At 70.3% G+C, this 54287-nt stretch carries 59 protein-coding genes; 37 read left to right on the top strand and 22 right to left on the bottom strand.

Features of this window, described 5'->3' with window-relative positions:
* Window positions 1-73 precede the first annotated feature (73 nt).
* The 4 genes from ACIRRY_RS22320 (at window position 74) to ACIRRY_RS22305 (ending at window position 4729) form a co-directional block, all read left to right on the top strand.
* Window positions 74-943: a winged helix-turn-helix domain-containing protein gene (locus tag ACIRRY_RS22320; RefSeq protein WP_403975347.1), complete on the top strand. Its 870-nt coding sequence runs from the start codon at window positions 74-76 to the stop codon at window positions 941-943.
* Between the two features lie 254 nt (window positions 944-1197).
* Complete coding sequence (locus ACIRRY_RS22315; RefSeq protein WP_403975345.1) at window positions 1198-3432, top strand: phosphotransferase; 2235 nt, start codon at window positions 1198-1200, stop codon at window positions 3430-3432.
* Between the two features lie 63 nt (window positions 3433-3495).
* A complete protein-coding gene (locus tag ACIRRY_RS22310) occupies window positions 3496-4125 on the top strand; it encodes an RraA family protein (RefSeq protein ID WP_403975342.1) in 630 nt (209 codons plus the stop codon).
* 100 nt (window positions 4126-4225) lie between these two features.
* Window positions 4226-4729 carry an HAD domain-containing protein gene (locus ACIRRY_RS22305; protein WP_403975581.1) on the top strand — a complete coding sequence of 168 codons (504 nt, stop codon included), beginning with the start codon at window positions 4226-4228 and terminating at the stop codon, window positions 4727-4729.
* On the opposite strand, the gene ACIRRY_RS22300 is transcribed toward ACIRRY_RS22305, so the two are convergent.
* Window positions 4716-5765, bottom strand: coding sequence for an aminoglycoside phosphotransferase family protein (locus tag ACIRRY_RS22300; protein ID WP_403975340.1), 1050 nt, complete (start codon window positions 5763-5765; stop codon window positions 4716-4718). The genes ACIRRY_RS22305 and ACIRRY_RS22300 overlap by 14 nt on opposite strands.
* Window positions 5766-5843: 78 nt before the next feature.
* Between ACIRRY_RS22300 and ACIRRY_RS22295 the strand changes: the two genes are divergently transcribed.
* From ACIRRY_RS22295 to sigJ, 4 genes are all read left to right on the top strand, one after another.
* Window positions 5844-6317, top strand: a complete 474-nt coding sequence (locus ACIRRY_RS22295; RefSeq protein WP_403975337.1) for a GNAT family N-acetyltransferase — start codon at window positions 5844-5846, stop codon at window positions 6315-6317.
* Window positions 6318-6381: 64 nt separating this feature from the next.
* Complete coding sequence (locus ACIRRY_RS22290; RefSeq protein WP_403975334.1) at window positions 6382-6819, top strand: hypothetical protein; 438 nt, start codon at window positions 6382-6384, stop codon at window positions 6817-6819.
* Between the two features lie 14 nt (window positions 6820-6833).
* A complete protein-coding gene (locus ACIRRY_RS22285) occupies window positions 6834-7613 on the top strand; it encodes an SDR family oxidoreductase (protein WP_403975332.1) in 780 nt (259 codons plus the stop codon).
* Between the two features lie 93 nt (window positions 7614-7706).
* The gene (gene sigJ, locus ACIRRY_RS22280) at window positions 7707-8579 is read left to right on the top strand and encodes an RNA polymerase sigma factor SigJ (protein WP_403975330.1); all 873 of its coding nucleotides are present in this window, start codon (window positions 7707-7709) and stop codon (window positions 8577-8579) included.
* Between the two features lie 277 nt (window positions 8580-8856).
* Here sigJ and ACIRRY_RS22275 read toward each other — a convergent pair whose 3' ends face one another.
* From ACIRRY_RS22275 to ACIRRY_RS22265, 3 genes are all read right to left on the bottom strand, one after another.
* A complete protein-coding gene (locus tag ACIRRY_RS22275; RefSeq protein ID WP_403975327.1) occupies window positions 8857-9411 on the bottom strand; it encodes a transglutaminase-like domain-containing protein in 555 nt (184 codons plus the stop codon).
* A gap of 357 nt (window positions 9412-9768) precedes the next feature.
* Window positions 9769-10242 carry a hypothetical protein gene (locus ACIRRY_RS22270; protein ID WP_403975325.1) on the bottom strand — a complete coding sequence of 158 codons (474 nt, stop codon included), beginning with the start codon at window positions 10240-10242 and terminating at the stop codon, window positions 9769-9771.
* Complete coding sequence (locus ACIRRY_RS22265) at window positions 10239-10406, bottom strand: hypothetical protein (protein ID WP_403975323.1); 168 nt, start codon at window positions 10404-10406, stop codon at window positions 10239-10241. Before ACIRRY_RS22265 ends, ACIRRY_RS22270 begins: the two co-directional genes overlap by 4 nt.
* A gap of 324 nt (window positions 10407-10730) precedes the next feature.
* Here ACIRRY_RS22265 and ACIRRY_RS22260 point away from each other — a divergent pair, with 324 nt between their 5' ends.
* Window positions 10731-11579 carry a putative RNA methyltransferase gene (locus ACIRRY_RS22260; RefSeq protein ID WP_403975321.1) on the top strand — a complete coding sequence of 283 codons (849 nt, stop codon included), beginning with the start codon at window positions 10731-10733 and terminating at the stop codon, window positions 11577-11579.
* 176 nt (window positions 11580-11755) lie between these two features.
* Here ACIRRY_RS22260 and ACIRRY_RS22255 read toward each other — a convergent pair whose 3' ends face one another.
* On the bottom strand, window positions 11756-12586 hold the full coding sequence (locus tag ACIRRY_RS22255) for a class I SAM-dependent methyltransferase (protein ID WP_403975319.1): 831 nt from the start codon (window positions 12584-12586) through the stop codon (window positions 11756-11758).
* Window positions 12587-12647: 61 nt separating this feature from the next.
* On the opposite strand from ACIRRY_RS22255, the gene ACIRRY_RS22250 reads away from it, so the two are divergent.
* The gene (locus ACIRRY_RS22250) at window positions 12648-13247 is read left to right on the top strand and encodes a TetR/AcrR family transcriptional regulator (RefSeq protein ID WP_403975317.1); all 600 of its coding nucleotides are present in this window, start codon (window positions 12648-12650) and stop codon (window positions 13245-13247) included.
* Window positions 13248-13384: 137 nt separating this feature from the next.
* On the opposite strand, the gene ACIRRY_RS22245 is transcribed toward ACIRRY_RS22250, so the two are convergent.
* Window positions 13385-13654, bottom strand: a complete 270-nt coding sequence (locus ACIRRY_RS22245) for a 2'-5' RNA ligase family protein (RefSeq protein WP_403975315.1) — start codon at window positions 13652-13654, stop codon at window positions 13385-13387.
* Between the two features lie 40 nt (window positions 13655-13694).
* On the opposite strand from ACIRRY_RS22245, the gene ACIRRY_RS22240 reads away from it, so the two are divergent.
* The 6 genes from ACIRRY_RS22240 to ACIRRY_RS22215 all read left to right on the top strand — a co-directional run bounded on the left by ACIRRY_RS22240 (window position 13695) and on the right by ACIRRY_RS22215 (window position 16795).
* Window positions 13695-14033 carry a hypothetical protein gene (locus tag ACIRRY_RS22240; protein ID WP_403975313.1) on the top strand — a complete coding sequence of 113 codons (339 nt, stop codon included), beginning with the start codon at window positions 13695-13697 and terminating at the stop codon, window positions 14031-14033.
* A complete protein-coding gene (locus ACIRRY_RS22235) occupies window positions 14030-14623 on the top strand; it encodes a hypothetical protein (protein ID WP_403975311.1) in 594 nt (197 codons plus the stop codon). Before ACIRRY_RS22240 ends, ACIRRY_RS22235 begins: the two co-directional genes overlap by 4 nt.
* Before the next feature lie 34 nt (window positions 14624-14657).
* Window positions 14658-15002, top strand: a complete 345-nt coding sequence (locus tag ACIRRY_RS22230; protein ID WP_403975308.1) for a hypothetical protein — start codon at window positions 14658-14660, stop codon at window positions 15000-15002.
* A 123-nt stretch (window positions 15003-15125) separates the two neighbouring features.
* The gene (locus ACIRRY_RS22225; RefSeq protein ID WP_403975306.1) at window positions 15126-15602 is read left to right on the top strand and encodes a helix-turn-helix domain-containing protein; all 477 of its coding nucleotides are present in this window, start codon (window positions 15126-15128) and stop codon (window positions 15600-15602) included.
* 54 nt (window positions 15603-15656) lie between these two features.
* Window positions 15657-16340 (top strand): hypothetical protein, encoded by a 684-nt coding sequence (locus tag ACIRRY_RS22220; RefSeq protein WP_403975304.1) that lies wholly within the window; start codon window positions 15657-15659, stop codon window positions 16338-16340.
* Window positions 16341-16480: 140 nt separating this feature from the next.
* Window positions 16481-16795 carry a DUF2516 family protein gene (locus ACIRRY_RS22215; RefSeq protein ID WP_234478590.1) on the top strand — a complete coding sequence of 105 codons (315 nt, stop codon included), beginning with the start codon at window positions 16481-16483 and terminating at the stop codon, window positions 16793-16795.
* 46 nt (window positions 16796-16841) lie between these two features.
* Here ACIRRY_RS22215 and ACIRRY_RS22210 read toward each other — a convergent pair whose 3' ends face one another.
* The 4 genes from ACIRRY_RS22210 to ACIRRY_RS22195 all read right to left on the bottom strand — a co-directional run bounded on the left by ACIRRY_RS22210 (window position 16842) and on the right by ACIRRY_RS22195 (window position 22207).
* Window positions 16842-18293 carry a SpoIIE family protein phosphatase gene (locus ACIRRY_RS22210; RefSeq protein ID WP_403975301.1) on the bottom strand — a complete coding sequence of 484 codons (1452 nt, stop codon included), beginning with the start codon at window positions 18291-18293 and terminating at the stop codon, window positions 16842-16844.
* A 283-nt stretch (window positions 18294-18576) separates the two neighbouring features.
* Window positions 18577-19662: an NlpC/P60 family protein gene (locus ACIRRY_RS22205; protein WP_403975299.1), complete on the bottom strand. Its 1086-nt coding sequence runs from the start codon at window positions 19660-19662 to the stop codon at window positions 18577-18579.
* Between the two features lie 225 nt (window positions 19663-19887).
* Window positions 19888-20700 (bottom strand): class I SAM-dependent methyltransferase, encoded by an 813-nt coding sequence (locus tag ACIRRY_RS22200; protein ID WP_403975297.1) that lies wholly within the window; start codon window positions 20698-20700, stop codon window positions 19888-19890.
* A 799-nt stretch (window positions 20701-21499) separates the two neighbouring features.
* Complete coding sequence (locus tag ACIRRY_RS22195) at window positions 21500-22207, bottom strand: LAETG motif-containing sortase-dependent surface protein (RefSeq protein ID WP_403975295.1); 708 nt, start codon at window positions 22205-22207, stop codon at window positions 21500-21502.
* A 460-nt stretch (window positions 22208-22667) separates the two neighbouring features.
* Between ACIRRY_RS22195 and mshA the strand changes: the two genes are divergently transcribed.
* The 3 genes from mshA to ACIRRY_RS22180 all read left to right on the top strand — a co-directional run bounded on the left by mshA (window position 22668) and on the right by ACIRRY_RS22180 (window position 26283).
* Complete coding sequence (gene mshA / locus ACIRRY_RS22190; protein WP_403975292.1) at window positions 22668-24005, top strand: D-inositol-3-phosphate glycosyltransferase; 1338 nt, start codon at window positions 22668-22670, stop codon at window positions 24003-24005.
* Window positions 23998-24507, top strand: a complete 510-nt coding sequence (locus ACIRRY_RS22185; RefSeq protein WP_403975290.1) for a YbjN domain-containing protein — start codon at window positions 23998-24000, stop codon at window positions 24505-24507. Before mshA ends, ACIRRY_RS22185 begins: the two co-directional genes overlap by 8 nt.
* Before the next feature lie 117 nt (window positions 24508-24624).
* Window positions 24625-26283 (top strand): glycosyl hydrolase family 28-related protein, encoded by a 1659-nt coding sequence (locus ACIRRY_RS22180; RefSeq protein ID WP_403975287.1) that lies wholly within the window; start codon window positions 24625-24627, stop codon window positions 26281-26283.
* Window position 26284: 1 nt separating this feature from the next.
* On the opposite strand, the gene ACIRRY_RS22175 is transcribed toward ACIRRY_RS22180, so the two are convergent.
* Both ACIRRY_RS22175 and ACIRRY_RS22170 read right to left on the bottom strand, forming a co-directional pair.
* Window positions 26285-26932, bottom strand: coding sequence for a class I SAM-dependent methyltransferase (locus ACIRRY_RS22175; RefSeq protein ID WP_403975284.1), 648 nt, complete (start codon window positions 26930-26932; stop codon window positions 26285-26287).
* 9 nt (window positions 26933-26941) lie between these two features.
* The gene (locus ACIRRY_RS22170) at window positions 26942-27781 is read right to left on the bottom strand and encodes an AraC family transcriptional regulator (protein ID WP_403975281.1); all 840 of its coding nucleotides are present in this window, start codon (window positions 27779-27781) and stop codon (window positions 26942-26944) included.
* 49 nt (window positions 27782-27830) lie between these two features.
* Between ACIRRY_RS22170 and ACIRRY_RS22165 the strand changes: the two genes are divergently transcribed.
* Both ACIRRY_RS22165 and ACIRRY_RS22160 read left to right on the top strand, forming a co-directional pair.
* On the top strand, window positions 27831-28256 hold the full coding sequence (locus ACIRRY_RS22165) for a DUF2000 family protein (protein WP_403975278.1): 426 nt from the start codon (window positions 27831-27833) through the stop codon (window positions 28254-28256).
* A 300-nt stretch (window positions 28257-28556) separates the two neighbouring features.
* Complete coding sequence (locus tag ACIRRY_RS22160) at window positions 28557-28964, top strand: hypothetical protein (protein ID WP_403975275.1); 408 nt, start codon at window positions 28557-28559, stop codon at window positions 28962-28964.
* Window positions 28965-28997: 33 nt separating this feature from the next.
* On the opposite strand, the gene ACIRRY_RS22155 is transcribed toward ACIRRY_RS22160, so the two are convergent.
* Window positions 28998-30275 (bottom strand): MDR family MFS transporter, encoded by a 1278-nt coding sequence (locus ACIRRY_RS22155; RefSeq protein ID WP_403975273.1) that lies wholly within the window; start codon window positions 30273-30275, stop codon window positions 28998-29000.
* Between the two features lie 177 nt (window positions 30276-30452).
* On the opposite strand from ACIRRY_RS22155, the gene ACIRRY_RS22150 reads away from it, so the two are divergent.
* Window positions 30453-31214: a phosphoglyceromutase gene (locus tag ACIRRY_RS22150; RefSeq protein ID WP_403975271.1), complete on the top strand. Its 762-nt coding sequence runs from the start codon at window positions 30453-30455 to the stop codon at window positions 31212-31214.
* A 300-nt stretch (window positions 31215-31514) separates the two neighbouring features.
* Here the strand turns inward: ACIRRY_RS22150 and ACIRRY_RS22145 are convergent, their stop codons facing one another.
* A complete protein-coding gene (locus ACIRRY_RS22145; protein WP_403975268.1) occupies window positions 31515-32042 on the bottom strand; it encodes a hypothetical protein in 528 nt (175 codons plus the stop codon).
* A 682-nt stretch (window positions 32043-32724) separates the two neighbouring features.
* On the opposite strand from ACIRRY_RS22145, the gene ACIRRY_RS22140 reads away from it, so the two are divergent.
* The 4 genes from ACIRRY_RS22140 (at window position 32725) to ACIRRY_RS22125 (ending at window position 36505) form a co-directional block, all read left to right on the top strand.
* Window positions 32725-33216 carry a GIY-YIG nuclease family protein gene (locus tag ACIRRY_RS22140; RefSeq protein ID WP_403975266.1) on the top strand — a complete coding sequence of 164 codons (492 nt, stop codon included), beginning with the start codon at window positions 32725-32727 and terminating at the stop codon, window positions 33214-33216.
* Between the two features lie 208 nt (window positions 33217-33424).
* Window positions 33425-34141 carry a hypothetical protein gene (locus tag ACIRRY_RS22135; RefSeq protein ID WP_403975264.1) on the top strand — a complete coding sequence of 239 codons (717 nt, stop codon included), beginning with the start codon at window positions 33425-33427 and terminating at the stop codon, window positions 34139-34141.
* 31 nt (window positions 34142-34172) lie between these two features.
* Window positions 34173-35813, top strand: a complete 1641-nt coding sequence (locus tag ACIRRY_RS22130; protein ID WP_403975262.1) for a hypothetical protein — start codon at window positions 34173-34175, stop codon at window positions 35811-35813.
* Entirely contained in the window at window positions 35810-36505 is a 696-nt protein-coding gene (locus ACIRRY_RS22125) for a TIR domain-containing protein (RefSeq protein ID WP_403975260.1), read from the top strand. Before ACIRRY_RS22130 ends, ACIRRY_RS22125 begins: the two co-directional genes overlap by 4 nt.
* Window positions 36506-36583: 78 nt before the next feature.
* Here ACIRRY_RS22125 and ACIRRY_RS22120 read toward each other — a convergent pair whose 3' ends face one another.
* Complete coding sequence (locus ACIRRY_RS22120) at window positions 36584-37375, bottom strand: macro domain-containing protein (RefSeq protein WP_403975257.1); 792 nt, start codon at window positions 37373-37375, stop codon at window positions 36584-36586.
* Between the two features lie 208 nt (window positions 37376-37583).
* Between ACIRRY_RS22120 and ACIRRY_RS22115 the strand changes: the two genes are divergently transcribed.
* Entirely contained in the window at window positions 37584-38975 is a 1392-nt protein-coding gene (locus ACIRRY_RS22115; protein ID WP_403975254.1) for a macro domain-containing protein, read from the top strand.
* Window positions 38976-39722: 747 nt separating this feature from the next.
* On the opposite strand, the gene ACIRRY_RS22110 is transcribed toward ACIRRY_RS22115, so the two are convergent.
* Window positions 39723-40025, bottom strand: a complete 303-nt coding sequence (locus tag ACIRRY_RS22110) for a ribosomal protein L7/L12 (RefSeq protein ID WP_403975252.1) — start codon at window positions 40023-40025, stop codon at window positions 39723-39725.
* Window positions 40026-40090: 65 nt separating this feature from the next.
* Between ACIRRY_RS22110 and ACIRRY_RS22105 the strand changes: the two genes are divergently transcribed.
* Both ACIRRY_RS22105 and ACIRRY_RS22100 read left to right on the top strand, forming a co-directional pair.
* Window positions 40091-40327: a hypothetical protein gene (locus ACIRRY_RS22105; RefSeq protein WP_403975249.1), complete on the top strand. Its 237-nt coding sequence runs from the start codon at window positions 40091-40093 to the stop codon at window positions 40325-40327.
* A 113-nt stretch (window positions 40328-40440) separates the two neighbouring features.
* Entirely contained in the window at window positions 40441-40959 is a 519-nt protein-coding gene (locus ACIRRY_RS22100) for a hypothetical protein (protein WP_403975247.1), read from the top strand.
* Window positions 40960-41058: 99 nt separating this feature from the next.
* On the opposite strand, the gene ACIRRY_RS22095 is transcribed toward ACIRRY_RS22100, so the two are convergent.
* The 5 genes from ACIRRY_RS22095 to phoU form a co-directional block, all read right to left on the bottom strand.
* Complete coding sequence (locus ACIRRY_RS22095) at window positions 41059-42438, bottom strand: S8 family serine peptidase (RefSeq protein ID WP_403975244.1); 1380 nt, start codon at window positions 42436-42438, stop codon at window positions 41059-41061.
* 157 nt (window positions 42439-42595) lie between these two features.
* Window positions 42596-42787 carry a hypothetical protein gene (locus tag ACIRRY_RS22090; protein WP_403975242.1) on the bottom strand — a complete coding sequence of 64 codons (192 nt, stop codon included), beginning with the start codon at window positions 42785-42787 and terminating at the stop codon, window positions 42596-42598.
* 116 nt (window positions 42788-42903) lie between these two features.
* Window positions 42904-43152 (bottom strand): SCO4226 family nickel-binding protein, encoded by a 249-nt coding sequence (locus tag ACIRRY_RS22085; RefSeq protein ID WP_200677255.1) that lies wholly within the window; start codon window positions 43150-43152, stop codon window positions 42904-42906.
* A gap of 142 nt (window positions 43153-43294) precedes the next feature.
* Window positions 43295-43450, bottom strand: coding sequence for a hypothetical protein (locus tag ACIRRY_RS22080; RefSeq protein ID WP_019062518.1), 156 nt, complete (start codon window positions 43448-43450; stop codon window positions 43295-43297).
* 121 nt (window positions 43451-43571) lie between these two features.
* A complete protein-coding gene (gene phoU, locus ACIRRY_RS22075; RefSeq protein WP_019062517.1) occupies window positions 43572-44261 on the bottom strand; it encodes a phosphate signaling complex protein PhoU in 690 nt (229 codons plus the stop codon).
* Window positions 44262-44493: 232 nt separating this feature from the next.
* On the opposite strand from phoU, the gene ACIRRY_RS22070 reads away from it, so the two are divergent.
* Both ACIRRY_RS22070 and ACIRRY_RS22065 read left to right on the top strand, forming a co-directional pair.
* The gene (locus tag ACIRRY_RS22070; protein WP_033281263.1) at window positions 44494-45747 is read left to right on the top strand and encodes a cell wall metabolism sensor histidine kinase WalK; all 1254 of its coding nucleotides are present in this window, start codon (window positions 44494-44496) and stop codon (window positions 45745-45747) included.
* Window positions 45744-46424 carry a response regulator transcription factor gene (locus tag ACIRRY_RS22065; protein ID WP_009340348.1) on the top strand — a complete coding sequence of 227 codons (681 nt, stop codon included), beginning with the start codon at window positions 45744-45746 and terminating at the stop codon, window positions 46422-46424. Before ACIRRY_RS22070 ends, ACIRRY_RS22065 begins: the two co-directional genes overlap by 4 nt.
* 92 nt (window positions 46425-46516) lie before the next feature.
* Here ACIRRY_RS22065 and ACIRRY_RS22060 read toward each other — a convergent pair whose 3' ends face one another.
* Complete coding sequence (locus tag ACIRRY_RS22060; RefSeq protein WP_403975238.1) at window positions 46517-47173, bottom strand: DUF461 domain-containing protein; 657 nt, start codon at window positions 47171-47173, stop codon at window positions 46517-46519.
* 611 nt (window positions 47174-47784) lie between these two features.
* On the opposite strand from ACIRRY_RS22060, the gene ACIRRY_RS22055 reads away from it, so the two are divergent.
* The 6 genes from ACIRRY_RS22055 (at window position 47785) to ACIRRY_RS22030 (ending at window position 54100) form a co-directional block, all read left to right on the top strand.
* Window positions 47785-48267, top strand: a complete 483-nt coding sequence (locus ACIRRY_RS22055; protein ID WP_003953493.1) for a CarD family transcriptional regulator — start codon at window positions 47785-47787, stop codon at window positions 48265-48267.
* Window positions 48268-48528: 261 nt separating this feature from the next.
* Window positions 48529-49281 (top strand): 2-C-methyl-D-erythritol 4-phosphate cytidylyltransferase, encoded by a 753-nt coding sequence (ispD, locus tag ACIRRY_RS22050; protein ID WP_403975236.1) that lies wholly within the window; start codon window positions 48529-48531, stop codon window positions 49279-49281.
* Window positions 49271-49768 (top strand): 2-C-methyl-D-erythritol 2,4-cyclodiphosphate synthase, encoded by a 498-nt coding sequence (gene ispF, locus ACIRRY_RS22045; RefSeq protein ID WP_403975234.1) that lies wholly within the window; start codon window positions 49271-49273, stop codon window positions 49766-49768. The genes ispD and ispF overlap by 11 nt, the downstream gene beginning before the upstream one ends.
* 123 nt (window positions 49769-49891) lie before the next feature.
* Entirely contained in the window at window positions 49892-51301 is a 1410-nt protein-coding gene (gene cysS / locus ACIRRY_RS22040; RefSeq protein ID WP_403975232.1) for a cysteine--tRNA ligase, read from the top strand.
* 125 nt (window positions 51302-51426) lie between these two features.
* The gene (gene rlmB, locus ACIRRY_RS22035) at window positions 51427-52368 is read left to right on the top strand and encodes a 23S rRNA (guanosine(2251)-2'-O)-methyltransferase RlmB (protein WP_403975229.1); all 942 of its coding nucleotides are present in this window, start codon (window positions 51427-51429) and stop codon (window positions 52366-52368) included.
* Window positions 52369-52486: 118 nt separating this feature from the next.
* Entirely contained in the window at window positions 52487-54100 is a 1614-nt protein-coding gene (locus tag ACIRRY_RS22030; protein ID WP_403975226.1) for a DoxX family membrane protein, read from the top strand.
* Window positions 54101-54287 lie beyond the last annotated feature (187 nt).

Below are 54287 nucleotides of genomic sequence, written 5' to 3'. Positions count from 1 at the left end.
GACCGCCTTCGAGTTGACTTCTTGCCTGACTGATCGCGGTTTGTCGATCAGTCAGGGGCGGTACATACCGTGTATGACCGGGACGGGGAAGGACGAGGCAGGCGGCAAGGAGTTCCGCCGGGTCGCGGAGGAACTCCGGGTCCGGATGGCGGACGGGGCGTATCCGCTGGACTCCTATCTGCCGGCTCAGTCCGTGCTCGCGGCGGAGTTCGGAGTCTCCCGCAACACCGTGCAGCGGGTCCTGGAGGAGCTGCGCAGCGAAGGCTGGATCGAGTCCCGGCAGGGCAAGGGCTCCCGCGTCATCAAGAACCAGCGCGTACAGTCCTCGTCCCCCCGAGCCAGCAGGTCACGCCAGGCGCTGACGCTGGGGCCTCTCATAGGAGAGGCGTTCGAAAAACCTGAAGTCACCCTGGATGTCTACACGTTGACGTCCGAGTCCCTGGACGCGCACATCCGTTTGCAGGCGGAGCGGATCCGCGCCAAGAACATCGCTCCGCAGCGCATCGCCCTGCGCGTGCTGCTGCCCAGCGAGTCGATGACCCTGCCGTATCCGCGGGCCAAGGACGACCAGGACGATCCGAGGCTGCAGGACAGGCTGCACCACATCACCAAGCGTCACACGGAGTCCCTGCATGAGGTGTTGACGGCTCTGGAGGCCGAAAACCTCGTCTCGTCCGTCGAGTTGGAGATCCGCCACACGCCCCTGACGCCGACCTTCAAGCTGTACGTGATCAATGGTGAGGTGCTGCACGGCGTCTACACGGTCATCGAGCGCGCGGTGGTCCTGGACGACGGTGACAACATCACGGCGCTCGACGTGCTGGGTTACGGCGCCACCCTCACCCACCATGTGAAGGACGCCGACCCGACCTCGCCGGGGTCCGTCTTCGTGGACGGCATGACGACATGGTTCGAGTCCGTCTGGACGCGGCTCACGGAATAAGGCTTGCGCGCGTGCGCTAGCATGCCCCAATCGTGTGAGCAACCGCTCCCGTTCGTGCGTAAGGGATGGCATACAGGCCAACCTTGGGCGACCTGGTACGGATGTCTGGCAAACCCACACGTTTCAGCCAGTCGACCGTGAATCTAGTCCTGACGTGTACCACCTGGGACTAGTGATCCGCGTTTCCCAAACCCGTTTTCTCCCACCTGTTTTGACACCCTTGCATTTTCCGCGCGAGTACTCCGGAGCGGCCAGTGGGCGCACCGCCTGTCTCCAGTCCTGTGACTGGGAGACGCGCCACCAGTGTTCGGTCCGATGCCGTCTATGAGGCATTCAGACGGCATGCCACAGAGGTAGGACAGGCGAGCAACGGTTTCCACAACCAGAACTACGTCCTGCCGCTGACCGAACCCATGGCCGGTCTGGTGGGCCGGGAGCCCGGAACCTCTGTGACCGTGCGGGTCAGACGTCGCGAGGCGCTGCCCGTGGTGATCAGGACCTGGGAGAACGAGGCGGAGATCCTCCGGGCCATCAAGGGCGTGCTGCCCCATGTGCCCGAGTGCCTGATCGAGAGGGAAGGTTTCGCCGTCCATAGTTATGTGGAGGGTGTACCGCTCTCGAGTGTCTGCGGGAACGGAAAGCCGGTCGACACTCTGCTCATGAAGGCGCTGGTGGGTCTCCTGGCCCAGATGACCCAGGTCCGCAGTGGGGCGTTGCCGCCCAGACCGTCGCTCTGGCCCAGCAAACACACGGACAGCCAAGGCTTTCTGCGGACGCTGTGCCTGATGGCGGACATCCAGATCCGCAAGCCCAACTGGCCTCATTTCGGCGGCCTGTTCGCCGCTCTCGGCATCGCCGAGGACGCCCTGATCCGCTTGGCCGAGCGGGTACCGGTCATGGCGCGGCGACCGTACAGCCTGCTCCACGCCGACCTGCACCGCGACAACCTGATCATGTCGTACGCCGGTGACCCGCCGCTCATCTGCGTCGACTGGGAACTGGCGACCTTCGGCGATCCGTTGCACGACCTCGCGACCCACCTCGTCCGGATGCACTACCCGTCGTACCAGTGGGACGAGGTCGTCGAGGCCTGGGGGCACGCCATGCAGGCCGTCCGGCCCGCGGCCGTCAACGGTCTGGCGAAGGACCTGCGGCACTACGTCGCGTTCGAGCGGGCGCAGTCGGTCTACCCGGACGTCATGCGGGCCGCGAAGTCCCTGGAGGAACGGTTCGACCAGAAGAGTCTGGACGAGGCGACGGCCGCCGTCCGCCGGGCCCTGGAGGCGGGTGCGGAGCCGCTGCGGCTCAGTCATGTGCCCGGTGAGCGCGAGATCGAGCGGATCCTGTTCCGTTGGCGGGCCTCCGCCGGGGCCGGCGGTTCCGCGCGGCGCGGTACGGCCGGCCGGTCGGCGATCGCCTGGAAGAAGGACCTGCGCGTCCCGGAGCACCCCGCCTTCCCTTACGCCGCCGTCAAGGACGCCCTGTTCCTGGAAGGCGCGGCACCGGCCAGCCGGGTGTTCAAGGGCACCGCGCATCTCAACACCGTGGTCCGGGTACCGGGCACGGCCTTCCCCGTCGTGGTGCGGCGCAAGGTGGCGAACGTCTACCGGCGGGAGCGCAGTTTTCTCAGTGAGCACGCCGTGTTGCAGGCCATCGAGCGGTCGAACGCGGCGGTGGCGGCACCGAGGGTCCTGGCACTGGGCGAGAGTCACTCCAAATGGGCCGTCGACATCCCGACGTACTCCAAGGACCTGTTCGCCATCCACACCTACGAAGGTCCGGGCGACACCCGTAAGCAGCCCAACCACCCGGTGCACGGGCTGCTGCCGCACGAGGCGGACGGGCTCATCGCCCAACTCGGCGCGTTGACCGAGGTGGACTACATCCAGGTCGACCCGCTCGCGGCGGGCGTCGGTGGCTTCTACCGGTGGCTGAGCGAACAACTCGTCGCTCTGGTACAGGGTTTGCCGAAGGAGTCGCAGCAACTGGCCAGGTTCGTGGGACTCCCCGACTCGTTCCGGCTCCGGGAGATCCTCTCGCGGTACGAGGTGAGCCACCGGGCCTCCACCCTGCTGCACGGGGACCTCAACCCGTGGAACCTGGTCCGCCGCGACGACAGCCTGGCGCTGACGATCATCGACTGGGAGATGGCGGTGGTCGGCGACCCCCTCTACGACCTGGTCCGCCACATGCACCTCACCCCGACCCGGCCGGAGATCCGCGACCGCATGTTCCGCCGCTGGGAGCGTGATCTGCCCGCCGCGTACACCAGGGACTGGGAGAAGGACTGGCGCGTCTACCGCTGGATCGAGATCGTGCGGTCCGCGTACGTGGACCTCGACCGCCTGGTCACCGGAGCGAGCCTGGACGCTCCCAACGTCCGCCGCGCCGTGGACTCGTACGCGATGACCCTGGCGGCGGCCACCGGTTCCCTGGGCCTGACCGTCCGCCGAAGCGCCAATCCCTACCTTGCCCGCGCCTTGGCATAAGGGAGTTGGCCGCACGAGGAGGGCCGCCTCGGCAGCCAAGGGCGGGGCGATAGCGTCCGTCGTATGACTGCGACTGGCATCACCGATTTCGAGGACATCCCCACGACCACCCTCGCCGACCTGCTCGGCCCGGCGCAGGTGATGGATCTCGGCATCCGTGCGCTGTGGAGCCCGGTGCGGCGGCTTGTCGGGCCGGCCTTCACCGTGCGGTGTCCTCCGGGGGACAACCTCATGCTGCACGCGGCGATCTACCGTGCCGAGCCCGACGCGGTGATCGTCGTGGAGTCCGGGGACGTGGAGTACGCGCTCGCCGGCGGGAACGTGTGTGCCGTCGCGCAGCGGCGCGGTGTGGCCGGGTTCGTCGTCGACGGGGTGATCCGGGATCTGGGAGAGGTGCGGGCGGACGGCTTCCCCGTGTTCGGGCGGGGGGTCGTGCCGATCCCCGGGGTCAAGAAGGCCGTACTGCCGCTGAACGAGCGGGTACGGTGCGGGGGAGTCGCCGTCGACCCCGGGGATGTCGTGGTGGCCGACGACGACGGGGTCGTGGTCGTGCCGGGTGCGCGGCGGGCCGAGGTGCTCGCGGGGGCGTTGGCGCGGCTCGATCAGGAGGCCGGCGAGAGCCTCGACGAGTGGGAGGCGGCGCACCGGGCCCGGGTCGAGGAGTTGCTGCGCGCGGGCGGGTTCGAAGGGTGACCTGCGGGGCGTAAGAGGTGTGACCTGCTTGGCGCAGAGGAGTGGAAGAGGGGAGTGACGTGTCTGGCGGGGGAGCGGGATGTGGTCGATCCTGGTCGCGATGCTTCTCTTCCTCGATGTCGACGGGACGTTGCTTCCGTTCGGTGCGTCGCGGCCCTACCCGGTGTTCGCGCCGGGCTTCGCGCCGCCCACGGCCGACGACCCTCCCCTGCTGACCCGGATCGATCCCTCGCTAGGGTCGCGGCTCACCGCGCTGCGGTGCGAACTGGTGTGGGCGACGACCTGGATGGACGACGCGAACGTGTGCGTCGCGCCCTGGCTCGGATTGCCCCAACTCCCCTTGGTGGACTGGCCCGATCCGGCCGAGGAAGGGGAAGCGGAGGAGGAGGGCGGCGGGTTGCATTGGAAGACCCGGTCGCTCGTCGCCTGGGCCGCCGGGCGGCCCTTCGTCTGGGTGGACGACGAGATCCGGGACGCCGACCGCGACTGGGTGACCGCCCATCATCCCGAACGGGCCTTGCTGCGACGCGTCGACCATCGGTACGGGATCACGGGGGCGGATTTCGCCGCCATGGAGGCGTGGTTGGCCGTCAACCGGTCGTGAGGGGTTCGTCCGGCGACAGTTTCAGCAGCCACCGCGCGCTCGCCCTCGCGCCCGCCGCGCGCGTCTCGTCGGACGCGCCCGGGAAGTGCCGGCCCCAGGAGACCGCGCGGCCGATGGCACCGAGCCGTTCCGCCAGGGACAGGGCGCGGTGAAGTTCCTTGCTGGTACGGCCGTTTCCCGTCCAGGGCTCCAGGTAGGCGTCGCGCAGACGGGGGAGCGACTCGGGGCCGTAGCGTTCCGCGATGTCGCCGGCCGGGACCAGGAAACTGCAGAACGGGTGCGAGACGGCCGCGTCGCCCCAGTCGAAGAAGGTGAAGCGGCCGGGCTCCGGGTGGAACAACTGGCCGTCGTGCAGGTCGGAGTGGTCAAGGGAGTCGGGGACGCCCAACTCGGCCAGTTCCGCAGACCAGTTGACCAGACGGGGGCGCAGGGCGTGCAGCCTCGCGGGATCCACGTCCGTGCTCGCCGGGAGGGCGGACCGGATGAACTCCACTGTCCGGTCGAAGACTTGGGGCAGTGCCGTCGTGCGGGCGCTGGGGACGCCGAGCTGTTCCATGGCCGTGGCGTGCGGGACGAGCGCGCGTTGCATCGTCGCGTACTGGCGCAGGGGTTCCTCCCAGTCGCGGGGGTCGGCCGGGCCGCGGTCGAGGACCTGCCGGAAGAGGTCGCCGCCGTCGGGGAGCAGCGACCAGCCGCGGTCGGCGTCGACGGCGAGGGGGTGCAGGACGTACTCCGGGACCCAGCGGGCGAGTGCGGCGGTGAGGGGGGCCTCGAAGGCGCCGGCCGGGGGGCTCGCCTTCAGCCATACGGTGGCCGGGCGGCCGACGGCATCCACGCCTTCGACCGGGATGCGGACCAGTACGGACCAAGGGCGCAGCCGCACACCCCGTCGGCCCGCCGTACGCAGTCCTCTCGCCGCGAGTTCGCGGTCGGCCCAGCCGAGCAGCTCGCCGCGCCAACTCCCCTCGTCCCAGGGGGTCTTGGAGTTCTCGTGCTGCCCGCGGTCAATGACCACCGATGTGTCGTCGTCCTGCATCGGGTCATTCCAGCAGCGGGGGTCGCGGGATGCCATTGATTTCTGTGGGGCACAAGGCCGCGCGGTAGCGTGCCGATCATGGCGGACTGGGAGATACGGCCCGCGTCGGCGGCCGACGTCGAGGTGGTGGCCGAGCTGCGCGCGGAGGTGCTGCGCGCCGATCTGGAACGGCTCGGGCGCTACGACGCCCGGCGCGTGCGGCAACGGCTGCGGGACGGGTTCGAGCCGGAGTGCACCTGGGTGATCGAGGTGGGCGGCGCGTTCGCCGGATGCGTGGCGCTACGGCCGGACGCGGATGCCGGCTGTCACTGGCTGGAGCATTTCTATCTCGACGCGCGGCTTCAGGGCGGCGGGATCGGTTCCGGTGTGCTGCGGGAACTGCTGGAGCGGTGCGACCGGGACGGCGTTCCCGTCGTACGGCTGAACGTGTTGCGAGGGAGTCCGGCCCGGCGGTTGTACGAGCGGTACGGGTTCGTCGTCGAGGCGGAGGACGCCGTGGACGTGTTCATGGTGCGGGAGGCGACCGGGTCGGCGGTCCGGCGCTCGGCCTGACATGTGAGTTCGCCTGACATGTGAGTTCGCCTGACATTCGCGGGGGCTGTGTCGTCGTACCGGTATGAACACAAGAATCCGGTACCTCAGCCTCGGTCTGCTGGCCGTGGTCAGTCTGTACACAGGCCTCTGGGCCTATTTCTCGCCGACGGGGTGGTACGCGAACTTCCCCGGGCTCGGGCTGAAGTGGCTGCCCCAGCTCGGTCCCTACAACGAGCATCTCGCCAAGGACGCGGGGGCGATGTTCCTCGCGCTGGCCTGTCTGACGCTGATCGCGCTGCGCCAGGTGCGGAACACCAGGCTGGTCCAGACGACAGGTGCGGTCTGGCTGGTCTTCAACGTGCTGCACTTCAGCTATCACGTGCAGCACCTCGACATGTACGGGACGCGGGACCAGGTGCTGAACGTGGTGTTCCTGGCCGCGTTGGTGCTGCTGGCGGCGGTGCTGTTGGTGCCGGTGGCGGGGTCGGCCCGTGCTGGTCAGCGGGGTGGGTCCCGGTGAAGGAGAGGGTCGGCATGCGGGTGGCGGTGGCGGGCGGTACCGGGCTGGTGGGCCGGTACGTGGTCGAGGAACTGGTCGCGGCCGGGCAGGAGGCGGTGGTGCTGAGCCGGTCGCGGGGTGTGGACCTCCTAGCCGGGGGCGCGGAGCTCGATGCCGCGCTCGACGGGGTGGACACGGTCGTCGACGTGAGCAACGTGACGACCACGAGCGCGCGGAAGTCGGTCGCGTTCTTCGACACCGTCGGGCGCCGGCTGCTGGACGCGGGCGAGCGGGCCGGCGTACGGCATCACGTGGTGCTGTCGATCGTCGGCATCGACCGGGTCGGCCTCGGCTACTACCGGGGCAAACTCCGCCAGGAGGACGTGGTCAAGGAGGGCCCGCTGCCGTGGACGGTGCTGCGCGCGACGCAGTTCCACGAGTTCGCGGAGCAGACCCTCGACCGGGTGCCGGGGCCGCTCGCGGTGGTGCCGCGGATGCGGACCCAGCCGGTCGCGGCACGCGAGGTCGCCCGGCACCTGGTGCGGCTCGCGCTGGCCCCGGCGCAGGGCATGGCCCCGGATCTCGCCGGACCGCGCGTCGAGCAACTCGTCGACATGGTGCGCCGGTTGCTGCGGGCCCGGCAGGAGCGGCGACTGGTGCTGCCGGTGCGGATGCCGGGTGCGGTGGGGGCGGCGATGACGGGGGACGGGCAGTTGCCGGTCGCCGGGGCCCCCGGGGAGCGGGGCGGTCAGACCTTCGATGCGTGGCTCGCGGAGCATGTTGCGCGGCGCCGCAGTCCTGCTCAGGGAGGATGACCCGCCGTGTCCGATGCGCTGCCGCCACCCTCGTCACCGTCGCCACCCTCGCCGCCGTCAGGTCCGGGTCAGGACCCGACCATCGGGTCGCTCATGGCCGAGCGGCGTCGGCTGCTCAACCTCGGGTACCGGATGCTCGGTTCGGTGCAGGACGCCGAGGACGTCGTACAGGAGACGTACGCCCGTTGGTACGCCCTGTCCGAGGAGGGGCAGCGGGCGATCGACGTGCCGATGGCGTGGCTGACCCGGGTCGCCTCGCGGATCTGCCTCGACCAGTTGGGCTCGGCGCGGGCGCGGCGGGAGCGGTACACCGGCGAGTGGCTGCCGGAGCCGGTGCGGCACGGGGCCGGGTGGACCAGCACGGGCGGTGCGGGCGCGGACGATCCGGCCGACCGGATCACCCTCGACGAGTCGGTCAGCATGGGGATGCTGGTGCTGCTCGACTCGATAACTCCTGCCGAGCGGGTCGCCTTCGTCCTGCACGACGTGTTCGGGATGCCGTTCACCGAGATCGCCGAGACGGTGGGCCGTACGCCCGCGGCCTGCCGCCAACTCGCCTCCTCCGCACGCCGGCGCCTGGCCCACCGGCCGCACGGCAGCAGTACGGCGGAGGAACACGGGCGCGTCGTCTCCGCGTTCCGCGAGGCCTGCGAGACCGGTGACCTCGACGCGCTGGTCGCCCTCCTCGACCCCGCGGTCGAGTCGCGCAGCGACGGCGGCGGCAAGGTGCGGGCGGCCCTGCGTCCGGTCGTCGGCCGCGACAAGGTGGCCCGCCTCTTCCTCGGCCTCATGCGCCGGGAACCCGAGGTGGAACTCGTCGAGGAGGACGTCAACGGGACGCCCGGGGTGGCGGTCCGGATCGGGGGAACCACGTTCGCCGTGCTCGCGGTGGGGGTGGGGGGTGGACTGATCACCGACCTGTGGCTGGTGGTCAATCCGGACAAGTTGCGGGCGTGGAACGGGTAGCGGGAGAGCCACCTGGTCGCGCTGTTCACGGGCAGGTCGTACAACGGGGGCGCCGTGACGTCGTACCCGGCGCAACGTCCGGCCACCGCGCTCAGAGCACTGTTCGTCGGCCTCACTCAGGGGGCACCCTCGGCCTCGCCCCGGACGCCTACGAGCAGTACTTCGCCGATGTCGCCCGGGCTCCGGCGTCCGGGGTCTCGGCCGAGCGATCATTCGCGGGGGCGGCTGGACGGGGTGGCTGTGGTGGCTGTGATGGACGTGCTTGGCGTACTGGACGTCAGTCGATCATCTGCCGCGGAACCAGCAGCTCGGCCCTGCTGAACAGGCGGGCCAGAGCCGTCGGTTCGGCTTCGGCGCAGGTCTCGGCGACGGTGTCGATGAGGCGGTCGTAGTCGGGGCCGGTCCTGTTCTCGTAGGCGTCGGTCATCCGGCCCCACTCGTCCCAGGGCAGCATCTCCCGCTTGCAGAGGGCGGCGAGGTCGCGGACGGCGTTGCCGCTGATCTCGGCGGGGCCCCAGGCGTGATCGGTGCCGGGCACCCCGAACAGGTGCGGGTCGATCAGACCCTCGCGGTACTGGATCCACGCCTCGCCGCCGGTCAGGAACTCGCCCGGCGCGAGGTCGTCCGGGCGCTCGACGTAGTCGTGGCCGAGATGCTCCGTGTCGACGCGCACCCAGCGCCGTTCGTCGGCGTTCCAGTACTCGGTGATCCAGTGGTCGAGGCCGCGTCCCGGCAGGAAGCAGGTGCCGAAGCCGCACCTGGCCCGGGACGGGATGCCCCGCGCCCGCAGGAACGCGCAGGCGATGGTGGCGAAGTGGCGGCACGTACCCACCACCCTTCTCTCGGCCGGCCGGCCGGCCGTAGTGCAGGGGACTGGGGTCCAGCGCGGTCAGAGTGGCGACCAGCTCCTTCACCGGCCGTATGTCCTTCTCCGCGAACCGCCGCTCGGGAAGGCCGAGTTCGGTGGCGTCGGCCGGCTGGATGACCAGGTCCCGCACGGCGGTACAGACGCCGACCGGGTCGTCCGGCAGCTCCTTGACGAGCCACAGCTGCTCGGGAGCGAGGAGGGTGAGGGGGCCGGGCCGGGAGTGGTCGAGGGTGAGCGGGTCGAGCGGATCGAGCGTCTCATCGGTCATGACCGGGGAGCGTAGAGGGTGAGTCCCGACCTGAGCGGTGTGCGCTGTCCGGACTAGGTGTCCTCGGGATGCCGGTGAGTGCGCCAGAGGTGTCTGAGGGCTTCGAGTTCGGTTCGGGGGAAGTGCTCGCCCCACTTGCCCCGATAGCCGCTCTCGCCGTAGGTCCGCGCGACCTCGTCGAAGCAGCGGATCGCCGCGCGGGCGAGCTGGTCGAGACCGAGCTGACCGGACCAGATCTCGGTTCCCTTGGTGTCGTGATCGCCGCCGTGGCGCAGTTCCAGCACGCGGATCCAGATGTCCTCGCCTTCGCGGTAGAAGATCCACCGGTAGGCGGTCGGCTCGGCCTCGAACTGGGCACGGGTCTCCGTCTCGCCCGCGACGAGCCGGGCCACCGCGGTCAGGAACTCCTCGGGTGCGTGGGTGATGTGGGACGCGGTGAGTTCGGCCTTCGCGCGATGGTCGTCGAGGGTGCAGTCGGCCCATCCGTGTGAACCCAGCGTCCAGGTGATGCGGAGGCCGGAGGTCATTGCTGCTCCTCGGTGAGGGAGTGCCGGACGCCCCGGATCCGGGTGGCGGTCTCGTTGACGTGAGCGGTCGGGCCGACGGAGGTGTTGCCCGGGGGGCGAGCACGGTCCTTCGCCTGCTCCTTCTCGACGAAGGGAACGTCCAACCAGATCCGCTCAACTGCCATGGATACCAGTCTGGTTGGCTCCGGGATCCGGGTGGCGGGATCGACGGACGCGGCCCCACCTGGAGTGCGCGGCTGCTGGTGCCGGCTCGTAAGGTGGGGACATGTGGACCCAGCACATCCAGGCTCTGTGATCACGAGGCGTTGAGGGCGATGCCGTAGGGCGTCGCCCTCCTTGGTGTGCCTGTTACGTGATCCGTCTTCCTGCTTCCCCGTGCCGCCCGCATCGAGGCGGCGGGACGCCGGGCCCCGTTCTTCTCGCGACGGCGGCTCTCGCGCACGCGTACAGGCACGGTCCCTTTCCTCCACCATTGCCAGGAGTGCCTTGTGCCCGCGTTGCTTCCCCCTGCCCTCGAACCGTTTCTCGACCTGCTGCGCTGCCCGGTGTGCCACGCCCGTCTCCGACCCGGCCGCGGCTCACTGCGCTGCCCGGCGGGCCACACCTTCGACATCGCCCGTCAGGGCTACGTCAGCCTGCTCACGGGCGTCCGCGCCACCAGCGGTGACGACGCGGCCATGGTCCAGGCCCGAAACCGGTTCCTGTCCACCGGCAGGTACGCCCCCATCCACCGGACCCTGACCCGTATGGCGGCCGACGTCCTGCCTGCGCGGGGCACGGTCGTGGACGTCGGATGCGGCACCGGCCACTACTTGGCCGGCGTACTCGATCACCTGCCCGGCACCCGCGGCCTGGGGCTCGACACGTCGGCACGCGCCCTGCGCTCGGCGGCCCGAGCCCATCCGCGAGCGGCTGCGGCGAGTTGGGACGTGTTCCGTCCTTTTCCCTTGGTGGACCAGGGGGTCGACGTCGTGCTGGACGTGTTCGCCCCGCGCAACCCCTCCGAGTTCCACCGAGTGCTCCGTCCGACCGGGCGGCTGATCGTGCTGCGCCCCGACGAGCGGCACCTGGCCGAGCTACGGGGCCAGGTGCCGGACGTGGTCACGATCGACCCCGACAAGGAACAGCGCCTGCGGCAGGCGCTGGACCCGTACTTCCAGGCCGCCGGGACCCGGCACGTCGCCTACACCACACCCCTGACCAGGCAAGAGGTCATCGACCTGATCGGGATGACACCGAGCGCCCGCCACCTGACCCACACGGACCTGAGGGGTCACGGTCCCCTGCCCGACCGGGTCACCGTCTCCGTACTGGCCACGGCCTACCGGCCTCGGTGACCATGAGCCCCGTTGTCCTGTCCCGGATGACTCTGGGCGGGAGGAGGTTCTGACCTGCGGTGTCTACGGCTGAGGGGACAGGTCGGCGGTCGATGCCCCACTCAACCGTGGGCAGCCGCCGCCAGGGTGCTCGTCGCGGTCTGGTCGCGCCCGGCGGTGCCCGACGTCCGCGGCGGTCAGGCCGTGCGGGAGCGGGTCGAGGTGATCACGACGGATGTGTAGGGCATGGTGGCGTGGCCGCCGAGCCTGTCGATCGCGGTCCCGGCGCTGTCCAGGACCTCCGCCATCGCGTCCGCGGGGAGTTGGGTGAGGCCGCCGAAGGTGGGGAGCTGGTCGAGCCATTCCTCTCGGGAGTAGGCGCGCTCCCAGGCGAAGCGCCACTGTTCCGGCTCGCTGAAGCTGCCGGTCCGCCGGATCCCGTCGGCGATTCTCGCGAACAGCGGCTGGTATGCGTCCACGGCCGATCCCCTCAGCAGGCCGGGGCCGAACGGGGAGTCGGGGGCGACCCGGTGGAGTGCTTCGGCGAGGGCGTCGATCACCTCGGCCGGGAGCTGGGGGACGTGGTGGAAGGGCGCGAGCCGGCCGCCGGGCCGGAGCACCTGGGCCGCCTTGGCCGCGCCGACGACGGGGTCCACCCAGTGCCAGGCGGTGCCGGCGACGACCGCGTCGAACTGCCGCCCGGCCGGCTGCCAGTTCTCGAACCTGGCGACCTCGACCTCGACTCGGCTGCGTCGCGCGAAGGCGGCCATCCGCTCGTCGGGCTCGACACCGAGCACCGTGCAGCCGGCCGCCTGGAACTGCCGGGCCGCGATGCCGGTCCCGGCTCCGACATCGAGGACGCGCCGACCGGGGCTTGCCGCGACGATCCTGTCCACCAGGGCTTGGGGATACGGCGGCCGGGCGCGGTCGTAGCGTTCGGCGTCCACCCCGAACGACTCGGCCGTCTGACGGTGGCGGTGGGGCTCCGGTCCGGACCTGTCCGGCGGGCCCTGCGATAAAGTGGGCATGCGCCCACACTAATGGGCGGTTGCCCACTTGTTAAGGCTGGGCCGGCGCGGAGAGGGAGAGATGCCGTCAGGGGTGCACATCCACAATGTGCGCGGCCAGTTGTTCGAAGCCGCCGAGCGCGTCCTGCTTCGGGACGGGCCCGACGCGCTGACCAGCCGGGCGGTCACGGAGGAGGCGAACTGCGCCAAGGGAGTGCTGCACCGGCACTTCACCGACTTCGACGCTTTCCTGGCGGAACTGGTTCTCGACCGCGTCCGCGGCATCGAGGACCGAACCACGACTCTGCGCGCGGCCGCCGGCACCGGGAGCGTGGTGGACAACCTCGCCGACGCGCTGCAGGACCTGTTCGGTCCGGTCACGGTGGCCGTCGTCGCGCTCATCATCTTCCGTGACGGCCTCCGCGCCCGACTGCGCGAGGCCGGTCTGACCGGCATCCCCCTGGCCGTACAGGGCACCGCCATGATCGCCGCCTACCTCACCGCCGAGCGGGAGTTGGGGCGCCTGGCCGGCGATGCCGACATCGACACCCTCGCCCCCACCCTCGTCGGCGCCGGGCACCTGCTGTTCGCCGACCGGGCAAGCGCCCCGCCGCAGACCGCCGCCGTCCGCAAGATGGTGACCACCGTCATCGCCGGCGCCTCGCGGCCACCTCGGTCGTGACTGGCTGCGAACGACTTCTCCGGCCTCAGCGGTACGAAGTCTCGCCCGCACCGAAGCCCAGCCGAGCGGCGACTGACGGATCACCGACCGAGGGAATCGCACTCCCATCTCGCATGGTTTTTCAGCAACGCGCTCCTTCATCGGAGCGCGAACGACGCCCGCTGCTGCCACCCTTTCCCGTCGTGGACCATCAGATCGACCGACGACACACGGCCGGTGACGGGAAGCCGGCCGCGAAGATCCGCCTCGGCCTCCTTCAGTACGGCGTCGTCCTGCCCCTGGGCGATGGTCAGATGCGGGACGACCTCGTCGAACCGCCCGCCGAACGGCGGGGCTTGCGGCCACCGGTCTACGATCGCCTGGGTGAGCCGGCGGAACGGGAGGTCCGGTTCCGGGACGAGATACACGATCCCCGGGAATCGCCCGCAGCTTCGGGAGTACAGGGTCGTGACGTTGTGGATCCGCGCCTACGACGGCGAGAGCGACATCTGGTCGTACTTCGAGCTCGACGACGAGGAATGGGCGCTACGGCACGTCGACCTGCAAGGACTTCAGCGCCGGCCCGTGACCGCAGCCTTGCTGGCGGAGGTCATCGAGATCCGCGACCACGGCGACCTCGCAGCCATGGCCTCCTACGAGCGGCAGTACGGCGTCCTCGCGGAAGGCACCCTGCACGGCTGGCGAGAAGCGGACGGCGCTGCCGAGATCACCCGCCGGGAATTCGAGTCGACTTGGGTCGCTGCGCGAGAGACCCTCGACGCGAATCGCACCGAGGAGACGAGTTGATCACGGAGTACCAGCAGAAGCTGCGCGAGCGCTACCTCGCCGCCCCCGTCCTGCCGACCCCGGAGCCGTGGCAGCCGGTGCTGGACCGCAGAACGCCCATCGGGGGCCTTCTCGGTATCGGATTCGCCGTTCATCCCGACAGCGGCCACGACCTCGTCATGGTCGTGTCCAGCGACGGCCACGGACTCTTCGACGCGGTCACCGGCGAGAAGATCGCCCGCGACAGGGACCCTTACCTCGAAACGAGCACTCCCGACGCCCACCCGGACCTCGCCTGCCCCGGGCTCGGCCCGATCGCGGGCGCCCCGGTGCGCATCGCCGGTCTCTTCGGCGGCGGCCTTCACAGCACTACACCAGACGGCTGGACCCTGGACATCGTCAGCCCCGAGTGGCCCCACGACCGCGTCGTCCTCTCTGCCGACGGCGGGTCCCACAAAGGCCCGGCGGGAGGGACGTGGTGGCACATCTTCCACTCCGAGTACTCGGAACTCCGCGCAGCCGGGTTCTCTCCCTCCGGCCTGACCCTGGCGGTCGCCACCAGCAGTGACCTCACCCTCTGGACCCGACCTGAGTTCCGCTTCGACGACTGAGCGGACATCGGCACCGCACGAGAGAGGACGACAGATGGACCGGGCGGAACTCGCCGAGATGCTGGGCGACCAGACCACGGCCTGCGAACCCGCCAGAGCGGCGCTTCTCGACGGAGGCGACTTCGTCGTATGGGACGGCCGCGTTCCCGGTCAGGAGCTTGCCGGCATCTACGGGGCACGCCTCCGACGGGCGAGGAAGCGAGGCACTGAGACTCTCGCCTTGCCGTCCACCGTCGACATCCTCACAGGGCTCGAAGCCGCTCAGGTCAGGATCGGCTGCATCTTCTCACCGGACCGGACGTGGGCCTTCATGCTCTTCCTCGCCGACGACGCCGACGCAGTCCTCGCCTGCACGGGAGTCCGCCGAGCTGAGCGGTGACAGTTGTCCTGCTCAAGTGACAACCCTCGTGCTCAGACACACTCGCCGTCACCACAAGTGGCATGGCACACTTTTGCAAGCAGGTGCTTGCAATAGTTAGCGCGGGTGGTGCAAGGTGGAGGCATGGCAACGCTCAACGTCGGCAATCTAGGCGAATATCTCCGTGAGCAGCGGCGCAACGCGCAGCTGTCTCTGCGGCAGCTCGCCGATGCCGCCGGGGTGTCGAATCCGTATCTGAGTCAGATCGAGCGCGGGCTGCGCAAGCCGAGCGCGGAGGTGTTGCAGCAGGTCGCCAAGGCGCTGCGGATCTCCGCCGAGACGCTGTATGTGCGAGCCGGCATCCTTGACGCGGAGCGGGACCGGGACGAGGTCGAGACGCGTGCCGTCATACTCGCCGATCCCACGCTCACCGAACGGCAGAAGCAGGTGCTGCTTCAGATCTACGAGTCCTTCCGCAAGGAGAACGGGTTCGAGATCGCCGACGGGGACGAGGAGAGCACCCCAGGCACGACGGACGGCAGCGACGCCGGACCGCGGGAGCGGACGGCCGGTCAGGGCGACGGCGACGAGAGCGCCGGGCAGCACAAGACGGCCGGATGACCGCGGACGTGCACGACAAACCCTCAACTGATAGCGACCGGGAGGACCATCACCATGGCCATCACCGATGACCTGCGCAAGACCCTGAGCGACCCCACCCCCCTCTACTTCGCCGCCGGCACCGCCGACCTCGCGCTCCAGCAGGCCAAGAAGGTCCCCGGCCTGGTCGAGCAGTTGCGTGCCGAGGCGCCGGCCCGGATCGACGCCGTGCGCGGCACCGACCCGAAGGCCGTGCAGGAGAAGGCCGCCGCCCGTGCCAAGGAGGCCGGTGCCAAGGCGAAGGAGGCAGGCGCCAGGGCGAAGGAGGCGCAGGAGACCTTCCAGACCAAGGTCAACGACTTCATCGCGTCCCTCGACGGCGACCTCAAGAAGCTCGGCAGCACGTTCGACGCCGACCTGAAGAAGTTCGGCGAGTCCGCCCAGGACTTCGCGCTGCGCGGTGTCGGCGTCGCCGCCGAGTACGCCGTCAAGGCCCGCGAGACCTACGAGAAGGTCGCCGAGCACGGCGAGCAGGCCGTGAAGACCTGGCGCGGCGAGGCCGCCGACGAGATCGAGGAGCTGGCCGTCGCGGTCGAGCCCGACCCCACGCCGGTCGCCGAGCCCGTCGTCGTGAAGGTTGCCGAGCCCGCTCCGGCCCCGGCCGCCCCGGTCAAGAAGCCCGCCCCCAAGCCCGTTGCGAAGAAGGCTCCGGCGGCCCGCAAGACCACCGCGAAGAAGACGACTCCGCCCGCCAAGTAGCACGCGGGCACGGATACGCATACGGATACGGGCCGGGCACCTTCGGGATGCCCGGCCCGTTCTACGGGTACGGTGGCGGCGTAGACGTCGGGAAGGAGCGGGCTGTGAGCAGCATTCTGGTGTTGGGCTTCGCGGGGTTCATGGGGCTCCTGAAGATTCTCCTCATGGGCCTGGCCGCCTTCGGGCTGGCCGACGCCGCGTTCCGGCGCGAGGACGCCTTCCGCGCCGCGGGCAAGCAGAACAAGGTCTTCTGGCTGATCATCCTCGGCATCACCCTCGTGGTGAGCTACCTGTTCTCGGTCCTGGCGATGCTCCCCATCGCCGGCGCGGTCGCGAGCATCGTCTACATCGTGGACGTCCGGCCCGCCGTGAAGCAGGTCTCGGGCGGCGGCGGCCGCCGCTCCGGCGGCTCCAGCAGCGACGGCCCCTACGGCCCGTACAACGGCGGCCGCTGAAACACCCGCTGAACCAACACCCGGCCCTACGGCCGGGAAGCCCGGGCTACGGCGTGCGGTCCAGCATGACCACCGCCACGTCGTCCGTCAGCTCGCCGCCGTTGAGGTCGCGGACCTCGTTCACCGCCGCCCGGAGCAGTTCCTCGCCCCGCAGGCCCTCGGCCAGTTGGCGGCGGACCATGGCCACCATGCCGTCCTGGCCGAGCCGTTCACGGCGGCCCTTGCCGACGTGGCCCTCGATCAGGCCGTCCGTGTAGAGCATCAGGCTCCACTCCGCGCCCAGTTCCACCTGCATCCGCGGCCAGCGGGCGCCGGGGAGCAGGCCGAGAGCGGGGCCGTTGTTGTCGTAGGGGAGAAGTTCGGCCGGGCGGCCGGGGCGGGCGAGCAGCGGGGACGGGTGGCCGGCCAGGCAGAGGCCCGCGCGGCGGCCGTCGGGGGCGATGTCGACCGTGCAGAGCGTCGCGAAGATCTCGTCGTCGGCGCGCTCGTGCTCCAGGACCTGTTGCAGTGTGCCGAGGAGTTGGTCGCCGCACAGGCCCGCCAGGGTCAACGCCCGCCAGGCGATGCGGAGTTCCACGCCGAGCGCGGCCTCGTCGGGGCCGTGGCCGCAGACGTCGCCGATCATCGCGTGCACGGTGCCGTCGGGGGTGCGCACGGTGTCGTAGAAGTCGCCGCCGAGCAGTGCGCGGGAGCGGCCGGGGCGGTAGCGGGCGGCGAAGTGGAGCTGCGAGCCCTCCAGGAGGGGGGTGGGCAGGAGGCCGCGTTCGAGGCGGGCGTTCTCCTGGGCGCGCAGCTTGGACTCGGTGAGCTTGCGCTCCGCGCGGTCGGAACGTTTCCGCTCCACCGCGTAGCGGATCGCGCGGCTGAGTAGCCGGCCGTCCAGCTCGTCGCGGAAGAGATAGTCCTGGGCGCCGACCCGGACCGCCTCGGCGCCGCGCTCGGTGTCGCCGGACGCGGTGAGGGCGAGGACGGCGTGGTGGGGCGCGATCCGCAGGACGTGTCTGAGTACGGCGAGCTCGTCGTCGGTGCCGTCGGCGGCGCGGCCGGGGGCGGGCAGCGCGAGGTCGAGCAGGATGCAGTGGACGTCGTCGGTGAGCAGCCGCTCGGCCTCGGTGAGGTTGCGGGCGGTGCGGACCCGGATCGGTTTGCCGGTGGGGTCGAGCAGCTCGGGTACGACGGGGGACCCGCCCGGGTCGTCCTCGATCATCAGCAGGGTGAGGTGACCGGCCGCCGGGGTGCCGTGGGCGGGGCGGTGCGTGGCCTCGGCCGTGCTGCCGCCGGTGACCGTGACGTCGTCGTCGGCCTCGTCGGCCGTGCCCTGCGTGCGTGGGGCCTCGGTGGCTCCGGAGACGGCCTCCGGGCTGTCCGCGGGCATGTCTGCGGAGGGACCGCCGATTACGGGTGCCGTAGGTGCGACGGGTGCGGCCTGTGCCGGCGTCTGCGCCTGACCACTTTCCGCGGCCGGGATCGCTCTCTGCCGCGGTATGGGTGCGGGCATCGTCCTGGTTCCTTCCCTCCCCCCGAGGGCACGGTGGGGCGAGGGACCTCGACCCACCGACGGGGACCATAGCGGTAGTGGGCGCCGTAAAGGAATGGTGTGAGGCAGGTCGCCTGGCAGGCGGCCACAGTCATATGCCGTGTCCTGTACCGCAGTTGGGCAACAGGGCGCCGGGGGCGGGATGACGAAGGTCACGCCGGGCGGGGGTTTGGGGCGGATGGGGCGTGGGCCAGGTCACGTGACCCGGGTTACCCGCCGAAACCTCACCTGCCGACCGGACAAGTCATGCATCCGGGCGCACAACGCCCAATATCTTCATCGAACCCGCTCCCGCGACCGTCACCGTCCGCCCCGGCCGCGGGGCGTGGATGATCGCGCCGTCGCCGATGTACATGGCGACATGGCTGGCGTCGTCGAAGTAGATGATCAGGTCGCCGGGGCGCATGTCCTTGACGGCGACGTGCGGCAGTTGCCGCCACTGCTCCTGCGAGGTGCGCGGGATCGGGTCGCCGGCGCTCGCCCAGGCCTGTGAGGTCAGCCCCGAGCAGTCGTACGACGACGGGCCCTCGGCGCCCCACTCGTACGGCTTGCCGAGCTGGGCCGTCGCGTAGGCCACGGCCGCCTTGCCCGCGGCGGACGCCTTCCCGGTGGCGTCCTTGATCGCGCCGGTGTCGAGCCAGGCGGTCTGCGCCTTCAGCGCGGCCTGCTGCTCCAGCTTGGCCAGCCGCTGCTTCTCCTGCTTCTCCAGCTGGGACTCGAGCTTCTCGGCCGCCGCGATCTGGGTCGTGACCTTCTTCTTCGCGGTGGCCTTGGCCAGTCGGTTCTTCTCCAACTGCTGCCACTGGGCGGAGGCGTCGGCGGTGTACTGCTTCAAGTCCTGCTGGGTGCGGGTCAGTTCCGAGATCAGGCCCTTGGTGGCGCGCTGGCCCTGGAGCACCCGGCCGGCGCCGTCCAGGAACGCCTGCGGGTTGTCGCTCAGTATCAGCTGCGCCTCGTCCGGGAGGCCGCCCGTGCGGTACTGGGAGCGGGCCGCGGCACCTGCGCGGTCCTTCAACTCGTCCAGTTTCTCCTGGCCCTTGACGATCTTCTTGGCCAGCTCGACGATCTCGGCGGACTGCTTCTGGGACTTCTCCTCGGCCGCGTTGTAGGCGTCCGTGGCGACGGCGGCGTCGTGGTAGAGCGCGTCGAGCTTCGCGCGTACGGCCTCAAGGTCCTTGTTGGTCACGGGAGTCGGGGTCGCGGTCGGAGTCGCGGTCGGGGTCGCCGAAGGCGTGGGACTCGCGAACGCGGTGCCGGGTGCGCCGAGGACGGTGACCGCGCAGACGACCGCGATGGCCGTCGTGATCAGGGCTCGCCTGCCCGCTCCCATACCCCTGCCCCCACATCTGCCGTTTCTGATTGACCGTCAGTAACTTACGGACGCCTGGGGGATCGTGCCATGTCCGCACAGAAAACGACAGAGGCTGTACTTCCCGTACTTCTACCCTTTCCTTCCAGGTCATGACGTGGCACGACCTGTCATGGCGATCTCCCCGCCCGTTGTGACGAACGGCCGCCGGAGATCGTTCCCCGCAGATCACCCGCGCGCCGGGATTCACCCCCGTGGGGCCAACGCCCGCCACTCCACGGTCACTTCGCCCTGCCGCCAGCGCACCGGCCCGTCCGTCACCGGCCAGTCGGCGGTGAGGTCCCGCACCGCGCGCATCCAGCGCTGGCGGGCGCCGTAGGAGGCGTAGGGCGCGGCGGCGGCCCAGGCGCGGTCGAAGTCGCGGAGGAAGGCGTGCACCGGTTCGCCGGGAACGTTGCGGTGGATGAGGGCCTTCGGGAGGCGTTCGGCTAGATCGGACGGCCGCTCCAGTGAACCGAGCCGGGCCGCGAAGGTGACCGTGCGCGGCCCCTCCGGCCCGAGCGCGACCCAGACGTGCCGTCGCCCGATCTCGTCGCAGGTCCCCTCGACCAGCAGTCCGCCCCGGGAGCCCCCGCCCGCCGGCGCGAGCCGTCCGCACAGCCGCGCCCAGACCTCGGCGACCCGCTCCTCGTCGTACTGCCGCAGGACGTTCGCCGCGCGGATCAGCGACGGCCGCCGCGACACCGGGATCTCGAACCCGCCGTGCCGGAACACGAGCCCCTCCCGCTCGTACGGTTTCGCCGCCGCGACCCGCGCGGGCTCGATCTCGACACCGACCACGCGCGCGTGCGGCGCGACGGTACGGAGGCGCGCAAGCAGCTCTACGGCCGTCCAGGGGGCGGCCCCGTACCCGAGGTCGACGGCGACGGCCTCACCGGCCCGCCGCAGCTCGGCACCGTGCGTCGCCGCGATCCAGCGATCCATGCGACGCAGCCGGTTGGGGTTGGTGGTGCCGCGGGTCACCGTGCCTTCGGGGCGGGTGGAGGCGCGGGCTGTCATAGGTATGAGGGTAGGCGGGGGCGGAGGTGCGGGGGATGGGGTGGGGTGGTGAGGCGTTCGGTGGTGTCTGTGTGTTGCCGGGGCGGGCCGGGGTGCGGGGGATGGGGTGGGGTGGTGAGGCGTTCGGTGGTGTCTGGGCGTTGCGCGGACGGGCCGGGGCGCGGGGGGCGGATTGCGGTGCCCAGGAGTGTGGTCGTGTCTGGGCGTTGCCCGGACGGGCCGGGGTGCGGGGGGCGGATTGCGGTGCCCAGGAGTGTGGTCGTGTCTGGGCGTTGCCGGGATGAGTCGGGGGTACGAGAGCGGCTCGCGGTGTCGAGGTGTGCGGGGACGGGGCACGGTGGCGAGGTATGCGGCGCTGCCCATGCGTGGCCACGGCTCGGCACGGGGCTGGGGGACCGGTCGCGGTGCCGGTGGCGGCCGTGGCGCGGGGTGCACCGGGCCACGGCCGCCACCGTGCCGATGCCGCCCGGTGCCGCGTGTGTGCTGCCACGAACGGTTTCCGTGTCGCCGCCTTGAACCTTGAACCTTGAGCCGGGCCGGACCTCGCTGGTGCCTGCCCCGCCACGACGGCATCCGTGCTTCGTCATGACGGGCGCGGTGTCGACGCGCGGACCGAGCCCTGCGCCGCCCCACCGCCGGTTGCACCAGCAGGGCTGACGCGGAGGTTCCGGCGAACCCGGAGTGAGGCTTCCGGCCGGGCCCGAGCAGAGTTTCCGGCCGGTGCACGCGAGGAGGCCTCCGTGTACGAGCGAGTTCCGTGCACGCAGAGGAGGGGGCTCCCGCCCCGCCGCCCGCCAGGTCAGCCGGAGTTGCGAGCCGCCCTGCGGCGCAGCGCGACGACGATGCCGCCACCCGCCGCAACCAGGGCGGCCGCGGTGCCCGCGAACGCCGTGGTCCCGTTGCCGGCGCCCGTCTCGGCGAGGTGGGTGCCGCCGCCCGCGGGTGACGGGGCGCTGCTCACCGCGGGCACGGGGCTGCTGCTCTCCGCGGAGGAGGGGCTGGAGGACGGCTCCGACGACTTCGAGGGCTGTGCGGACGCAGACGCAGACGCAGACGCAGACGTGGAGGCGGAGGCGGACGCCGAGGCGGAGGCGGAGGCGTCGCATGTCACGTCCGGGACGACGACCATCGGCGTGATGTCGTCGTCGACCTGGTCGCCCGCTTTGACGTGGACCCGGAAGGTCTGGCCGGGGGCCCAACCGTGTGGATCGAGGTCGACGCTGACGCCGTCCGCGGTGGGGTGCTCGATGGTCTCGGTGTCGAGCAGCCGCTCGCCCCCGGGCATGCTCAACTGCAGGTACAGGCTGACTGTGGCCGGCGTACCGCTCGCGTCCTTGTCCGTGACGCGGATGACGCCGTTGCCCTGGGCGTCGCAGAGGGGGACCGCGGTGAAGTCGCCGATGGTGCAGGCGAGCGCGGTGTGGGCGGCGGCGAGGGAGAGCGCGGCCGCGGCGGTCGAGGTGCCTATGACACGGGCCGCCCTGGCGGCACGAGGGGAGAGGGACACGCTTGTCCTTAGGTCGAAGGGCCCGGGACCACGTCGTAGAGTCCGAGCGCCCAACACGTCTACAAGCCCTGTGACCTCGCTGTCAAAGGTTGTATCGCCGCAGGTCAAGAGGTGGTGAAGGGGTGGTCGGCGACAGCTCCGCGAGCGGTCAAACGATGGTCATGCACATGGCCCGCCTGTCCCGCACCCCTCCCGCACCCCTCCCGCGCCCCCTCCCGCGACCCCTCCCCCGACCGATCATGCGACCGTCCGCACGGACGCCCGCCCCGCGACCCCCGACGACCTGCCCGGTACACCAACCGGCCACGCACCAGCAGCTCGAACGGTTGAGCGACGATGGGTAATGCCTCGGCAAATTCCCCATGCGCAGGAATGAGAATCCGGCCCCCTGGCGTTGCACCCCCTTGGAGGGAACCCCACGCCCTCCCTCAGCCATGCCCGCAGCGAGGAGGAACGCCACGTGAGCCAGTACGGCAGCAGGCTCGGCCGGCGTTCCCCGGCCACGTCCGCCCGGCTGCGACTGCACCGCAAGCCCCGCCGTGTCGCCATGCTCTCCGTGCACACCTCACCCCTGCACCAGCCCGGCACGGGCGACGCCGGCGGCATGAACGTCTACATCGTGGAGCTCGCGCAGCGCCTCGCCGCGATCAACATCGAGGTCGAGATCTTCACCCGCGCGACCACCGCCGTCCTCCCCTCGACCGTCGAACTGGCCCCCGGCGTCCTCGTCCGCCACGTCGACGCGGGCCCGTACGAAGGCCTCGCCAAGGAGGAACTCCCCGCCCAGCTCTGCGCGTTCACGCACGGAGTGATGCAGGCATGGGCCGGCCACCGCCCCGGCTACTACGACCTCGTCCACTCGCACTACTGGCTCTCCGGCCACGTCGGCTGGCTCGCCGCCCAGCGCTGGGGCGTCCCCCTCGTGCACGCGATGCACACGATGGCCAAGGTCAAGAACGCCAGCCTGGCCGACGGCGACACCCCCGAACCGGCCGCCCGCGTCATCGGCGAGACCCAGATCGTCGCCGCCGCCGACCGCCTCATCGCCAACACGGCGGAGGAGGCCGACGAACTCGTACGGCACTACGCGGCCGACCCCTCCAAGGTCGCCGTGGTGCACCCGGGCGTGAACCTCGAACGCTTCCGCCCGGCGGACGGCCGAGCGGCGGCCCGGGCCCGCCTCGGGCTGCCCCAGGACGCCCTGATCCCGCTCTTCGCCGGCCGCATCCAGCCGCTGAAGGCCCCGGACGTGCTGCTGCGCGCGGTCGCCGTGCTCCTCGACGAGCGGCCCGAACTGCGCTCGAACATCGTCGTCCCGGTAGTCGGCGGCCCCAGCGGCAGCGGCCTCGCCAAACCCGAGGGCCTGCAGAAGCTGGCCGCCCGGCTGGGCATCGCGGACGTCGTACGGTTCCGGCCGCCAGTCGGACAGGAGCAGCTCGCGGACTGGTTCCGGGCCGCGTCCGTGCTGGTCATGCCGTCGTACAGCGAGTCCTTCGGACTGGTCGCCATAGAGGCGCAGGCGGCCGGTACGCCGGTGCTCGCGGCCTCGGTCGGCGGCCTCCCGGTCGCGGTGCGCGACGGCGAGACCGGCTTCCTCGTCCAGGGTCACGACCCCGCCGCGTACGCGCGCGTGCTGGAGGAACTCGCCGACGACCCCCACCTCGCGCCCCGCATGGGCGAGGCCGCCGCCCGGCACGCCCAGTGCTTCGGCTGGGACACCGCGGCCGCCGCGACGGCGGACGTCTACGCGGCCGCCGCGCAGGCCCACCGGCGTCACGTACGCTCGCACCATGGCTGAGACAGCGGACCAGGACCGGGCGGCGCAGGTCATCGGGGGTTTCCTCAAGGGCGCCGAACTCGACTGGGAGAGCCCGGAGTTCGGCTCGTTCGTCGTGCAACTCCCCGGCACCCGCAAGCTGTCGACGACCCTCTCCCTCCGCGTCGGCCGCCACTCCCTCTCCCTCAACGCCTTCGTCATCCGCCACCCCGACGAGAACGAGACCGGCGTCCACCGCTGGCTCCTGGAGCGCAACCTCAAGCTGTACGGCGTGAGTTACGCCGTCGATCAGCTCGGTGACGTGTACGTCACCGGCCGCCTCCCGCTGTCCGCCGTCACCGAGGCCGAGATCGACCGTCTCCTCGGCCAGGTCCTGGAGGCCGCCGACGGCAGCTTCAACACCCTGCTGGAGCTGGGTTTCTCCTCCGCGATCCGCAAGGAGTACGCCTGGCGGGTGGCGCGCGGGGAGTCGACGCGGAATCTGGACGCGTTCACCCATCTGACCCAGCGGCCGACCGACTGATCCTCTGCTGATCCCTTCCCGACCTCTTCCCCACCAAAGGGGCTTCGTGGCATGCTCACCGCCAGCACATTTCTGAACGTCGTTCACATCCATGAAGAGCCGCGTGGGAGGACGTACATGAGCCGCACCCGTTTCACCAGCCTCAGCAGACGAACCCTGCTCGGAAGCGCGCTGGCTCTGGCGGTCCCCCTGCCGCCCCCCGGATCGCACGGCCAAGTCCCGTCCCTCTGGCGGGAGTTCACCCGCACCCCGTACACCCACCCGCAGATCCCGTACATCGGCGGCGCGGGCGCGCGACGCCACCCCCGCCCCTCCCGGGTCCTCGACGTCCGCAGTTACGGCGCCGTGGCGGACGGCACGACCGACTCCGCCCCCGCGATCAACCGTGCCATCGCCGCTGCCGGTCGGGCCGGCGGTGGCACGGTCCACCTTCCGCCCGGCACCTTCCGCATCGACGACGTGATCCGCGTCGGCCACTCGAACGTGCTGCTCAGGGGCGCGGGCAGCGACCGTACGAAGCTCTACGCGACGCGGAATCTGACCGAACTCATCGGCGTCTACGGCTCCCGCTACGGCGGCGACAAGTCGTCCTGGTCCTGGGCGGGCGGCCTCATCTGGCTTGCCCCGACGGCCCGTTGGGACTCACTGGTCGCCGCGATCCGGGCGAAGGCCTGGCCCTTCGAGGGCTGGACCGGCAACAGGCGTGACGAATGGCGGCAGTTGACACCGATCGAGCCGGCGCGGCAGGGCGCGTGGACGGTGCGGGTGGCGGACGCCTCCCAACTCAGGCCCGGCACCCTGGTGTTGCTCCGCCTCGCCGACGACACCGGCCACACCCTCCTCCAGCACATGGCGGGCGGCGGCCCCGGCCCCGAGGCGTACTACTGGGACGACAAGACGAAGCTCCTGTCGTACGTCCCCTACGAATGGCCCGTCCGCATCGCACACGTCCACTGCCGGAAGGTCACGCTGGAGCGCCCGCTGCCCCTCGACCTCCGCCCCGAGTGGAGCCCCCAATTCACCACCCACGTGGAGGAGTTGACGGGCTCCGGCGTCGAAGGCCTCACCCTGGAGGCGGTGGAGACCCCACAACAGCCGCACCTCCTCGACAAGGGCTACAACGGGGTCGTCCTCCAGTGCGCCTACGACTGCCGGGTGGACGATGTGACGGTCCGTCATGTCGACAACGGCTTCGGCCTGGTGGCCGCCTCGGCATGCACCCTGCGCGGTACGACCGTGTCGGGCCGGGGCTCCCACCACCCCTACTTCTGCCGCGAGGGCTCGCACGACAACCTCATCGAGGACTTCACGATCGAGGAACGCACGGTCCCGGCCCCGTCCAACACCCAGCTCCACGGCATCAACGTCGAGGGACTGTCCTCGTACAACGTCTGGTCGCGCGGCGACATGCGCATGGGCACCTTCGACAGCCACCGCGGCCTGCCCTTCGCCAACGTCCGCACCGACATCACGGTCAACAACAACGGCCGCCACGGCGGCGACGCGAACGCCGGCCCGCTGTTCGGCGCCCGCTTCACCCACTGGAACATCCGTGTCACCAACGGCCGCGCCGGCCTGATGAAGATCGACCAACTGGCGCCGTACAGCGCCACGGTGGGCCTGAACACGGTCACCGAGTTCGACCAGATTGACGTCCCCGACTTCACCGGCGACCTGCACTCCCGCCTGGAGCTCTACGGCACGACGGAGGTCGTACGGCCGCGGAACCTGTACGAGGCGCAGCGGGAGCGGTACGAGGCGCGGCGGGACCTGTGACTCAGGTGCGCCGGAGGACGTCGTAGCCGATGAAGTCGAACATGCGGGTGCCGGGCGGCAGTTGGCGTTGCCGGCCGGTGAAGCGGTGGGCGCCGACGGCCTGGGGGATCGAGGGTTCGGAGACCCACAGTCGCTCGAAGCCGCGTTCCTCCAGCCAGGCGCAGACCTGCGGGACGAGGTCGGTGGCCATGTCGCGGCTGCGGGTCCATACGAGCGTGCCGCCCGTCCGGCACAACGCGGCGCAGTGGTCGAGGAGGCGTTCCACGTCGGCGTCGGTGATGTTGCCGAGGACGCCGCAGGCGAGGACCAGGTCGGCGGGGGCGAGGTCGGCGTACTGGTCCGTCAACGAGGCGTCCCCGGCGACGACTTCGACACCGGGGAGGTGGGCCGCCCGTGCGGATCGCGTCGCGTCGGCGACGTTCCGTTCGTCCAACTCGACCAGCCGGGCGCGGACTTCGGCCCCGCGCGGATGGTCGGCCAGCACGCCGATCAGGTCACGGCCCTGCCCGGCGCAGAGGCTGATCGCGGTGAGGGGGCCCGGCGGGGCGGTGTCGAGGGCGAGCCGGAGGCGTTCCTGGATCAGGGCCAGGCGCCGACTGAGGTAGGAATCGGGGGAGTCGTAGCAGTCGTGCCACTCGTGCCAGTCCATGCGGGGAACCTAGCCACGGAGTCGATCTCTGTCGCGTGAATAACGCCCCGGTGTGACGCCCACCAACTTCCGGAAATGGCGGGTGAGATGGGACTGGTCGTAGAACCCGGTCACCGTCGCCACCTCGCCCGGCGGTCGGCCGTCGAGGAGGAGCCGGCGGGCGCGGTCGACGCGGCGGGACATCAGGTACTGGTGCGGCGCGATGCCGTACGCCCCGCTGAACGCCCGTACCAGATGGGCGGGATGGGCGTGCACGAGCCGGGCGGCCTCGTCGAGGGCGATGCCCTCCGTGACGCGTTCGTCGAGGAGTTCGCGGAGGGCGCGGGCGAGGACGGGGTCCTCGGCGGGGGTGGGGGCGGACGGCCGTAGGTGGGCGTGCAGTCGTTCGGCGATGAGGGTCAGCCGGCTCTCGGCCTCCAGCTCGTCACCGGGGTGGCCGAGCGCGGTGTGCAACTGGCCTACGCGCAGCCGGAGTTCGGGGTCGCGGAGGTCCGGCCGGTCGACCGCGGAACCGATGAGGCCGTCCGGGAGGTGCGTGTCGTCGAGATAGAGGACGCGCTTGCGGAAGCCGTGCGGGGTGGCGGGGGAGCCGTTGTGCGGCACGTGCGGGGGGAGCAGTGTGACCGTGTCGTGCGGGGTGCCGTGCTCGTGCCGGTCGAGGTCGTACCGTACGGCTCCGTCGTCCACGATCAGCAGCGTCCACGCGTCGTGCACGTGCATCGGGTACGCGTACTCGGTGAAGTGGGCGTGGAAGACCTCGACGACACCGGGGATGCGGGGCCGCCAGGCGGATACCTCCTGCTGGGGGCGGCCTGGACCGTGTTGGCCCGGGCCCTGCTGCGGGGCCACGCAAAGAACGTACAAGACGGGGGCGCGGGGCGGTCGCCAGTCTCGACGTATGAACAGTGAACCGGTGCGCTTCGACACCAAGATCGCCGTCCTGCTGCGGGACGACCTTGAGCCCTGGCAGCGGCTGAACGTCACGTCCTTCCTGGTCAGCGGCCTGGGTACGCAGGTCCCAGAGGTGATCGGGGAGCCGTACGAGGACGCGGACGGGGTGGCGTATCTGCCGATGTTCCGGCAGCCGGTGCTGGTCTTCGAAGCGACGAAGGAGGTCCTGGTGGCGGCCCACGCGCGAGTTCTCTCCCGCGCCCTGCCGCGCGCGGTCTTCACGTCCGACCTGTTCGCCACCGGCAACGACCGGGACAACCGGGCGGCGGTGCGGGCCGTCGCCACGGCTGATCTGGATGTGGTGGGGCTTGCGGTGTTCGGGCCGCGGAACGGGGTGGACAAGGTGATCAAGGGGGCGCGGATGCATCCGTGAGGGGTGGTGGGGGTGGTGTGGTGACGGTGGCGCTGGTGGTGACGGTGGTGGTGACGGGCGCGTGGGGGATTCGGTGATCACTGCCCGTGTCGGGGGCCGGTGATGCGTACTCGTCAGCGGGCGGTGGGCGGAAGGGTCCGTGCGGGCGAACGCGCGCACGTGGGACGGCGTGACCATTTCGAGTGGCCGTCGCCGTGAGGCCTTCTGCGCGCGCCCCGGGAGGGAGGAGAGTCCTCCCCGGTGAGCCCTTACCCGGGGTGGGCCACCTGCACCGATCCATTCTTCGGCAGGGAGAGAACCATGAACCGATCCACGAAGCTGGCCCTGGGGGCCGTGGTGACGGCACTCGCCATCGGGGGCACGGTCGCGGCATCGGCCCAACCGGACCAGGTCCACCGCGCGGCGGCCACCGCCGACTGGGCCAAGGTCTCCGCGAGCGGGCACATCCTGGGCGGGCAGGGCATCCGCGGCATCAACAAGTTCGGCATCGGCCGCTACAACATCACCACGACCCACAGCCTCAACGGCTGCGCCCTCCTCGGGACCATCAACACCAACGGCGGGAGCGACCCCGGTCCGGGGTCCTCGTCCATCCTCGTCGGCCAGGTGAACGGGAACACGCTCTTCATCCGTACGGCGACGCCGTCCTCGGGCGGCAACGCGGCGGTGGACAGCGACCGGCCGTTCTCGATCACTGTGGTGTGCTGATGCGCTGAGCGGGGGGTCACCGCGGCCCGGGTGTCAGGCCGCGGTGACCTCGGGCTTGGTCTTCACCGGCGTTTCGACTCCTGCGGGTTCTGTTGCCGGTTCGGTGGCCGGAAGGCGTCGCATCAGGGCGCCGTAGCCCACCGCCGCCACCGTCCCCACGACCGCGCACATCCCCCACAGCCACTCCGCGCCGAACCGGTCGATGACGAAACCGGACATGAGCGGGGCGACGAGCGCGGCGACCGCCCAGGAGAGGGTGTACATGCCCTGGTAGCGGCCGCGTCCCTGGACCGGGGAGAGCCGGACCACGAGGCCCGTCTGGGTCGGGGCGTTGATCATCTCGCCGAGGGTCCACACGCACACCGTGAGCGCGAAGACACCGACCGAGCCGGCGAACGCGGTGAGCCCGAAGCCGTAGCCCGCGAGGAGGGACGAGACGACCAACAGGCGCTTGGCGTCGCGGTGTTCGATGAGTCGGGTGACCGGGATCTGGAGGGCGACGATGAGGAAGCCGTTGACGGCGATCGCGGTGCCGTAGTCGGCGGGGGTGAAGCCGGCCTCGCCCATCGCGACCGGCAGTCCGACCGAGCCCTGCTGGAAGACGAGGGCGACGAGGAAGGACAGGCCTACGACACTCATGAACCGCCCGTCGCGCAGGACGGTCCGCAGGCCGACCGCGTCGGCGGGCCGCTTGCCGTCGGCGTCGGTCACGACGCTCGGCCGGGACTCGGGCAGCCGTAGGAACACGACGACCGCGCAGACCGCCGTCATCCCGGCCTCCAGCAGGAACCCGGCGCGGTAGCTGACCTCGGCGATGAAGCCGGCGGCCATGGAGGAGATGGCGAAACCGAGGTTGATGGCCCAGTAGTTGAGGGAGAACGCGCGGACCCGGTCCTCGGGCCGCACGATGTCGGCCATCATCGCCTGCACCGCCGGGCGGGAGGCGTTGCTCGCCGCGCCGACGAGGAACGCGACGCCGGCGATGGCGAGCGGATCGTGCATGAAACCGAGCAGCGCCACGGACGCGGCGGTCGACGACTGCGCGATGAGGAGGGTGGGGCGGCGGCCGATCCGGTCGGTCATGACACCCGAGCCGATCGACGAGACGACCCCGCCGAGCCCGTACAGAGAGGCGACCAGGCCGGCGTAGGTGGCGGAGTAGCCGCGGTCGAGGGTCAGATACAGCGCCATGAAGGTCGAGACGAACGCGCCGAGCCGGTTGACGAGGGTGCTGGTCCACAGCCACCAGAACTCGCGGGGCAGACCGGAGACGGTTTCCCGGGCGGCGCGTCTCAGGGCGGCGAGTGACATGGATGGATCCCCCACGGTCGGACGGGTATGTGCTCGGCATGTAAGTGGCCCATGCGCCGCTCACAACTTACGAAGGGGGAGGTGCGGCGGACCACTCAATTAACAGAAGCCGTCAACTGTCGGGCCGGGAGGCGGGCACCCGACCGTGGCCCGAATGCGTGGATTACGCTCTGAGGCATGGCCGACGCACCGTACAAGCTGATCCTCCTCCGCCACGGCGAGAGCGAGTGGAACGCGAAGAACCTGTTCACCGGCTGGGTGGACGTCAACCTGAACGAGAAGGGCGAGAAGGAGGCAGTCCGCGGTGGCGAGCTCCTGAAGGACGCCGACCTCCTCCCCGACGTCGTTCACACGTCCCTCCAGAAGCGAGCGATCCGCACGGCGCAGCTCGCCCTCGAATCCGCGGACCGCCACTGGATCCCGGTCCACCGCAGCTGGCGCCTGAACGAGCGCCACTACGGTGCCCTCCAGGGCAAGGACAAGGCCCAGACCCTCGCGGAGTTCGGCGAGGAGCAGTTCATGCTCTGGCGCCGTTCCTACGACACCCCGCCGCCGCCCCTGTCCGACGACTCGGAGTTCTCGCAGTCCGCGGACCCGCGCTACTCCTCCATCCCGCCGGAGCTGCGCCCCCGCACGGAGTGCCTGAAGGACGTCGTCGTCCGCATGCTCCCGTACTGGTACGACGGCATCGTCCCCGACCTCCTCGCGGGCCGCACGGTCCTGGTCGCGGCCCACGGCAACAGCCTCCGCGCCCTCGTCAAGCACCTCGACGGCGTCTCCGACGCGGACATCGCGGGGCTGAACATCCCGACGGGGATCCCGCTGGCGTACGAACTGGACGCGTCCTTCAAGCCGGTGAAGGCCGGGGGGACGTATCTCGACCCTGATGCGGCCGCGGCTGCGATCGAGGCGGTCAAGAACCAGGGCAAGAAGAAGTAAGGCGAGACCGGTGAGACCCCGTCCTGCGAGTTCTTCGCGGGGCGGGGCTTTTTTGGTGGGGCGCGGCCGTGTCTGGGCCGGGCTGTCAGGCCTGGGTTGGCCTACGCGGCGGCCCTCTGTGGAGGGCCGATCCAGATGGGGAGCGCCGCGACCGCGCAGCCGATCAAGGGCCAGGCGCTGATTTTCACCAGGGCATCAAGGCGGCTCGAGGGTATGGACAGTCCGGCCGGTGCTCTTCCTGCCGCTCGCACAACTTCCAGCCCCGGCAAGGTGGTTGACGGGCCGGCGTCGGGTGATGAGCTACCACCCCTCCTCGGAGGGCCCGACGATTCGAGCGCCGACTCGCGCCGCCAGCCAGGCGGCACGCGCCTCGTGTCCGGGCCGCGCATGGATGAAGACGGTGTGCTCGGCCGCCCACTCCTCGCAGTGGATGTCGTGACTGTTGCACGCAACCTGCAACTCGGCGTACTTGTACTCCTCAGCCAGCCCAAGCTCGGCCACGGCCGGCCATTTCATGTCATGCCACAGGACGTAACACCTGGTGATCTCCGCCCAGGCCTTCAGTGCCTCAGCTGCCTGCGCAAACGCCGATACACCCAGGCTCGCGGTCGCGGGCAGGGTGGCTCGCCCCTGCCCGTACATCTCCACCGTCGCCCCAGGTAGATCGGCTGTCAGGCGCCTGAGCACGTCGTCATCAAGCGCCCAGGCCTCCAGATAGCAGCCGTCCGGCCTGTACCAGGACGCGACCGACAGCAACCTCTCCGCAAGCCTCCACGCCTCCGCCAGGTCAGTGGTCCGCAGCACCGGCCACGCACACGTGTTCCCCATGACGGCATCCTGCCAGGGCGATCTCTGGGTCCGCCGGGACATGGATCCAAGCCGAGGCAAGCGGGTCGGGCCATCCCTAGGCCGTCCGAGGTCGCTCGACAATGCCCAATGACAACCAACGACGACCACTTGGTGCGTGGGATCGTCCATGGACGTCAGGCTCGGGGCGCCCCTCCTGGACCCGCAGCTTCCCAAGCCGATGCTTTGACATCTACCCTCCCCGCATGGTCGGAATTGAGCTTCCGCAAACCTTGGTCGCTCTCCAACTCGGCGTGTACTCAGCTCGGTTGAGGGTGGTCGAGCATGTTCGTGCGTACGGACCGGTTGGTGACTGGAGCCCTGACGCCGACGCAGAGGGAGCCAGACTGCAACAGGCGATTGAAGCGAGTGAGGCTGTACTTCGGAGGACAATCGAGGAGAGCGGCCTGGAGCGGGAGCATGGCCGGCGCGCGGTTCGCCGGGCGCTCAGGGCGGCAGCCGCACCGCAGATGCCGGATCGGCCCGGAGCCATGCCCCTGCCGGATTCCTCGTGAGTGTCCGACTGCGTGACAACGCCGCGCCTGACCGCCTGGCGCACCCCAAAAGCAGTACGGCAGACAAGCACCGCGACTGACAATCTGGAGGCTTCGTGGAAGCAGCCGCTCTCGTAAGTCCGGTCCGGTTGTGGTCGGCGCGGGAGGTCTTGGCGCGTCCGAGCCCCGTCCCGGCGGTGGCGGGGGTCTACGGGTGGCACTTCGAGCAGTCGCCCCACCCGGACCTGGACGCCGGACGCCTGCTCTACGTCGGCATAGCCCCGCGGTACATGGCGAACCGGACCAGCACGCAGAACCTGCGTAAGCGGGTGCGCTATCACTACCGAGGCAATGCGGCCGTCTCGACCTTGCGGCTCACCCTCGGAACCCTGCTCGGACTTGAGCTGATCCGTGTGGGCAGCGGTAAGCGGATGACCTTCGGCAAGGTTGGCGAAGCCGCGCTGAGTCAGTGGATGGCGGACAACGCGCGAGTGTGCTGGGTCGAGCAGAACGAACCGTGGACCTTGGAGTCACAGCTCATCTCCCGACTCGACCTCCCGCTGAACCTCGACCAGAACAGCCACAATGCCTTCCACGGTCAGTTGAAGGGGCTGCGGGCCCAAGCGCGCCTGCGAGCCCGCGAGTTGCCCGTCAGTTCGTAGGCCGTCAGTTGGGCCAGCCCCCTGCCGCCCACAATTTCCTGGCCGGCAGGGGGCACGCCGCCCCACCTCACCCCGCCCCGGAAGTGAATCGGAAGCGGATCGGCTCTGGCGACGGAAGCGGCCCCGGCGGTGCCATGCGAGGTGTCCATCAGCCTCTGTGCGACAGGTGTGTGAAGTCGGCGCACTGTCGCGACCGTTGGAGCGCCTCATGAACGACCCCATGAACGACCCTGTGAACAACCCCATGAAGGACCTCGGACCACCGCCGTTCACCCCCGCCGTGCCGAACCCGCCGGTCTCCTACCGTGCCGGCGGGCTGATACCGCCCCCCGGAACCGCCCGTACCTGGGGGCTCGCCGTCATCGGGGTGCCCCTGCTGCTCGTCCTGCTCCTGGGGCTGGTCGACGGTTCGTTCTCGACCGGGGGTGGAGGCGGGGGAGGAAGCGCGCAGGCGCAGCCGTGGAACCCGCCGACGGCGTCGTACACGTACACGGGATCCGTCGCGGCGAGCCCCTACGGCGCCTCCGACCCGGTCACCACGCCCGACCCGGTCACCACTACCGCCCTGACCTCGACCGACGACGTCACCCCGACGGACCAGGCGACCCCGACAGGCACCGCCACCTCAACCGCCGCGGAGCCGGAAGCCGCCGTCGCCGCCTACTTCGCCGCGATCAACAACCATGACTACTCGACGGCTTGGGCCATGGGTGGCAAGAACCTGGGCGATCCCGACTACGACGCGTTCGTCGCGGGCTACGCCACCACCGCGCGCGACACCATCAGCCAGGTGTCCGTGCGGGGGAGCGTCGTGACACTGGTGCTCAACGCCCTTCAGACGGACGGCACTTCGCACTCGTACAACGCCGCCTACACCGTGCTCGACGGTGTGATCACCCACGGCACGGCAACCCCGATCGGCTGACCGACCCGCACGAGTGGAGCGCTGAACCATCGTGAGCACACAGGCACCGCACCGCTATCCGCCCGGTCCTCCGCCCGGAGCACCCCCGCAGGTCACCCGCGTGTACGCGCGGACCAAGGCCACCCGCCTGCTGTCGGCGGGCACTTACCTCGACCCCGGCTACCGCAAGGACGTCATCCGCGAACTGCTCAAGAAACGCTTCAGAGTTGTCGCGCCGTCGTACGGCTACGACGCCGTGTCGGTCCTCGCCCACGCCCTCGCCGCGCGCCGACTGCGCCGTATCCAATGGGGAGTCGGGGGCGGCTCGGCGGTCCTGCTGCTGATTCTGTTGAGCAACGGCGCGCTGGGGCCCTTCGTCGGCGCGCAGCTCCTGTTCTGGGTGCTGTGGGGCGCGGCCTACCTGCGTCGGATCGTCACCCTGCACATCCTGATGACCCGCCTGAAGGAGACCGGCCCCGCCGGCGGCTTCGACGGCGCCTACCCTGCCGGCGCCAAGCTCACCGACGCCCTGATCGGCAAGATCGACGCCGAGCAGGGCAGCCACGACGGCCTTGTCTTCTACGGCGGTTTCCGGCCCTTCGTCGGCGCCGGTCTGCCCCTGCGCGACTGGGCGAACGCCCAACTGCTGCTCGGCGCGCCCAAGAACCGCCTCGCCGCGCGCAGGGACTTCGACGTCAACGGGTCAGGATCCGGGGCCGACCTGGACAAGGTGGAGCGCAAGCCCGTCCTGCCGTTCACCGTCCACGGCATCACCTCGTACGTCGCCGCCCGGATGGACGCGGAACTGCGCGACGAGGCCCGCCGGGACGAACGGATCGAGGGGCTGACCGTCGAGCAGCGCCGCTACACGACGGCGATCCGCACCAAGGACCGTTCGCTGGGCGCCGGTTGGTCCAAGTTGCCCGGCATGGACGATCTGCCGGGCATCCACTGGCGGGAGGACTACGACGCGGCCCGCGAGTATCTGTGCGTGCGCGTCGGATCCTGGAACGAGGAGCTGGTGACCTCGATCTTCGTGGGGTTCGACCTCAAGGGCGACACCCTGCACACCGAGTTCTACACCTATGTACTCGGGCCGCTGGTAGGGGAGTTCCACCTCGTCGACCAACTGCCGGACTCGTTCGACCGCCGATTGGCGGTGCGGGTCGCGTGGGGCATGGTCAAGGCCGTGCCGCGCTGGTGCGTGACGCTGCCACTGTGGCCGCTGCGGGTGTGGCCGCTGCGGCTGTTCCCCGAGCGGTTCCTGCCGAGGCCGGTGCGCCGGCTGGTGCGGCTCTGGCGGGGCGGGCGGTCCACCATCGAGTTCACCGCGGCGAGCGCGACGGTCGACACCAGCGAGTTCCGGCTCGCCCGCTACGCGAACGAGGCGGTGGACTGCGGCGCGCTGACGAGCGTCCGGGAGATGGCCACCAGCGACACCTACCACCACTTCTTCCAGAAGACCGACGCCCTGAAGTACTCGCAGATCGTCGAGCGCCGACTGCTGCACGCCATCCGTCAGTTCCTGGAGGAGCACGACGTGGATCTCGCCGACCACGACCGCGCGCAGACCAACATCCTTGTCGGGGACAACTCCCAGGCGATCTTCGGCGGGCACAACGAGAACTTCGGTTACAACTACCAGGAGTCGGGCGCCGATTCGTCCGGCAGCGGAGGCGGGGATTCGTCATGAGCGAGAGCCATACGTTCGGAGACAACAACCAGGTCATCGTCGGCGGGAAGAACAAGGGCTTCGGCTACAACTACCATGCGGCGCCCGCGACTTCGGCCGCCGAACCGCAGACCTCCGACCAGACCTCCGGGCAGGCGCCGCCCGTTGGCCGCGACCGCGGCCGCAGTGTCTTCGTCGTGCACGGCCGGGACGAAGAGGTGCGGCAGGCGATGTTCGGGCTGCTGCGCCGGCTCGACCTACGGCCCCTGGAGTGGGAGGAGTTGGTGCGGGCCACCGGCAAGCCCTCGCCCTTCCTCGGCGAGGTGGTCATGAACGCACCGGCGCAGGCGCAGGCCGCCCTGGTCCTGCTCACCCCGGACGACGTCGCCAAGCTCCACCCGCATCTGCTCGGCAACCGCGAACGGGACGACGAGACCCAACTCACCGGCCAGCCGCGGCAGAACGTGCTGATCGAGCTGGGCATGGTGCTGATGGCCTACCCGGAGCGAACCGTCATCGTCGAGGTCGGCCGACTGCGGCATGTCGCCGACACCGCGGGCATCAACGTCATCCGGTTCGACGGCACGGAGGACTCCCTCGCGAAGATCGCCGCGCGGCTGAAACTGGCCGGCTGCCAACTCGACGACAGCCGGCCGGAATGGCGTGACGCCCGGTACTTCCAGAACCTCTCCGCATACCGTCGACTCGCCTGAACCTGAGGGAAATTGACGGAACTTGAGAGGAAGGAGGGCGGACGCCTGGCGTCCGCCCTCCTTCCTTTTCTCGCTTTCTCATACGTGGTCCAGTCCCGACGCGAGAACCCTCAAGAACGCCGCCACCTCCCGCATATCGATCCGCTCCAGATCGGCGGGCCGCACCACCACCCGCAACTCCCGGCAGACCGCGCCCTCCCGGGACCGGGCGACGAAGGACATCAGGATCAGCCGCAGCAGGCTGTCCTGGTCGAGGTGATCGAGCCGGGACAGCCCCGAACCGACCAACGGCATGGCCACCCGCTCCAGTTGGGCGTGCCGGTGCAGGGCGTCCCACAGCCGGCCGAGGCCGAGCCAGAGCTCCTCGACACTGGACGCGGCCACACAGTCGTTGCCGATACGGCTGTACGCGACCGCGAACACCAGCCGCGGCCGGGCGCCCAGGACGGCCACCGTGCCGACCGGATACCGGTCCAGTTTACCGAGCGGCTTGCGGTCCCGGTCCTCCCGGCCGACCGGTGTGATCCCGGCGAGCGCCGCGACCAGTTCCGCGTCAAGGCGCCGTACGTCATCGTCGTACCGTCGGAGCAGCAACTGCCCTTGCACGCTGGCCGCGTTGATGACCTCGCCGTCCGCCGACGCGGTGTCGAAGGTGTCGCAGAACCCGACGACGAGGTGCGCCGGCTGGTCGAACAGGTCGCCCGCCTCGACCACCACCGTCAGATCGGGCCGCCGGAACACCTGCTCCACCCTCGGCACCGGCCGCGCCTGGACCAGCCCCCACACCACGCACGCCACCACCGACACCACCGTGACCGTGCCGGGATCGGGAAAGCTCCGGGGGAAGAATTGCCCGACGAACTGAAGCACCGCCGATATTCCGCCGAACGCCACCATCGTGTTGCGGGCGAAAACCCTTCGGGCGCGGCCGGTGCCGTAGAGCCTCAAAAAGCGTAGAGGTACGCGTAGTTGGGCCACACGGTTTCTCCAAGGCCTCATGATAATCTTCTTGTCACTTCTCGGTGACACAGGGTGATACAGGGGCGCGGCGGGGGCGACGCGGGTGGCCGATGGACGAGTGCGTATTCAGGTCAAAGTGCTGGGGCCGGTCCAGCTCGACGTCGACGGGATCCCGGTCAGGCTGACGCCGCTGACCACCCGGCTGCTGGTCCGTCTGGTGGCCGCCGAGGGCGAGGCCGTTCCCGTGCGTCAACTGCGGCGTGACGTATGGGGGTTGGCGGACGGGCCGCGTCATCTGGACCAGCGCAATCGCAACGAGGTGCAGAAGCGCGTCCTGGAACTGCGGCGCGCGCTCGATCCCGGTCAGGACGGTACCGCCGCGCGGGTGCTGCGCACCGAGCAGCAGGTCACCGTGCACGGTCCGGAGACCGCCTATCGCCTGGTGCTGCGGGCCGAGGAACTGGACAGCGCACGGTTCACGGCGGTCGTCGGGAGCGCCCTGCTGGCCCCGCCCGCCACCGCCGCGCATGAGCTCGCCGAGGCGCTGGGGCTGATCCGCGGCCGGCCGCTGGCCGAGGTCAACGGCGAGACGTTCGCCGACCCGTTCATCCGTCGGCTCACCGCCCTGCTGGACTCCGCGCGCCGTGAACTGGTCCGTGTCCAGGCCGACTTGGGGCGTTCGGACCTCGCGCTGCCGGTCGCGGAGCTGATCGTCCGTGACCATCCCGACGACCTCGACGCGGCGCGCACCCTGGACACGCTGCGGGCAGCGCTGCGCGCCCGGCACGGTGCCGAACTGCTGCGCCACCGGGTGCCGTTGCCCGGTCAGCGGGCCGATGTCGTCCTCGTCCGCGGTGACTTGTTCGAGCAGACGGACTGCAATCTGGTGGTCGGCTTCACCGACACCTTCGACACGGAGACCGAGCAGGACATCGTCATCAGCCGTGACAGTGTGCAGAGTCAGCTGGTCGAGCGGCTCTTCGGCGGCCGACGCCGCCTGCTGGACGAGAAGTTGAAGGCGGGGCTGCGTACCGTGCGGGCCGTCGGCACGGAGAGCGCGCGGGCCAAGCCGCGTGGTCGGCGGGTGCGTTATCCGGTGGGTACGACGATTGCCGTGCCCGTCGACGGCCGGCGGATCTTCGCGGTCGCCTATTCGCGGCTCGGCAACGACCTGGTGGCCAGATCCGGTGACGAGGATCTTCGCGCCGGCCTGGACAACCTCTGGGCGTCGGTGGCCGTGCACGGCCTGTTCAGACCGGTCGCCGTCCCGCTCATCGGCTCCGGGCTCGCCCGGGTGACCGACCTCGACCGCAGCCAACTCGTGGGCCTGATCGTCGACTCGTTCATCGCCGCGTGCCGCCGCTACCCCGCGCTCACTCCCGAACTGCGCGTAGTGGTCCGCCCGGAGGACCTGGCCAGCACCGACCTGTCGCCGGTCGAGCGACGTTTCCACGAACTGGTACCGGACCTGGAGCCGGCACCCGGGCCGGGGCCCGACCGGGGTGAATGACCAGAGCGGGCAAGGGGGTTGAGACCGCCGACCCCGAGCCCGAGCCAGTGCCGGACCCCGAGTCCGTGCTGGTGCCGGTGCCGGTGCCTGATCGCGGGTCCGAGCCAGTGCCGGGGCCCGAGTCCGCGCCGGTGCCAGACCCAGAGTCAGAGCCAGACCCAGACCCAGAGCCAGACCCAGAGTCCGAGTCCGAGTCCGAGTCCGAGCCTGAGTCCGATCCTGAGCCGGACCCCGATCCCGAGCCGGTGCCGGACCCCGAGCCTGAGCCAGTCCCAGACCCCGAGCCTGAGTCCGAACTAGAGCCGGACCCCGAGCCGGTGCCAGTGCCCGCGTTGGTGCCAGGCTCCGAGCTAGAGCTAGAGCTAGAGCTAGAGTCCGAGCCGGTGCCAGACCCCGATCCCGATCCCGAGCCAGTCCCAGACCCCGAGCCGGTGCGAGCCCGAGACCCCGAGCCTGAGTCCGAGCCAGAGCCAGACCCCGAGCCGGTGCCGGTGCCCGAGTCCGAGCCCGTGTCAACCCCAGAGCCAGACCCCGACCCCGAGGTGAGACCGGGTGGCCCTCGGCGTCCATCCCCCGCTTCGACGGGTTCCTCCGCATCTACGGCTCCCCCACGCGGCATCGCCCACCGGTCACTGGCCCGCCACCGCCACCCGGCCTCACCGGGTCCCAGTGCACCGCCGTCGGCGCTTCCGCGGGTAGCCACCGCCCGCTTCCGATCCGATTCCGACGCCACCCGGGCCGTCGTACTCACGGCCTCGGGAGGTTCGGCGGCTGCCACTCCCTCAACTCGGCCCCCGCCCCCGCCTCCTGGAGCGCCGCCACCGCCGCCTCGGCAGCCGCCTCCAGCACCTCGCCGAGAACCACCGCGGGCACCTCCGTCACCAGCACCTCGCCGCGCCAGAGGCTGAGCCCGGTCAACCGCCGTACGACCTTGGCGACATCGAGCACCCGCGCACCGGGATCGGTGACCACCACGTCGTAGGCCATGTCGTCACAGACCAACTCGAAGTGCTCGGTGTGTTCGACGTGTTCGGAGTCGTCTGCTGCCACCGCCTCATCCTCCCAAGGCGACAACGAACCTTGGCAAGGAGCCCACCCCCTGTCACGATCAAGCCATGGTCGACTTTTCGACAGTCATGCGGCGTCTGGACCTCCTCCTCGACCTGATGGGGCCGCTGGTCGGTGTCATGGTGCTGTGGATCGGGGTCCAGACCCACCGCGAGGGGGGCTCCATCGGCTGGCCCGTCGTGGGAGCGGCGATACTGCTGGTCAACCTCTATGTGGCGGGACGGCGGTTCGTCCGGCATCGGAAATCGGCGTCGGTACCTACGTCCACACCCACGCCTGAATGACTCGAAGGGCGATGCCCGGTGATTTCTTGTCATTACGTAGATACGGGATGTGACCGGGCGAGAGGATGAACGTCCGGCGCAGTCCACACGCACTCTCGGGGGGAAGAGCACCCATGGCGAACCAGTACCCCGGCCCACCGCCGGAACAGCCGCCCGGACAGAACCCGTACACCGCGCCCTACACCGCGCCGCCCAGCGGTCCCTACGCCGAGGGCGCCTACGGCTATCCGCAGGCCGCACCGCAGCCGCAGCAGCCGTATCCGCAGAGCCAGCCCCAAATCCCTTACGGCGCACCGATGTTGACCCTCGGGGACATCGCGGTCAACGGTGACACCATCGTCAGTCCGGCCGGGCCGATGCCGCTCAGGGGGGCCGTGTGGACGGCGACCGACATGTCGCGTACCGAGGAGCGGATCCCGCCGCACGCGATCGTGCTCGCGGTCGTCTTCTTTCTGCTCTGCTTCGTCGGGCTGCTGTTCCTTCTGATGAAGGAGCGCGTCACCACCGGGTTCGTACAGGTCAGCGTCAACAGCGGTGGCCGGCACCACTCCACGATGATCCCGGTGCAGTCGCGCGAGCAGGTCGTGTACGTGCTGAACCAGGTCACGTACGCCCAGTCGATCAGCATGTGAGGACACGCGGACCGTGGTCACGCGGACAGTGGACACGAGGACGGCCCGGGTGCGTGAGCAGCACCCGGGCCGTCCTCTGCGTACCGCGTCAGCGGGACCTCAGCGCCGCCAACTCGCCTTCGCCAGCGCCGGAACGAAGCGCAGCGCGTCCACCGTGCCCACGCCCGTCGCCATGTCGTAGCCGTTGACCGCGGTGTAACCGGTCACGCCCGCATACGTGTTGTTCGTGCCGTCGTTCACATCCACGATGCCGTTGCCCTTGGCGCCGTGCTGCGCGAGCGCGTACAGCGCCGAGTTGATGTTGCCGACCCGGTGCCCCGCCGCCTGGTCCGCGAGGGCGATGATGCCCGAGAAGAGCGGGCTGGCCTCGCTCGTGCCGCCGTAGACGTCCCAGCCGATCGCCGTCGGGTCGAAGCTGGAGTACGTCCACGCGCCGCCGTTGACCGCGGCGGCCATCGACACGTCGGGGGTGGCGCGCTGGGTGCCGACGACGCTCTTCACGCCGTTCTGGAAGGACGGGCGGGCGAACACGTGGGACTGGCCGCCGCCGCCCGCGCCGTAGTCGTTGTAGACGCTGTCCGGTGTGACCCGGTCGCCCTTGTCGTTCAGGTGGAGCTGCGTGCCGCCGATCGACGTGACCAACGGGTCCGAAGAAGGCCAGGAGTTGACGGGCTTGTCGTAGAAGGCCGAGCCGTCCGCGTTGTAGTCGGTGGCGCCGCCGTCGCCGGAGGCGGCGAGGACGGTCACGTTCTTGCGGTTGGCGTCCTCGAAGGCGTAGCGCAGCTTCTTGATGCTGGAGAAGTCGCCCTGGTCGAAGCCGGGGAAGGTGTTCTCCGTGGCGCCGAAGCTCTGCGTGATGACGTCGCCGACACCGTGGTCGATCAGGTGCTTCTCGGCGTCCATCATCTCCGGCAGACCGGTCACGCCCTCGGTCTCGGCGACCGCCGTCTCCACCAGCACGATCTTCGCGTCGGGCGCGACCGCGTGGGCCATCTCGACGTCCAGCGTGGTCTCGCCGGCCCACCCGGTCATGTCCGCGTTCGTCGGGTCGAAGACCGGGACCTTGCCCCACTTGACGACACTCACCTTGGAGCTGTGGATGCCGAACTGCTTGCTGTAGACGTCGAGATCGTGCTGGATCGTCGGCGACCCGAACGAGTCGACGATGACGATCGTCCGCCCCTTGCCGGTAATGCCCTTCCGGTAAAGGGAGTTGAGGTCGTACGCGGTGCGGTACTGGAGCGGGCCGTAGCACGCGATCTGCCACTTGGCCTCGCACTGCTCGCTGGTGAGCGGGCTGGGCACGTCGCGCGCGAGGGTGTGTCCGGTGATGGCCGGGATCGCCTTCGTCTGCGGTACGGCGGCGGGCGCGGCGCTGCTGAGGCCGGCCAGCGGCGCGGTCGCCAGCGCGGCGGCCGCGAGGGCGGCGGTGGCGGCCGTAGAAGCCGCTATGGCACGTCTGTTGTGGGCTGTGCGCATGAATCCCCCCTGGGTGATCGCGAGTTGCACGCAATGGTCTGCGTGCATCTCACCCAGTGAGACATGCACAGGACAAGACAGTTGAAGGGTCGATGCCGAACCCTTTGCCCAAACAGCACTCAATGCACGAACGGACCTGACGATCGGCCCTCTTGACTCAGGCGGCGGACCCGGCGAGGCGTTGGAACGCCTCCGTGGTGCGGGGGTGCGCGATCTCGTCCAGCACGTGCCGCCACTCGGGGTCGCCCGCGGCGGGGTGCGCCAGGTCCCACGCGGCCAGCAGCGGCGCGAGGGTGTTCTCGCCGGGGACCGCGGTGGAGCCCGCGTTCGTGAACTGCGTTGATTCCATGGGACGTTCCTTCCGGACGAGGGCCCCGGCGGGACCGGCTTCCTTCTACGATGCCTTCGCGCACCTCGAGGAACCATGGAGCGCCCCACCCGGTCGGGGGTGGGGCTGGCTGGTGGTCAGATCGAGTAGGGCACCGCGTGCACCTCGTCCGCCCGGTGCCCCGCGCGTTCGTGGACGCGCTGGACCGCCTCGGGCGACGGCGCCTCCGACAGGCAGTAGACGGTTCCGCTCTCCGGGTCCGCCCAGGCCCGCTCGAAGTGGACGCCCTCGTCCCGCTCCACGGCGAGATCCGCCTTGTGGGCCGCCATCAACTCGTCGGCGGTGATGCCCTTCATTCCGTGGTGTACGTCCATGTACTGAGCCATGACCGCGCACCTCCTTCCGTTCCTTCCCTTCCTTCCATGCTGCGCCCGTACGGCGCTCGCGGCGACCGAGCACGACGAAGGGGCCCCGGTGCCGTGAAGCATCCGGAGCCCCTTCGTCGTGGTCAGAGGCTCTGCGCGTCGGTCAGCCGCACTGGCACGGGTTGCCGGACTGGCACCCGCACCCGCAGCCCGAGCCGCAGCCGCAGGCGCCGAAGAGCGGGAGGCTCTTGATCTCGGCGGGCTGCTGCGTCTCGCGCTCCTGCGTCGGGTCCGGCGTCGTGGCGGGGGATTCGGCCATGGGTCCTCCTAGAGGCTGGTGCCTGTGCCCATTGGATGCCCGTTCCGCTGGGCGCATCAACGGCGCATTGGGGCTTCCCCCGCAAGCCCCCGGCCCGGACCCCCCGGCCGCCCCGGGAGGGCTACGCCCCCTCGGCCCCCGTCACCGGCTGGATGTCCGGCTGGAGCTCGTCCGCGTGCTCACCCGTCACCAGGAACACGACGCGCTTGGCGACCGACACCGCGTGGTCGGCGAACCGCTCGTAGTAGCGGCCGAGCAGCGTCACGTCGACCGCGGTCTCGATGCCGTGCTTCCACTTGTCGTCCAGCAGGTGCTGGAAGAGCGTGCGGTGCAGCAGGTCCATCGCGTCGTCGTCCTGCTCCAGCTGGAGCGCCAGGTCGACGTCCTTCGTGATGATGACCTCGGCCGCCTTGGCCATCAGGCGCTGGGCGAGCTGGCCCATCTCCAGGATGGTCGCGTGCAGGTCGTGCGGCACGGCGCGGTCCGGGAAGCGCAGCCGGGCGAGCTTCGCCACGTGCTGGGCGAGGTCGCCGGAGCGCTCCAGGTCGGCCGACATGCGCAGCGACGTGACGACGATGCGCAGGTCCGTCGCCACCGGCTGCTGCCGGGCCAGCAGGGCTATGGCCCGTGCTTCCAGGTCGTGCTGGAGGTCGTCGACCTTCTTGTCGGCCTCGATGACGCTCTCGGCCAGCTTCAGGTCGGAGTCCAGGATCGCCGTCGTGGCGCGTCCGATCGCGGACCCGGTCAGCCGGGCCATCTCCACCAGACCGTCACCGATCGAGTCAAGTTCCTCGTGGTACGCGTCCCGCATCAGGGTTCCCTCTCCTACGTTCGCTTCGGGGGCTCAGGGGCCCCGGGCCCGTCAGACTGTGACTAAAAACCGGCCCTTCCACCCCACGCTCCCACGTTCCCGCTCCTACGCGACGGTTTCCGCCACCCCAAATGAACCAATACTGGCTCCAAGGTGAACTCTGGGCGACGAGTGTTCGAGGTCGCACTCCGATGGCTGTGGCCAGGAGGTATCCCATGCCTAACCTGGGGGCATGGACGTGAACGCGGCGGTCGCCGCAGCGGCAGCGATCGCCGGGGTGCTCACCGGTGTCATCGCCATGCTGGCGTTCCGCTGGAGCGAACGCGACCAGAAGCGACCGACCAGGACCTCCCTGCATACGGACCCGGTGCTTCCGCCGGGTGTGGACACCGTGCTCTCGGTGCTCCGCTCCTCGGCCGTCGTCCTCGACGAGGCGGACGCCGTGGTCAAGGCCAGCTCGGCGGCGTACGCCCTCGGACTGGTCCGCGGCGGGAAACTCTCCGTCGACCCGATGCTCCAAATGGCCCGGGACACCCGGCGCGACGGCGAGATACGCCAGGTCGAGCTGGATCTGCCCCGGCGCGGCACCGGCCGCGGGGAGGCCCTCGCGGTCTCCGCCCGGGTGGCGCCGCTCGGCTCCAGGCTCGTCCTGCTCCTCGTGGAGGACCTCACCGAGGCCCGCCGTATCGAGGCCGTACGACGTGACTTCGTGGCGAACGTCAGCCACGAACTGAAGACCCCGGTCGGCGCGCTCTCCCTCCTCTCGGAGGCGGTCATGGACGCCTCCGACGATCCTGAGGCGGTGGAGCGTTTCGCCGGCCGGATGCAGATCGAGGCCACCCGCCTGACCAATCTCGTGCAGGAGCTCATCGACCTGTCGCGGGTCCAGAACGACGACCCCCTCGAAGACGCCGAACCCGTCCGCGTCGACGAACTCGTCGCCGAGGCCATCGACCGCTGCCGGCACCAGGCCGGCACCAAGCAGATCACCATGGCCGCCGGCGGCACCGCCGACCTGCATGTCTACGGGAACCGGGGCCAGCTGGCCGCCGCCCTCGGAAACCTGGTCGAGAACGCCGTCAACTACTCGCCCGCCCGTACCCGCGTCGGAATAGCCGCCCGCCGGGTCAGCGCGGGCGGCGGCGACCACATCGAGGTCGCCGTCACCGACCAGGGCATCGGCATCTCCGAGAAGGACAAGGAGCGCGTGTTCGAGCGCTTCTACCGTGTCGACCCGGCCCGCTCGCGGGCCACCGGCGGTACGGGTCTCGGACTGGCGATCGTCAAGCACGTGGCCGCCTCGCACGGCGGGGAGGTCACGGTGTGGAGCTCCGAGGGACAGGGCTCCACGTTCACCCTGAGGCTGCCGGAGGCGGGTGCGGCCCGCGACCGTGCCCACCAGCACCCCGACCTCGACGACGAGGTCGAGGGGTCCCCTGAACCATCCCCGTACGAACCGCTTCCCGCCCCGGAGGTCCTTCCGTGACCCGAGTGCTCGTCGTCGAGGACGAGGAGTCCTTCTCCGACGCCCTGTCGTACATGCTCCGCAAAGAGGGCTTCGAGGTCGCCATCGCGACCACCGGGCCCGACGGGCTCGACGAGTTCGAGCGCAACGGCGCCGATCTCGTCCTGCTCGACCTGATGCTGCCGGGGCTGCCCGGCACGGAGGTCTGCCGCCAGCTGCGCGGCCGCTCCAACGTCCCCGTCATCATGGTGACCGCCAAGGACAGCGAGATCGACAAGGTCGTAGGCCTGGAAATAGGAGCCGATGACTACGTCACCAAGCCCTTCTCGTCCCGCGAACTGGTCGCCCGTATCCGGGCCGTCCTGCGCCGCCGCGGCGAGCCCGAGGAGGTCACCCCGGCCGCCCTCGAGGCAGGTCCGGTCCGCATGGACGTGGATCGCCACGTGGTCACGGTCTCCGGCTCCAAGGTCGACCTGCCCCTCAAGGAGTTCGACCTGCTGGAGATGCTCCTGCGCAACGCGGGCCGCGTACTGACCCGCATGCAGCTCATCGACAGAGTCTGGGGCGCCGACTACGTGGGCGACACCAAGACCCTGGACGTCCACGTCAAGCGCCTCCGCGCCAAGATCGAGCCGGACCCGGGCGCGCCCAGGTATCTGGTGACGGTGCGTGGCCTCGGCTACAAGTTCGAGCCGTAGACCGCGAGCACGCTTTTACCGGCGCTACGACGATGGGCGGGACCTCTGTGTGAGGTCCCGCCCATCGTCGTAGCCGTACGACTGCTGGGTGCTCAGCCGGTGGTGGTGGCCGACTCCGTGGCCGTCGCGCTCGCGGAGGACGAGTCGGTCGGGGTGGCCGAGGTGCTCTTGCCCGGCTTCGGCGAGGTGGAGGTGGTCGCGGAGGCGCCCGGGGCGGCCGTGGGGATCGCGGTCGGGCCCCACTTGGTGAAGTAGCTGTCGGCCGGGACGACGAACGCGCTCAGGCCCACCCCGCCGGTCGTGCTGAGGGTGAAGGTGACCTTCTGGGCGTTGCCGTCCTGGAGGCTGTCGCCGGGGGTGGCCAGCGCCGCGGAGGCGTTGCCCTGGCCGCCCAGGATCAGCGAGCCGCCGGCCGGGACGACCAGCTTGCCCTTGCCCTTCGCGGGGGTGAGCGTGGCGCTGCCGGCGCCGTCGACGCTGACGGAGTCCAGGGTCTGGTTCGTGGTGCCGGTGTTGAACAGGGTCGCGGAGATCACCGCCGGGCCCGCGCCCTCGGTGCCGGACCCGGTGAGGGGCTGGGTGATGACGAGCGCGTTCTGCACCTTGATGACGCCGACGGTGGCGGCCGCGTTGTCCGGCTTGACCCCCAGCGTCTGTGCGTCGTTGCCGGCACCGCACGCGGCGAGCGAGGCGATCGAGAACGCGATGGCGGCGGCGGCGAGGGTGCCGCGTCGAAGGCTGCTGCTCACGGCGGCGGCTACTCCTTGAACGTGGGCGGAGCAGGGCGACTCCCGAATAAAGCCGCCCTAAGTGTCTGTCAGCGGCCTTAGGTTACCGAGCCGTTCCCGCACCACCGCACCCGACCCTCCCCCAACCTCACCTGTCTTCGTTCGGGCCGGGCGTACCCGCCTCCCACAAGTGACTCACCGGTCACTTGCGCCCGCTACTCGTCCGGCATTCACATAAGCAGCTCAGGCGTCTGTCGGCGGATTTTCCGTGAAGAATGCACGGCACCTCGGGAAATGGATCAACGACATCTCGGCGGGCCTCGGTGATCAATTCCGGATTCGCCTCGTACCGGGCTCCGGCCACCGAACGGAGTAGCGGAAGTCGGGCACTTGGAACCAGACATTTGGGGACGTTCGACCGCTCGGGGGCGCCTCCGGATGTGTGTAACGTACGCGTTTCACCTCGCCCGGAGAGCTGCTCCGACCTGCGAATACCCTCTTCCGCTCGGCCTCCGCAGCACGTTCCTGTTGCTGTTGTCAAGCCCCGAGATATGCCCTGACCTGCGAAAACGCCATTCAGAACCCGCAGTTTCCGTGTTACCCTGGATAGCCACGGAAGGGGTACCTGTCACATGACGTTCAAGGTTGGCGACACCGTGGTCTATCCCCATCACGGGGCCGCGCTGATCGAGGCTATCGAAACTCGCCAGATCAAAGGCGTGGACAAGACCTACTTGGTGCTGAAGGTCGCTCAGGGTGACCTGACGGTGCGTGTGCCAGCGGACAATGCGGAGTTCGTCGGCGTACGTGATGTGGTCGGTCAGGACGGGCTGGACCGGGTCTTCGAGGTGCTGCGCGCTCCGTATGCCGAGGAGCCCACGAACTGGTCGCGTCGTTACAAGGCAAATCTCGAGAAGCTCGCCTCCGGCGATGTCATCAAGGTCGCGGAAGTCGTCCGTGACCTGTGGCGTCGTGAGCGCGAGCGCGGACTGTCCGCAGGTGAGAAGCGCATGCTCGCCAAGGCTCGCCAGATCCTGGTGAGTGAGCTCGCGCTCGCGGAGAACACGAACGAGGACAAGGCCGAGGCCTTGCTCGACGAGGTTCTCGCGTCCTGACGCAGGCGACTGGTACGCCCTGCTCAGCACACTGAAATGCCGTGGTGCCCGATGACAGTCCCCCTGTCGCCGGGCGCTTCGGCATGTCCAGGGGAATTTTCCGACCCCACCGAACGCCGGAGAGACATCCCCCGATAATGGTGTGCCGGGCCCGGGCAGCAGGCTCGACCGGTGTCACGGAAGGGTCCGGTCAAGGCGTCGCGCCCGGCACTCCTGAGGCCATACCCACGTAGGTCGAGCACACAAACCTGACAGGAACCGATGTCTGACGATTCGCGCTCTTCGCAGGCGCAGTCCTCCGTCGCCGCCGTGATCCCGGCCGCCGGACGGGGCGTACGCCTCGGCCCGGGCGCCCCCAAAGCGCTACGCGCGCTGAACGGCACCCCCATGCTCATCCACGCGATCCGCGCACTCGCCGCGTCCCGCGCGGTCTCCCTGGTCGTCGTCGTGGCCCCGCCCGACGGCGCCGCCGAGGTCAAGACCCTCCTCGACGCGCACGCGCTGCCCGAGCGCACCGACTTCCTGGTCGTCCCCGGCGGCGACTCCCGCCAGGAGTCCGTGAAGCTCGGCCTGGACGCGCTGCCCCCCGGCCACGACATCGTCCTGGTCCACGACGCGGCCCGCCCGCTCGTCCCGGTCGACACGGTCGACGCGGTCATCGAGGCCGTACGGGACGGAGCCCCCGCCGTCGTACCGGCCCTGCCGCTGGCCGACACCGTCAAGGAAGTCGAGCCGGCCGCGCACCCCGGCGACCCGGAACCGGTGGTCGCCACCCCCGAGCGGGCCCGCCTGCGCGCCGTACAGACCCCGCAGGGCTTCGACCGCGCCACGCTCGTCCGCGCCCACGAGACGGTCACCGACAACGTCACCGACGACGCGAGCATGGTCGAGCAGCTGGGCCTGACGGTCGTGGTCGTCCCCGGCCACGAGGAGGCCTTCAAGGTGACCCGCCCCCTGGACCTCGTCCTCGCGGAGGCGGTCCTGGCCCGCAGGAGGCTGAACGATGGCTTCTGAGCCGTTCATGGTGCTTCCCCAGGTCGGCATCGGTACCGACATCCACGCCTTCGAGGAGGGCCGCGAGCTGTGGTGCGCGGGCCTCAAGTGGGAGGGCGAGGGCCCTGGCCTGGCCGGCCACTCCGACGCGGACGTCGTCGCCCACGCGGCCTGCAACGCCCTGTTCTCCGCAGCGGGCCTCGGCGACCTGGGCCAGCACTTCGGCACGGGCCGCCCCGAGTGGTCGGGCGCGTCCGGCGTCACCTTGCTGACAGAGGCGGCCCGCATCGTCCGCGAGGCGGGCTTCACCATCGGCAACGTGGCCGTACAGGTGATCGGCCCCCGCCCGAAGATCGGCAAACGGAGAGACGAGGCCCAGAAGCTCCTGTCGGAGGCGGCGGGAGCGCCGGTGTCGGTGTCGGGCGCGACGACGGACGGTTTGGGCTTCCCGGGGAGGGAAGAGGGTCTGATGGCAGTGGCAACAGCCCTGGTGGTGAAACGCACCTAGCTGGTCCGGCCTTCTTTTAGGGGCGCGGGGAACTGCGCGACCAGCCCCCACCGACCCGCACCCGAAAACGGCCAATCCACAGGAAGGCACCGGGCACCCCTTACCGCCCACTACCCTTGTACCGTGACCATTCGTCTGTACGACACCAGCGCCCGGCAGATTCGTGACTTCACCCCGCTCACCGCGGGCTGTGTCTCGATCTACCTGTGTGGTGCCACCGTGCAGGCCGCTCCCCACATCGGCCACATCCGCTCGGGTCTGAACTTCGACATCCTCCGCCGCTGGTTCGAATACCGCGGCTACGACGTCACGTTCATCCGCAACGTCACCGACATCGACGACAAGATCATCGCCAAGTCCCGTGACCAGGGCCGCCCTTGGTGGTCCATCGGCTACGAGAACGAGCGCGCGTTCAACGACGGCTACCAGGCACTCGGCTGCCTCCCGCCGACGTACGAACCGCGGGCGACCGGCCACGTCCCCGAGATGATCGAGATGATGCGCGGGCTGATCGAGCGCGGTCACGCGTACGAGGCCGACGGCAGCGTCTACTTCGACGTGCGGTCCTACCCGGACTATCTCCAGCTGTCCAACCAGGACATCGACGACCTGCGCCAGCCCTCCGAGGATGGCATCACCGGGAAACGGGACCCGCGCGACTTCGCGATGTGGAAGGCGACCAAGCCGGGCGAGCCCGACTGGGAGACCCCGTGGGGCCGCGGCCGCCCCGGCTGGCACCTGGAGTGCTCGGCGATGGCGCACAAGTACCTGGGCCCCGCCTTCGACATCCACGGCGGCGGCCTCGACCTGATCTTCCCGCACCACGAGAACGAGATCGCCCAGGCGAAGGCCTACGGCGACGACTTCGCGCAGTACTGGCTGCACAACGCCTGGGTGACCATCGCCGGCGAGAAGATGGCCAAATCGCTGGGCAACAGCGTCCTCGTCTCCGAGATGGTCAAGCAGTGGCGGCCCATCGTCCTGCGCTACTACCTCGGCACCCCGCACTACCGCTCGATGATCGAGTACAGCGAGGAGGCCCTGCGCGAGGCCGAGTCCGCGTTCGCGCGGATCGAGGGCTTCGTGCAGCGAGTCACCGAAAAGGCAGGGAAGGCCGGGGGAGTCGTCGAGCCCGCGGCCGAGGTGCCGCCCGCGTTCGCCGAGGCCATGGACGACGACCTGGGCGTGCCGCAGGCGCTCGCCGTCGTGCACACCACGGTCCGGCAGGGCAACAGCGCGCTGGCCGCCGACGACAAGGAAGCCGCCGTGGCCCGCCTCGCCGAGGTGCGCGCCATGCTCGGCGTCCTCGGCCTGGACCCGCTGAACCCGCAGTGGGCCGGCGAGACCGACCGCGGCGAAGACCTGCACGGCGTCGTCGACACCCTGGTCCGCATGGTCCTCGACCAGCGCGAGGCCGCCCGGGGCCGTAAGGACTGGGGCACCGCGGACGCCATCCGCGACCAGCTCAACCAGTCGGGCCTGGTCATCGAGGACGGTCCGCAGGGCCCGCGCTGGACCCTCGGCCCACGCTGAACCCACCCCGGTCAACGAAGATCGACTGTGCCGCCCGGCCCTCCGGGCGGCACACTGCATAGACGCACAGTGCACAGACGTACGTCCACGAGCTTTTGATACGACTCTGAACAGACAGGTAGGTCATGGCAGCCAACAACCGCCGCATGTCCGGCAAGAAGGGCGCGCAGGTCGGCAGTGGCGGCCAGCGGCGCAGGGGCCTCGAAGGCAAGGGCCCCACCCCGCCCGCCGAGGCGCGCAAGGGCCACAAGAAGAACCGTGTCGCCAACGCCAAGGCCAAGCAGGTCCAGCGCCGCCCGGCCGCGCGCGGGCGTGGCGGCAAGGGCACGTCCGAGATGGTCGTCGGCCGCAACCCGGTCGTGGAGGCGCTGCGCGAGGGCGTCCCGGCGGTCACGCTCTACGTCCAGCAGTTCATCGACAACGACGAGCGGGTGCGCGAGGCGCTCCAGCTCGTCGCCGAGCGCGGTGGCATCCACCTCATGGAGGCCCCGCGCCCCGAGCTGGACCGCATGACGAACGGCCTCAACCACCAGGGCCTGGTCCTCCAGGTCCCGGCATACGAATACGCGCACGCCGAGGACCTCGCCAACGCGGCCTACGACAAGGGTGAGGACCCGCTGATCGTCGCCCTCGACGGGGTGACCGACCCGCGCAACCTCGGCGCGATCGTCCGCTCCGTCGCCGCGTTCGGCGGCCACGGCGTGCTCGTCCCCGAGCGGCGCGCGGCCGGCATGACCGCCGGTGCGTGGAAGTCGTCGGCCGGTACGGCGGCCCGTACGCCCGTCGCCCGCGCGACGAACCTGACGCGCGCGCTGGAGGCGTACAAGAAGGCGGGTCTCGCGATCGTCGGTCTCGCGGCCGACGGTGAGCACGAGGTCGGTGAACTCGCCGCGCTGGAAGGCCCGGTGGTCATCGTCGTCGGCAGCGAGGGCAAGGGCCTGTCCCGACTCGTGGGCGAGACCTGCGACTTCAGGGTCCGCATCCCGATGCCGGGCGGCGCGGAGTCCCTCAACGCCGGTGTGGCGGCCGGGGTCGTGCTCTACGAGGCGGCGCGCAAGCGTTCCTGAACGGGCGTTCGGCACCGTCCCCCACTCGGGGCAATCTGGGCGCCGGGCACCCGCTTGACGCGGTCCGGACACTTCCGGCGAGTCAAAGCAGTGTCCTAAACACACGTCACTCGGTTAGATGAGTGTGGACACCAGAACACCCCGCACACCCACGGGGGACGGCCCGTCGGGCTTCGACGACGCTCCCGCGCTGAGCATGGTGAAGGTGCCGAGCGATCCGGCGCAGATCATCGTCAATCATGCGAGCTTCCGCGTGCAGTTGGGCGCCTCGTCGCGTCCCCCGTCGCCGCGGATCGCACGGCACCTGAGCGCCACCGATGCCCCCGGCCGGATCCCCGCCGCCACCGGCGCGCGCCGCCGGCCCGTCGTCTGGAGCGGCAAGTCCGCCCCGGACGACACCGGCGCCCACCGGCTGCTCCAGGCCGTGCGCGGCACGGGCGTCCGGCACGGCGAGGAACCGGGCGGCGACGCCGGAGCCACCCAGGTCATCCCCCGTATCGACAGCGGGGGTTACGACGGCGACCTGACCGCGCAGACCATCGAGACCCCGGTCGTCGGTGCCCAGCGCGGCGGCGATCACGACACCGGCGAGACCCGACTCCTGCCGCCCATGCGGACGGTGGGCAGCGCCTACGACGAACCCGCCTACGGCAAGCCGGAGTTCGAGGACTTCGACGAGGCGGAACGCGCCCGCCGCACCAGGCGAAACCCCAACGAGCCCGTACGGCACGCCTATTACCCGGGCCGCCGGATGAACCTCGGGGTCGTCCTCCTCCCGCTCCGCATCTTCCTCGGCTTCATCTCCATCTACGCCGGCATGGGCAAGCTGTGCGACCCCGTCTACTTCGACGGCGGCAAGCGCGGCTCGATGGTGAAGTGGCTCAACACCCTGCACCCGTGGGAAGTTGCCGAGCCACTACGGCAGTTCGCGCTCCAGCACCCGGTCGGCTCCGGGCTCGTCATCGCCTTCGCCCAGGTCATCGTGGGCGTCCTCACGATCCTGGGCCTGTGGCAGCGGGTCGCCGCGGTCTTCGGCGCGCTGCTCTCGGCGGCCCTGATCGTCACGGTCAGCTGGAAGACCGTCCCGGCCTACGACGCGCCCGACATCATCTATCTCGCCGCCTGGTCCCCGCTGATCATCGCGGGCGCCCCGGTCTACTCCGTCGACGGCCGCCTCGCGGGCAGCGCCTGGCGCCGCCTCGGACCGCGCGCGGACATCTGGGAGCTGCGCCGCTACGTCCTGCGCCGCGGCGCCCTCGTCACGGCCGTTGCAGTCGGACTCACCCTGCTCGTCGGCTCGTTGCTCGGCGGCGCGGTCCGCGACTCCAGCCGTGTGGTCGTCCCCGGCCCCGGCGAGGCCCCGCGCAACGAACTGCCGGGCGCCCCGCTCCCCGGAGAGCCGACCAAGAGCCACAGCAGCACCCCCAAGGCCTCCAAGTCGCCGTCCAGGCCCGCGACTTCGGCCAAGCCCTCCGGGGCCGCGACGACCCCGGGCGCGACCCGCTCCTCCTCCACCGGTACGGCCACCAGCGGCGCCCCCAGCCAGACCCAGGGCACCGCGGGCCGCACCCAGCCCCAGCAGTCCTCCCCGGCCGGCCAGGCCCCCAGCACCACCTCCGGCCCCACGTCCGGCGGCGGCACCAGCGGCGGCACCGGCTCCAACGGCGGCTCCAGCACCGGGGGTTCATCCTCCTCCGGCCAGCCGGGCCTGGTGGGCGGCCTGTTGGGGTAACTGGGCCGGTGGGCGGCTTGTTGAAGCAGTCGCCGTCCACCGGCTGATTCCGGGAAAGAAAACTGAGGCGGGGGGGGGGGGCGGGGGGGGGGGGCGCCCCCGGGGGGGGGGGGGGGGGGGGGGGGGCGGGGCGCCCCCCCCCCCCCCCCCCCCACCCCCCCCCCCCCCCCCCCCCCCACGAAGGGGC

The sequence above is a fragment of the Streptomyces sp. NPDC101776 genome, assembly GCF_044766845.1.
Lineage (GTDB): Bacteria > Actinomycetota > Actinomycetes > Streptomycetales > Streptomycetaceae > Streptomyces.
This window is presented reverse-complemented; position numbering and strand designations above follow the sequence as displayed.

What these genes read in the sequence shown, in the direction of transcription:
- ACIRRY_RS22295 (WP_403975337.1), top strand. Translation starts at nt 5,844, where the DNA reads ATGGCGGACTGGGAGATACGGCCCGCGTCGGCGGCCGACGTCGAGGTG.
- ACIRRY_RS22165 (WP_403975278.1), top strand. Translation starts at nt 27,831, where the DNA reads ATGAACAGTGAACCGGTGCGCTTCGACACCAAGATCGCCGTCCTGCTG.
- ACIRRY_RS22095 (WP_403975244.1), bottom strand. Translation starts at nt 42,438, where the DNA reads ATGCGCACAGCCCACAACAGACGTGCCATAGCGGCTTCTACGGCCGCC.
- ACIRRY_RS22135 (WP_403975264.1), top strand. Translation starts at nt 33,425, where the DNA reads ATGAACGACCCCATGAACGACCCTGTGAACAACCCCATGAAGGACCTC.
- ACIRRY_RS22055 (WP_003953493.1), top strand. Translation starts at nt 47,785, where the DNA reads ATGACGTTCAAGGTTGGCGACACCGTGGTCTATCCCCATCACGGGGCC.
- ACIRRY_RS22175 (WP_403975284.1), bottom strand. Translation starts at nt 26,932, where the DNA reads ATGGACTGGCACGAGTGGCACGACTGCTACGACTCCCCCGATTCCTAC.
- ACIRRY_RS22150 (WP_403975271.1), top strand. Translation starts at nt 30,453, where the DNA reads ATGGCCGACGCACCGTACAAGCTGATCCTCCTCCGCCACGGCGAGAGC.
- ACIRRY_RS22155 (WP_403975273.1), bottom strand. Translation starts at nt 30,275, where the DNA reads ATGTCACTCGCCGCCCTGAGACGCGCCGCCCGGGAAACCGTCTCCGGT.
- ACIRRY_RS22225 (WP_403975306.1), top strand. Translation starts at nt 15,126, where the DNA reads ATGGCAACGCTCAACGTCGGCAATCTAGGCGAATATCTCCGTGAGCAG.
- phoU (WP_019062517.1), bottom strand. Translation starts at nt 44,261, where the DNA reads ATGCGGGACGCGTACCACGAGGAACTTGACTCGATCGGTGACGGTCTG.
- ACIRRY_RS22310 (WP_403975342.1), top strand. Translation starts at nt 3,496, where the DNA reads ATGACTGCGACTGGCATCACCGATTTCGAGGACATCCCCACGACCACC.
- ACIRRY_RS22285 (WP_403975332.1), top strand. Translation starts at nt 6,834, where the DNA reads ATGCGGGTGGCGGTGGCGGGCGGTACCGGGCTGGTGGGCCGGTACGTG.
- ACIRRY_RS22230 (WP_403975308.1), top strand. Translation starts at nt 14,658, where the DNA reads ATGGACCGGGCGGAACTCGCCGAGATGCTGGGCGACCAGACCACGGCC.
- ACIRRY_RS22100 (WP_403975247.1), top strand. Translation starts at nt 40,441, where the DNA reads ATGGCGAACCAGTACCCCGGCCCACCGCCGGAACAGCCGCCCGGACAG.
- ACIRRY_RS22290 (WP_403975334.1), top strand. Translation starts at nt 6,382, where the DNA reads ATGAACACAAGAATCCGGTACCTCAGCCTCGGTCTGCTGGCCGTGGTC.
- ACIRRY_RS22215 (WP_234478590.1), top strand. Translation starts at nt 16,481, where the DNA reads ATGGGGCTCCTGAAGATTCTCCTCATGGGCCTGGCCGCCTTCGGGCTG.
- ACIRRY_RS22125 (WP_403975260.1), top strand. Translation starts at nt 35,810, where the DNA reads ATGAGCGAGAGCCATACGTTCGGAGACAACAACCAGGTCATCGTCGGC.
- ACIRRY_RS22070 (WP_033281263.1), top strand. Translation starts at nt 44,494, where the DNA reads ATGGACGTGAACGCGGCGGTCGCCGCAGCGGCAGCGATCGCCGGGGTG.
- ACIRRY_RS22030 (WP_403975226.1), top strand. Translation starts at nt 52,487, where the DNA reads ATGAGTGTGGACACCAGAACACCCCGCACACCCACGGGGGACGGCCCG.
- sigJ (WP_403975330.1), top strand. Translation starts at nt 7,707, where the DNA reads ATGGCCGAGCGGCGTCGGCTGCTCAACCTCGGGTACCGGATGCTCGGT.
- ACIRRY_RS22305 (WP_403975581.1), top strand. Translation starts at nt 4,226, where the DNA reads ATGCTTCTCTTCCTCGATGTCGACGGGACGTTGCTTCCGTTCGGTGCG.
- ACIRRY_RS22090 (WP_403975242.1), bottom strand. Translation starts at nt 42,787, where the DNA reads ATGGAATCAACGCAGTTCACGAACGCGGGCTCCACCGCGGTCCCCGGC.
- ACIRRY_RS22270 (WP_403975325.1), bottom strand. Translation starts at nt 10,242, where the DNA reads ATGACCTCCGGCCTCCGCATCACCTGGACGCTGGGTTCACACGGATGG.
- ispF (WP_403975234.1), top strand. Translation starts at nt 49,271, where the DNA reads ATGGCTTCTGAGCCGTTCATGGTGCTTCCCCAGGTCGGCATCGGTACC.
- rlmB (WP_403975229.1), top strand. Translation starts at nt 51,427, where the DNA reads ATGGCAGCCAACAACCGCCGCATGTCCGGCAAGAAGGGCGCGCAGGTC.
- ACIRRY_RS22265 (WP_403975323.1), bottom strand. Translation starts at nt 10,406, where the DNA reads ATGGCAGTTGAGCGGATCTGGTTGGACGTTCCCTTCGTCGAGAAGGAG.
- ACIRRY_RS22145 (WP_403975268.1), bottom strand. Translation starts at nt 32,042, where the DNA reads ATGGGGAACACGTGTGCGTGGCCGGTGCTGCGGACCACTGACCTGGCG.
- ACIRRY_RS22105 (WP_403975249.1), top strand. Translation starts at nt 40,091, where the DNA reads ATGGTCGACTTTTCGACAGTCATGCGGCGTCTGGACCTCCTCCTCGAC.
- ACIRRY_RS22180 (WP_403975287.1), top strand. Translation starts at nt 24,625, where the DNA reads ATGAGCCGCACCCGTTTCACCAGCCTCAGCAGACGAACCCTGCTCGGA.
- ispD (WP_403975236.1), top strand. Translation starts at nt 48,529, where the DNA reads ATGTCTGACGATTCGCGCTCTTCGCAGGCGCAGTCCTCCGTCGCCGCC.
- ACIRRY_RS22300 (WP_403975340.1), bottom strand. Translation starts at nt 5,765, where the DNA reads ATGCAGGACGACGACACATCGGTGGTCATTGACCGCGGGCAGCACGAG.
- ACIRRY_RS22320 (WP_403975347.1), top strand. Translation starts at nt 74, where the DNA reads ATGACCGGGACGGGGAAGGACGAGGCAGGCGGCAAGGAGTTCCGCCGG.
- ACIRRY_RS22210 (WP_403975301.1), bottom strand. Translation starts at nt 18,293, where the DNA reads ATGCCCGCACCCATACCGCGGCAGAGAGCGATCCCGGCCGCGGAAAGT.
- ACIRRY_RS22160 (WP_403975275.1), top strand. Translation starts at nt 28,557, where the DNA reads ATGAACCGATCCACGAAGCTGGCCCTGGGGGCCGTGGTGACGGCACTC.
- ACIRRY_RS22250 (WP_403975317.1), top strand. Translation starts at nt 12,648, where the DNA reads ATGCCGTCAGGGGTGCACATCCACAATGTGCGCGGCCAGTTGTTCGAA.
- ACIRRY_RS22080 (WP_019062518.1), bottom strand. Translation starts at nt 43,450, where the DNA reads ATGGCCGAATCCCCCGCCACGACGCCGGACCCGACGCAGGAGCGCGAG.
- ACIRRY_RS22205 (WP_403975299.1), bottom strand. Translation starts at nt 19,662, where the DNA reads ATGGGAGCGGGCAGGCGAGCCCTGATCACGACGGCCATCGCGGTCGTC.
- ACIRRY_RS22200 (WP_403975297.1), bottom strand. Translation starts at nt 20,700, where the DNA reads ATGACAGCCCGCGCCTCCACCCGCCCCGAAGGCACGGTGACCCGCGGC.
- ACIRRY_RS22255 (WP_403975319.1), bottom strand. Translation starts at nt 12,586, where the DNA reads ATGCCCACTTTATCGCAGGGCCCGCCGGACAGGTCCGGACCGGAGCCC.
- ACIRRY_RS22185 (WP_403975290.1), top strand. Translation starts at nt 23,998, where the DNA reads ATGGCTGAGACAGCGGACCAGGACCGGGCGGCGCAGGTCATCGGGGGT.
- ACIRRY_RS22085 (WP_200677255.1), bottom strand. Translation starts at nt 43,152, where the DNA reads ATGGCTCAGTACATGGACGTACACCACGGAATGAAGGGCATCACCGCC.
- ACIRRY_RS22220 (WP_403975304.1), top strand. Translation starts at nt 15,657, where the DNA reads ATGGCCATCACCGATGACCTGCGCAAGACCCTGAGCGACCCCACCCCC.